Annotated in this window: 59 protein-coding genes (2 of these 59 only partly in view); 20 read left to right on the forward strand and 39 right to left on the reverse strand. The window is 62.2% G+C overall.

Annotation, left to right across the window (positions count from 1 at the left end; all coding sequences use genetic code 11):
• From AC07R1_RS19850 to AC07R1_RS19875, 6 genes are all read right to left on the reverse strand, one after another.
• Nucleotides 1–215, reverse strand: the start of a protein-coding gene (locus AC07R1_RS19850; protein WP_346624756.1) for a papain-like cysteine protease family protein. Its footprint begins 376 nt before the window's first position; only the first 215 of its 591 coding nucleotides appear in the window; the start codon lies at nt 213–215; its stop codon lies beyond the left edge, outside the window.
• Nucleotides 216–455: 240 nt separating this feature from the next.
• Nucleotides 456–1,298, reverse strand: a complete 843-nt coding sequence (locus AC07R1_RS19855; protein ID WP_015636843.1) for an alpha/beta fold hydrolase — start codon at nt 1,296–1,298, stop codon at nt 456–458.
• Between the two features lie 79 nt (nt 1,299–1,377).
• Complete coding sequence (locus tag AC07R1_RS19860; RefSeq protein ID WP_011063156.1) at nt 1,378–1,674, reverse strand: cupin domain-containing protein; 297 nt, start codon at nt 1,672–1,674, stop codon at nt 1,378–1,380.
• A gap of 76 nt (nt 1,675–1,750) precedes the next feature.
• On the reverse strand, nt 1,751–2,035 hold the full coding sequence (locus tag AC07R1_RS19865; RefSeq protein WP_019093120.1) for a putative quinol monooxygenase: 285 nt from the start codon (nt 2,033–2,035) through the stop codon (nt 1,751–1,753).
• Between the two features lie 63 nt (nt 2,036–2,098).
• Nucleotides 2,099–3,718, reverse strand: a complete 1,620-nt coding sequence (locus tag AC07R1_RS19870; RefSeq protein WP_011063154.1) for an FMN-binding glutamate synthase family protein — start codon at nt 3,716–3,718, stop codon at nt 2,099–2,101.
• A gap of 108 nt (nt 3,719–3,826) precedes the next feature.
• Nucleotides 3,827–4,627: a helix-turn-helix transcriptional regulator gene (locus tag AC07R1_RS19875; RefSeq protein ID WP_011063153.1), complete on the reverse strand. Its 801-nt coding sequence runs from the start codon at nt 4,625–4,627 to the stop codon at nt 3,827–3,829.
• 93 nt (nt 4,628–4,720) lie between these two features.
• Between AC07R1_RS19875 and AC07R1_RS19880 the strand changes: the two genes are divergently transcribed.
• From AC07R1_RS19880 to AC07R1_RS19915, 8 genes are all read left to right on the forward strand, one after another.
• Nucleotides 4,721–5,542 (forward strand): carbon-nitrogen hydrolase family protein, encoded by an 822-nt coding sequence (locus AC07R1_RS19880; RefSeq protein ID WP_015636841.1) that lies wholly within the window; start codon nt 4,721–4,723, stop codon nt 5,540–5,542.
• A 96-nt stretch (nt 5,543–5,638) separates the two neighbouring features.
• Nucleotides 5,639–6,964 (forward strand): APC family permease, encoded by a 1,326-nt coding sequence (locus tag AC07R1_RS19885; RefSeq protein WP_041119701.1) that lies wholly within the window; start codon nt 5,639–5,641, stop codon nt 6,962–6,964.
• A 100-nt stretch (nt 6,965–7,064) separates the two neighbouring features.
• The gene (locus AC07R1_RS19890; RefSeq protein ID WP_011063150.1) at nt 7,065–7,334 is read left to right on the forward strand and encodes a type B 50S ribosomal protein L31; all 270 of its coding nucleotides are present in this window, start codon (nt 7,065–7,067) and stop codon (nt 7,332–7,334) included.
• A 196-nt stretch (nt 7,335–7,530) separates the two neighbouring features.
• Nucleotides 7,531–8,877 carry a response regulator c-di-GMP phosphodiesterase, NosR family gene (gene nosR, locus AC07R1_RS19895; RefSeq protein WP_015636838.1) on the forward strand — a complete coding sequence of 449 codons (1,347 nt, stop codon included), beginning with the start codon at nt 7,531–7,533 and terminating at the stop codon, nt 8,875–8,877.
• Nucleotides 8,878–8,977: 100 nt separating this feature from the next.
• On the forward strand, nt 8,978–9,412 hold the full coding sequence (locus AC07R1_RS19900; RefSeq protein WP_015636837.1) for an NUDIX hydrolase: 435 nt from the start codon (nt 8,978–8,980) through the stop codon (nt 9,410–9,412).
• Between the two features lie 25 nt (nt 9,413–9,437).
• Nucleotides 9,438–10,076, forward strand: coding sequence for a LysE family translocator (locus AC07R1_RS19905; protein ID WP_011063147.1), 639 nt, complete (start codon nt 9,438–9,440; stop codon nt 10,074–10,076).
• 15 nt (nt 10,077–10,091) lie between these two features.
• Nucleotides 10,092–10,457, forward strand: coding sequence for a nuclear transport factor 2 family protein (locus tag AC07R1_RS19910; RefSeq protein WP_019093123.1), 366 nt, complete (start codon nt 10,092–10,094; stop codon nt 10,455–10,457).
• Between the two features lie 2 nt (nt 10,458–10,459).
• A complete protein-coding gene (locus tag AC07R1_RS19915) occupies nt 10,460–10,969 on the forward strand; it encodes a GNAT family N-acetyltransferase (RefSeq protein ID WP_053159936.1) in 510 nt (169 codons plus the stop codon).
• A 46-nt stretch (nt 10,970–11,015) separates the two neighbouring features.
• Here AC07R1_RS19915 and metR read toward each other — a convergent pair whose 3' ends face one another.
• Nucleotides 11,016–11,933 carry a transcriptional regulator MetR gene (gene metR / locus AC07R1_RS19920; protein WP_011063144.1) on the reverse strand — a complete coding sequence of 306 codons (918 nt, stop codon included), beginning with the start codon at nt 11,931–11,933 and terminating at the stop codon, nt 11,016–11,018.
• 289 nt (nt 11,934–12,222) lie between these two features.
• Between metR and AC07R1_RS19925 the strand changes: the two genes are divergently transcribed.
• Nucleotides 12,223–13,257 (forward strand): alpha/beta fold hydrolase, encoded by a 1,035-nt coding sequence (locus AC07R1_RS19925; protein ID WP_015636833.1) that lies wholly within the window; start codon nt 12,223–12,225, stop codon nt 13,255–13,257.
• 71 nt (nt 13,258–13,328) lie between these two features.
• Here the strand turns inward: AC07R1_RS19925 and AC07R1_RS19930 are convergent, their stop codons facing one another.
• Genes AC07R1_RS19930 through AC07R1_RS19955 form a run of 6 tightly spaced genes read right to left on the reverse strand, consistent with a single transcriptional unit; the run spans nt 13,329 to nt 20,572 of the window.
• Complete coding sequence (locus tag AC07R1_RS19930) at nt 13,329–14,726, reverse strand: sigma-54-dependent transcriptional regulator (protein WP_015636832.1); 1,398 nt, start codon at nt 14,724–14,726, stop codon at nt 13,329–13,331.
• Complete coding sequence (locus AC07R1_RS19935) at nt 14,716–16,488, reverse strand: sensor histidine kinase (RefSeq protein WP_065365272.1); 1,773 nt, start codon at nt 16,486–16,488, stop codon at nt 14,716–14,718. Before AC07R1_RS19935 ends, AC07R1_RS19930 begins: the two co-directional genes overlap by 11 nt.
• Nucleotides 16,485–17,612: a GNAT family N-acetyltransferase gene (locus AC07R1_RS19940; RefSeq protein ID WP_495110874.1), complete on the reverse strand. Its 1,128-nt coding sequence runs from the start codon at nt 17,610–17,612 to the stop codon at nt 16,485–16,487. The genes AC07R1_RS19935 and AC07R1_RS19940 overlap by 4 nt, the downstream gene beginning before the upstream one ends.
• Nucleotides 17,613–17,626: 14 nt before the next feature.
• Entirely contained in the window at nt 17,627–18,493 is an 867-nt protein-coding gene (locus tag AC07R1_RS19945; protein WP_041119697.1) for an alpha/beta hydrolase, read from the reverse strand.
• The gene (locus tag AC07R1_RS19950; RefSeq protein WP_011063138.1) at nt 18,490–19,884 is read right to left on the reverse strand and encodes an aspartate aminotransferase family protein; all 1,395 of its coding nucleotides are present in this window, start codon (nt 19,882–19,884) and stop codon (nt 18,490–18,492) included. The genes AC07R1_RS19945 and AC07R1_RS19950 overlap by 4 nt, the downstream gene beginning before the upstream one ends.
• Complete coding sequence (locus AC07R1_RS19955; protein WP_011063137.1) at nt 19,877–20,572, reverse strand: HAD-IB family phosphatase; 696 nt, start codon at nt 20,570–20,572, stop codon at nt 19,877–19,879. Before AC07R1_RS19955 ends, AC07R1_RS19950 begins: the two co-directional genes overlap by 8 nt.
• 229 nt (nt 20,573–20,801) lie before the next feature.
• Between AC07R1_RS19955 and AC07R1_RS19960 the strand changes: the two genes are divergently transcribed.
• Entirely contained in the window at nt 20,802–21,572 is a 771-nt protein-coding gene (locus AC07R1_RS19960; protein WP_065365273.1) for a MipA/OmpV family protein, read from the forward strand.
• A gap of 102 nt (nt 21,573–21,674) precedes the next feature.
• On the forward strand, nt 21,675–22,541 hold the full coding sequence (locus AC07R1_RS19965; RefSeq protein ID WP_368994527.1) for a fatty acid desaturase family protein: 867 nt from the start codon (nt 21,675–21,677) through the stop codon (nt 22,539–22,541).
• 106 nt (nt 22,542–22,647) lie between these two features.
• Here the strand turns inward: AC07R1_RS19965 and AC07R1_RS19970 are convergent, their stop codons facing one another.
• The 14 genes from AC07R1_RS19970 to AC07R1_RS20035 all read right to left on the reverse strand — a co-directional run bounded on the left by AC07R1_RS19970 (nt 22,648) and on the right by AC07R1_RS20035 (nt 36,978).
• Nucleotides 22,648–23,049 carry a DMT family transporter gene (locus tag AC07R1_RS19970; protein WP_011063134.1) on the reverse strand — a complete coding sequence of 134 codons (402 nt, stop codon included), beginning with the start codon at nt 23,047–23,049 and terminating at the stop codon, nt 22,648–22,650.
• A gap of 31 nt (nt 23,050–23,080) precedes the next feature.
• Nucleotides 23,081–23,455, reverse strand: a complete 375-nt coding sequence (locus tag AC07R1_RS19975; protein WP_011063133.1) for a DMT family transporter — start codon at nt 23,453–23,455, stop codon at nt 23,081–23,083.
• Complete coding sequence (locus AC07R1_RS19980) at nt 23,452–24,372, reverse strand: arginase family protein (RefSeq protein ID WP_342400755.1); 921 nt, start codon at nt 24,370–24,372, stop codon at nt 23,452–23,454. The genes AC07R1_RS19975 and AC07R1_RS19980 overlap by 4 nt, the downstream gene beginning before the upstream one ends.
• Before the next feature lie 177 nt (nt 24,373–24,549).
• The gene (locus AC07R1_RS19985) at nt 24,550–24,879 is read right to left on the reverse strand and encodes a GlpM family protein (protein ID WP_169892259.1); all 330 of its coding nucleotides are present in this window, start codon (nt 24,877–24,879) and stop codon (nt 24,550–24,552) included.
• A 27-nt stretch (nt 24,880–24,906) separates the two neighbouring features.
• Nucleotides 24,907–26,232 (reverse strand): two-component response regulator AauR, encoded by a 1,326-nt coding sequence (gene aauR, locus AC07R1_RS19990; RefSeq protein ID WP_011063130.1) that lies wholly within the window; start codon nt 26,230–26,232, stop codon nt 24,907–24,909.
• Nucleotides 26,229–28,130 (reverse strand): two-component sensor histidine kinase AauS, encoded by a 1,902-nt coding sequence (gene aauS / locus AC07R1_RS19995; protein WP_495110875.1) that lies wholly within the window; start codon nt 28,128–28,130, stop codon nt 26,229–26,231. Before aauS ends, aauR begins: the two co-directional genes overlap by 4 nt.
• 133 nt (nt 28,131–28,263) lie before the next feature.
• Nucleotides 28,264–28,998, reverse strand: a complete 735-nt coding sequence (locus tag AC07R1_RS20000; protein WP_011063128.1) for an amino acid ABC transporter ATP-binding protein — start codon at nt 28,996–28,998, stop codon at nt 28,264–28,266.
• Nucleotides 28,995–29,666 carry an amino acid ABC transporter permease gene (locus tag AC07R1_RS20005; protein ID WP_011063127.1) on the reverse strand — a complete coding sequence of 224 codons (672 nt, stop codon included), beginning with the start codon at nt 29,664–29,666 and terminating at the stop codon, nt 28,995–28,997. Before AC07R1_RS20005 ends, AC07R1_RS20000 begins: the two co-directional genes overlap by 4 nt.
• Nucleotides 29,666–30,412, reverse strand: a complete 747-nt coding sequence (locus AC07R1_RS20010) for an amino acid ABC transporter permease (protein WP_011063126.1) — start codon at nt 30,410–30,412, stop codon at nt 29,666–29,668. Before AC07R1_RS20010 ends, AC07R1_RS20005 begins: the two co-directional genes overlap by 1 nt.
• Before the next feature lie 191 nt (nt 30,413–30,603).
• Nucleotides 30,604–31,518, reverse strand: a complete 915-nt coding sequence (locus AC07R1_RS20015) for a glutamate/aspartate ABC transporter substrate-binding protein (RefSeq protein WP_011063125.1) — start codon at nt 31,516–31,518, stop codon at nt 30,604–30,606.
• A gap of 364 nt (nt 31,519–31,882) precedes the next feature.
• Nucleotides 31,883–33,421 carry a glycerol-3-phosphate dehydrogenase gene (gene glpD, locus AC07R1_RS20020; protein WP_015636824.1) on the reverse strand — a complete coding sequence of 513 codons (1,539 nt, stop codon included), beginning with the start codon at nt 33,419–33,421 and terminating at the stop codon, nt 31,883–31,885.
• 275 nt (nt 33,422–33,696) lie between these two features.
• Entirely contained in the window at nt 33,697–34,452 is a 756-nt protein-coding gene (locus AC07R1_RS20025) for a DeoR/GlpR family transcriptional regulator (RefSeq protein ID WP_011063123.1), read from the reverse strand.
• A gap of 95 nt (nt 34,453–34,547) precedes the next feature.
• On the reverse strand, nt 34,548–36,053 hold the full coding sequence (glpK, locus tag AC07R1_RS20030; protein WP_019093252.1) for a glycerol kinase GlpK: 1,506 nt from the start codon (nt 36,051–36,053) through the stop codon (nt 34,548–34,550).
• Nucleotides 36,054–36,129: 76 nt separating this feature from the next.
• The gene (locus tag AC07R1_RS20035) at nt 36,130–36,978 is read right to left on the reverse strand and encodes an MIP/aquaporin family protein (RefSeq protein WP_015636822.1); all 849 of its coding nucleotides are present in this window, start codon (nt 36,976–36,978) and stop codon (nt 36,130–36,132) included.
• Between the two features lie 371 nt (nt 36,979–37,349).
• Between AC07R1_RS20035 and ybaK the strand changes: the two genes are divergently transcribed.
• Both ybaK and AC07R1_RS20045 read left to right on the forward strand, forming a co-directional pair.
• Nucleotides 37,350–37,820, forward strand: a complete 471-nt coding sequence (gene ybaK, locus AC07R1_RS20040) for a Cys-tRNA(Pro) deacylase (RefSeq protein ID WP_011063120.1) — start codon at nt 37,350–37,352, stop codon at nt 37,818–37,820.
• Between the two features lie 117 nt (nt 37,821–37,937).
• On the forward strand, nt 37,938–38,720 hold the full coding sequence (locus AC07R1_RS20045; RefSeq protein ID WP_401334901.1) for a PhzF family phenazine biosynthesis protein: 783 nt from the start codon (nt 37,938–37,940) through the stop codon (nt 38,718–38,720).
• Nucleotides 38,721–38,796: 76 nt separating this feature from the next.
• Here the strand turns inward: AC07R1_RS20045 and AC07R1_RS20050 are convergent, their stop codons facing one another.
• Complete coding sequence (locus AC07R1_RS20050; RefSeq protein ID WP_053153523.1) at nt 38,797–39,906, reverse strand: ABC transporter ATP-binding protein; 1,110 nt, start codon at nt 39,904–39,906, stop codon at nt 38,797–38,799.
• Nucleotides 39,903–40,823 carry an ornithine carbamoyltransferase gene (gene argF / locus AC07R1_RS20055; RefSeq protein ID WP_019096003.1) on the reverse strand — a complete coding sequence of 307 codons (921 nt, stop codon included), beginning with the start codon at nt 40,821–40,823 and terminating at the stop codon, nt 39,903–39,905. Before argF ends, AC07R1_RS20050 begins: the two co-directional genes overlap by 4 nt.
• 415 nt (nt 40,824–41,238) lie before the next feature.
• On the opposite strand from argF, the gene plzR reads away from it, so the two are divergent.
• The 3 genes from plzR to grxD all read left to right on the forward strand — a co-directional run bounded on the left by plzR (nt 41,239) and on the right by grxD (nt 44,208).
• The gene (gene plzR / locus AC07R1_RS20060; protein ID WP_015636818.1) at nt 41,239–41,529 is read left to right on the forward strand and encodes a PlzR type 4 pili assembly inhibitor; all 291 of its coding nucleotides are present in this window, start codon (nt 41,239–41,241) and stop codon (nt 41,527–41,529) included.
• A 135-nt stretch (nt 41,530–41,664) separates the two neighbouring features.
• Nucleotides 41,665–43,773: a molybdopterin oxidoreductase family protein gene (locus AC07R1_RS20065; RefSeq protein ID WP_495110876.1), complete on the forward strand. Its 2,109-nt coding sequence runs from the start codon at nt 41,665–41,667 to the stop codon at nt 43,771–43,773.
• A 96-nt stretch (nt 43,774–43,869) separates the two neighbouring features.
• Nucleotides 43,870–44,208, forward strand: coding sequence for a Grx4 family monothiol glutaredoxin (grxD, locus tag AC07R1_RS20070; protein WP_011063114.1), 339 nt, complete (start codon nt 43,870–43,872; stop codon nt 44,206–44,208).
• A 176-nt stretch (nt 44,209–44,384) separates the two neighbouring features.
• Here the strand turns inward: grxD and bfr are convergent, their stop codons facing one another.
• Both bfr and AC07R1_RS20080 read right to left on the reverse strand, forming a co-directional pair.
• A complete protein-coding gene (bfr, locus tag AC07R1_RS20075) occupies nt 44,385–44,858 on the reverse strand; it encodes a bacterioferritin (RefSeq protein ID WP_011063113.1) in 474 nt (157 codons plus the stop codon).
• Between the two features lie 212 nt (nt 44,859–45,070).
• Nucleotides 45,071–45,289, reverse strand: coding sequence for a bacterioferritin-associated ferredoxin (locus AC07R1_RS20080; protein ID WP_011063112.1), 219 nt, complete (start codon nt 45,287–45,289; stop codon nt 45,071–45,073).
• Nucleotides 45,290–45,613: 324 nt separating this feature from the next.
• Here AC07R1_RS20080 and AC07R1_RS20085 point away from each other — a divergent pair, with 324 nt between their 5' ends.
• On the forward strand, nt 45,614–46,216 hold the full coding sequence (locus AC07R1_RS20085; protein WP_011063111.1) for a peroxiredoxin: 603 nt from the start codon (nt 45,614–45,616) through the stop codon (nt 46,214–46,216).
• Between the two features lie 70 nt (nt 46,217–46,286).
• Here AC07R1_RS20085 and rnt read toward each other — a convergent pair whose 3' ends face one another.
• Both rnt and pyrC read right to left on the reverse strand, forming a co-directional pair.
• Entirely contained in the window at nt 46,287–46,958 is a 672-nt protein-coding gene (gene rnt / locus AC07R1_RS20090; protein WP_011063110.1) for a ribonuclease T, read from the reverse strand.
• On the reverse strand, nt 46,955–48,001 hold the full coding sequence (gene pyrC, locus AC07R1_RS20095; RefSeq protein ID WP_011063109.1) for a dihydroorotase: 1,047 nt from the start codon (nt 47,999–48,001) through the stop codon (nt 46,955–46,957). The genes rnt and pyrC overlap by 4 nt, the downstream gene beginning before the upstream one ends.
• Nucleotides 48,002–48,157: 156 nt before the next feature.
• On the opposite strand from pyrC, the gene AC07R1_RS20100 reads away from it, so the two are divergent.
• From AC07R1_RS20100 to AC07R1_RS20110, 3 genes are all read left to right on the forward strand, one after another.
• On the forward strand, nt 48,158–49,072 hold the full coding sequence (locus tag AC07R1_RS20100) for a flagellar protein MotY (RefSeq protein ID WP_011063108.1): 915 nt from the start codon (nt 48,158–48,160) through the stop codon (nt 49,070–49,072).
• A 129-nt stretch (nt 49,073–49,201) separates the two neighbouring features.
• The gene (locus tag AC07R1_RS20105; RefSeq protein ID WP_011063107.1) at nt 49,202–50,419 is read left to right on the forward strand and encodes an argininosuccinate synthase; all 1,218 of its coding nucleotides are present in this window, start codon (nt 49,202–49,204) and stop codon (nt 50,417–50,419) included.
• Between the two features lie 386 nt (nt 50,420–50,805).
• Entirely contained in the window at nt 50,806–51,432 is a 627-nt protein-coding gene (locus AC07R1_RS20110) for a response regulator transcription factor (protein WP_011063106.1), read from the forward strand.
• 147 nt (nt 51,433–51,579) lie between these two features.
• Here the strand turns inward: AC07R1_RS20110 and AC07R1_RS20115 are convergent, their stop codons facing one another.
• The 6 genes from AC07R1_RS20115 to AC07R1_RS20140 form a co-directional block, all read right to left on the reverse strand.
• Nucleotides 51,580–51,759, reverse strand: a complete 180-nt coding sequence (locus AC07R1_RS20115; RefSeq protein WP_011063105.1) for a PA3496 family putative envelope integrity protein — start codon at nt 51,757–51,759, stop codon at nt 51,580–51,582.
• A 107-nt stretch (nt 51,760–51,866) separates the two neighbouring features.
• Complete coding sequence (nth, locus tag AC07R1_RS20120; RefSeq protein ID WP_015636814.1) at nt 51,867–52,505, reverse strand: endonuclease III; 639 nt, start codon at nt 52,503–52,505, stop codon at nt 51,867–51,869.
• Nucleotides 52,506–52,512: 7 nt separating this feature from the next.
• A complete protein-coding gene (locus AC07R1_RS20125; protein ID WP_495110877.1) occupies nt 52,513–53,109 on the reverse strand; it encodes an Rnf-Nqr domain containing protein in 597 nt (198 codons plus the stop codon).
• Nucleotides 53,102–53,713, reverse strand: a complete 612-nt coding sequence (locus AC07R1_RS20130; RefSeq protein ID WP_065365280.1) for an RnfABCDGE type electron transport complex subunit G — start codon at nt 53,711–53,713, stop codon at nt 53,102–53,104. The genes AC07R1_RS20125 and AC07R1_RS20130 overlap by 8 nt, the downstream gene beginning before the upstream one ends.
• Nucleotides 53,710–54,702: an RnfABCDGE type electron transport complex subunit D gene (locus tag AC07R1_RS20135; RefSeq protein ID WP_495110878.1), complete on the reverse strand. Its 993-nt coding sequence runs from the start codon at nt 54,700–54,702 to the stop codon at nt 53,710–53,712. Before AC07R1_RS20135 ends, AC07R1_RS20130 begins: the two co-directional genes overlap by 4 nt.
• Nucleotides 54,689–54,857, reverse strand: the end of a protein-coding gene (locus AC07R1_RS20140) for an RnfABCDGE type electron transport complex subunit B (RefSeq protein WP_495110879.1). The gene runs 1,037 nt beyond the window's last position; 169 of the gene's 1,206 nt are visible here — the last part of the coding sequence; the start codon falls outside the window, past its right edge — the gene reads right to left on this strand; its stop codon occupies nt 54,689–54,691. The genes AC07R1_RS20135 and AC07R1_RS20140 overlap by 14 nt, the downstream gene beginning before the upstream one ends.

A 54,857-nucleotide genomic window follows, 5' to 3' on the forward strand; every position in this document is an offset into this window, starting at 1 on the left:
GTGCCGTAGTAGTTGCCCACCGATGCGGACAATGCTGCCCAGCACCAGTTGCTCTGGGTTTGCTGCTGCACGCTGAAGTTGAGCCGGGCAGCGGCCTGGGGCGCAGCTTCGGTGTGTGGATCGACTTCGCTCAGTTGCGGGTCGAGCAGGCTGCCGGCCAGGCACTGGGGCAGGGCCTGGGGAGCGTGGCCTGGGGTCAGGTTGCTACTTAACATGTTCATCCTCCATGAATGAAATCCAGCCTCCGGCTGGTGTCGTCGTTGCGTGTCGGGCTACTGCGCGTAGCCGGACCCGGGACATGACGCTGCGCTGGGCCAGCCTCGATGGCCTGCGTTGACCGGGTCTGCAAACAACCTTAGAGGATTGATGCGTCAATGCAATTAAAATATGCGTTTATGCATATTGCCTGCCGTGGACGTCCCTGGAAAGAGGGGCATCCATGGCGATGGCCGGGGCTATTTTTCGTCGAGGAAATGTTCCAGGGCTGCATTGAACAGGCCCGGGTCCTGGAGGAAGGCGAAGTGGCTGACATTGGGCAGGATCAGCAGCCCGGCGCCGGGAATCGCCTGGGCCATGTATTCGGTGTGCTCGCGCTTGATGGCTTCATCGTGGTCGCCATCGACGATCAGTACCGGCGTCTTGATCTTCGCCAGGTCGGCGTCGCTCCAGTTCGGCTGGCTGGCCCACATGTGGCCGATCTGCTCGACAAAGGCCGGGTACTCCTTGGGCGTGGGTGACAGGCGGGTGTACTCCTGGCCGGCGCGCTCGATGTAGGCGGCGAAGGTCGGGTTGTTCTCCACGCCTTCCTTGACCCCTGAGGTCTGGGTGTTGGCGGCGTAGGCGAAGACCTTGCCGACCCGCTGCGGGTAACGCATGGCCAGGTCCAGGCCGAGGATCGCGCCGTCGCTCCAGCCGACGAAATCGGCGCGGGGGATCTTCAGCTGGTCCAGCAGGGCGATCACGTCGTCGGCCATCAGGTCGTAGCCGTAGGGCCGGGCGTCCCGGGTGCTGCGTCCGTGGCCGCGGCTGTCGACGCTGATCACCGTGTGCCGGGCGGCCAGGGCCTTGGCCTGGAGCCCCCAATAGTCGGCATTACCCAGGCCGCCATGCAGCAGCACCACCGGTGAGCCGTGGCCGAGCTTGCTGTAATACAGGCGGATGCCGTTGACTTCGGCATAACCGGCTTGCGCCCCGGCCACCGGGGCCGGTGTGGGCGGCAGGCTCTGCCAGCGTTCGCCGGCAAAGGCACTGTTGAAGGACATCAGTAAAGCGATCACTGCAAACAGACGACGAGGCATGGGCTTCTCCGTGCATGGGCCCTCTGGTCGGACCGACCTTGGGCAGGTGGTTACCGCGATTGAGTCGATGCGAGACAGGCTAGACGTCGATGATCACCAGGGTGCCGTGGCTGCCGGGCAGCACGCTATGGGCCTGGCCGGCCTCCACCAGGTACATCTGGCCCGTCGCCACTTCCACCACGGCCTGGCCAATGCCCAGGTGCAGGCAGCCCTGGGTCACCAGCAGGCCTTCGTTGAAGTCGTGGGTTTCTTCCGGGTAGGGCTGGCCGTCCATGCGCAGCACCTTGATGCGGGCCGGGCCGACCTGGCCCACCAGCGTGGATTGCCAGGGCGCTGGCAGTTGGCGGGACAGTTGTTCGAATGACAGCAAGGGCATGGCGGGTCTCCGAAAGGTCAGTGGGGTTGGGGTCTGCTTTCGGTGGTCCGGTCAAGCAAGGTCTGGGTCGGGTTTTCTAGAACTCGTTCATCAACAGCACACGGCATTCGCGGCGCTGAAAAGCATTGATCTGCGGCACCAGGCGGGTGAAGTGCTCGGTCTGGCAGTGGGTGTCGAGGGCCGCTTGGTCCGGCCATTGTTCGACGAAGATGAAGTGCCCGGGGTCTTTCTGATCGACGAACAGATCGTAGGCGATGCACAGCGGTTCCTGGCGGGTTTTTTCCACCAGTTCGGCGTACCACGGGCGCACGGTGTCCAGGTGTTCGGGCTGGATGAAATCTTCAGCGATGACCTTGAGCATTGCAATCTTCCTTGGGTGACGCCCCGCGCTCCCCGGCAACCGGGGAGCACTGGGCAGTGGGGCTTAAGCGGCGGCTTCGGTGTTGGGTTCGAAGCTGTCGGCCCGGGCCAGTTGCCACATGCGCGAGTAGAACTCGCCGTTGACCTCGCCGGTGAGCAGCTCGCCGGGCTTGAGGAACACGTGCAACTGGGAGAACAGCTTGATCTCGGTGGCCGACATGCGTCGCACCAGGTGCTTGGCTTCCAGTTGCGAAGGGTGTTGCAGGCCGGCGGCAGCGAGCATTTCCGCCAGTGCCTTGAGGGTGTTGCGGTGGAAGCTGAATACCCGCTGGGCCTTGTCCGGCACCACCAGGGCGCGCTGGCGCAGGTTGTCCTGGGTGGCGACGCCGGTGGGGCACTTGTTGGTATGGCAGCTCTGGGACTGGATGCAGCCGATGGCGAACATGAAGCCCCGGGCCGAGTTGGCCCAGTCGGCACCGATGGCCAGCACGCTGGCGATGTCGAAGGCGCTGACGATCTTGCCACTGGCGCCGAGCTTGATCTTGTCCCGCAGGTTCAGGCCCACCAGGGTGTTGTGGACGAACAGCAGGCCCTCGCGCATCGGTGCGCCGATGTGGTCGGTGAACTCCACGGGGGCCGCGCCGGTGCCGCCTTCCTTGCCGTCCACCACGATGAAGTCCGGCAGGATGCCGGTTTCCAGCATGGCCTTGGCGATGCCCATGAACTCCCAGGGGTGGCCCAGGCAGAACTTGAAGCCCACCGGCTTGCCGCCGGACAGCTCACGCAGTTGCTGGATGAAATGCATCATCTCGATCGGGGTGGAAAAGGCGCTGTGGCTCGACGGTGAAATGCAGTCCTCGCCCATGCGGATGCCCCGGGTGTCGGCGATTTCCTGGGTCACCTTGTGCTTGGGCAGGATGCCGCCGTGGCCAGGCTTGGCGCCCTGGCTCATCTTGATCTCGATCATCCGCACCTGGGGGTTCTGCGCCTGCACGGCGAAGCGCTCCGGGTCGAAACGGCCGTCGCTGGTGCGGCAGCCGAAGTAGCCGCTGCCCAGTTCCCAGGTCAGGTCGCCGCCGTGTTCGCGGTGGTAGGGGCTGATGCTGCCTTCACCGGTGTCGTGGGCGAAGTTGCCGAGCTTGGCACCCTGGTTCAGTGCGCGGATGGCGTTGGCGCTGAGGGAGCCGAAGCTCATGGCCGAGATGTTGAACACCGAGGCCGAGTAGGGCTGGGTGCATTGCGGGCCGCCGACGGTCACGCGAAAGCTGTTGGGATCACTCAGGGGCGCCGGGCGCATGGAGTGGCCGATGAATTCGAAGCCCGACTGGTAGACATCGATCAGGGTGCCGAAGGGTTTGTCGGCGCTTTCGTTCTTGGCCCGGGAGTACACCAGGGAGCGTTGGGCGCGGGAAAAGGGCAGGGCGTCGCTGTCGGATTCCAGCAGGTACTGGCGGATCTCCGGGCGGATGCCTTCCACCAGGTAGCGGATATTGCCCAGGATCGGGTAATTGCGCCGCACCGCGTGCGGGCTTTGCAGCAGGTCGAAGATCCCCAGCAGGCTCAGCAGGCCGGTGACCAGGGCGAATGGCCAGAGCCAGTCGTGTTCGAGAAAGGGCAGGCTGGCGAGGGTGAAAATCACACAGGCGGCAAAGAAGGCGTAGCGGCTCAGAAGGGACAGGCTCATACGGTTTCCTTGGTTCGGACTCATTAAGGTCGTTTATCAGTACTCATTCTTATGGGTGCACAAGATCTTATTGTTGTGTGGGGCTGCCGGGGCGGCCCTGAAGGGGTATCAGGCGCTTTGCGCCTGGAGAAAAATCGAAAACAGCTCGGACTGGGATTTGATGCCCAGCTTGCTGTAGATGTGCTTTTTATGAACTTTCACGGTTTCGGCGGAGATTTCCAGCTTACGAGCGATCTCCTTGTTGGAGCAACCGCTGAGCATCAGGCGCCCCACATCCAGCTCCCGGGCGGTGAGTTGTGCGCCCCGCAGTTGTTGCATGGAGTGGTCCAGCTGGCTGCGCCAATCGGGCATTGGATGCAATTGCGCTGGGTTGTCTTGCTCAATGCTTTCGTGGGGCAGGCGCTGGCGCAGCAAGGCCACCACCCAGGGCTCGATCAGTGACAGCAGGGCGATCTGGGGTGGGGCGAAGCGTTGTCGCGAACCCAGGGACAGGCACAGGGTGCGGCCGTCCGCCAGCTGGCAATTGAACTGGATCTCATCGGCCACCACATTCAGACGAAAGTAGCGTTGGTAGTACTCGGTCAGCTGGAAGTGTTCCGGGGCCACTTCCGCCAGGCGCAACAGGCCGCTGCGCGATTGTTCGCGGCTGGCAACGTAGAAGGGGTCGAGCAGGTACAGGCCGTTGAGGTAGTCCTGGAACAACTGGTCGGGGCTGCCGTCCTCCCCCGGGCATTCGGCGAACACCAGGGGTTTGCGCTCACTGCAAAACAGCAGCGCCACCCAGCTGTCGAAACTCACGTACTGCTCCAGCAGGCGCACCAGCTGGGGCCAGAAACTGGCCTGGTCCAGGGCTTCGATCATCTGCCCCACCGAGCGGTGCCAGGCGATGTCATCCAGCGACAATGTCATGCATCTACCCCTATCGGGTTACCCCGGCTGCGTGATTTGCGGGCCGGTTGCTGCTGCGCATACTGCGGCACAGCCAAAGAACAAGGAATACCCATGAAGGTTGAACTGGCCCAGTTGGCGGGCCGTGATAACGCCACAGCTTACAACCTGGAACGGGCCCTGGCGGCCATTGCCGCCTGCGCCGCCGATACCCGGTTGATCGTGTTTCCAGAAACCCATCTGATGGGTTTCCCCAGCGCCGAGACCGTGGCCGCCGTGGCCGAGCCGCTGGATGGCCCCACCGTGCAGGCCGTGATCCAGGCCGCCCGGGCGCGCAATATCGCGGTGGTGATCGGCATGGCCGAAAACGACGACGGCCGATTCTATAACACCACTTTGCTGATTACCCCCGAGGGCATCGCCCTGCGTTATCGCAAGACCCACCTGTGGGCGTCCGACCGCGGTGTGTTCACCCCCGGTGACCGCTACGCCACCTGCCTGTGGAACGGTGTGCGGGTCGGCCTGCTGATCTGCTACGACATCGAGTTCCCCGAAAGCGCCCGGGCCCTGGCGCAACTGGGCGCCGAACTGCTGATCGTGACCAATGGCAACATGGACCCCTACGGGCCCACCCACCGTACCGCGATCATGGCCCGGGCCCAGGAAAACCAGGCGTTCGCGCTAATGGTCAACCGAGTGGAAGAAGGCGATGGCGGCCTGCTGTTCGCCGGCGGCAGCGCCCTGGTGGACCCCCTGGGCAGCCTGCTGTTCGAAGCCGGGCGCGAGGAAGGTCAGTTCAAGGTCGAGCTGGATCTCAAGCAACTGCAGGTGGCGCGCCAGGACTACCGCTACCTCGAAGACCAGCGCCTGAAGCTTGCGGGCGAAGTGCTCGAACACGGCGATGGCGTGCGTGAACTGCTGATTCCGATCCGCTGAAAGGGCCGTCCGCGGACGGCCAATCCCATAAGAAAGACCCCCTGCTGCACTCTTTTCAGTCCTGCCATAAATCTAATAATTGCGGAGTACTCGCTCATGGCTCGCTTGCAACGCACCCTTTCATTGGGCGCGGTGGTGCTGTTCGGTATCGCTTACATGACGCCGATCATTGTCCTCGGTACCTTTGGCATCCTCGCCCAATCCACCGCTGGCATGGTGCCGGCAGCCTATCTGGCAGCGCTGGTGGCGATGTTCTTCACCGCCATGAGCTACGGGCGCATGGCCGCGGCGTTTCCCGTGGCCGGCTCGGCTTACAGCTATGTGCGCAAGGCCATCAGCCCCAAGCTGGGTTTCATCGCCGGCTGGGCGGTGCTGCTGGATTACCTGTTCCTGCCCATGGCCATCTGGCTGATCGGCGCCGCTTACCTGCATTCGGCGTTTCCCGGTGTACCGCAGTGGGTCTGGGTGCTGGCTTTCATCGGGGTGACCAGCGCGATCAATATCGTTGGCCTGAAACTGGCCAACGGCATCAACGGCCTGCTGATGCTGGTGCAGTTCCTGGTGCTGATCGCCTTTGTCGGCCTGTGCATCCACTACCTTGGTGGCGAGGCCGGGCGGCCGCTGTTCACCCTGGCACCGTTCTTCAACGGGCAGATGCACCTGCCGCTGATCATGAGCGGGGCGGCAATCGCCTGTTATTCGTTCCTGGGCTTTGACGCGGTCAGCACCCTGACCGAGGAAACCCGCGACCCACGGCGGACCATTCCCCGGGCGATCATGCTGATTACCCTGGTGGGCGGGCTGATCTTTGTCGCGGTGTCCTACTTCGTCCAGGTTGCCCATCCGTCCTTCGAGTTCGCCGATGTGGATTCGGCGGCCTACGAGATTGCGCGCAATATCGGCGGCGACCTGTTCGTCTCGATCTTCCTGATCGGGCTGATTGTCGGTCAGTTCGCCTCGGGGCTTTCGGCCCAGGCCAGCGGCTCGCGACTGCTGTTCGCCATGGGCCGCGACGGGGTCTTGCCCAAGCGCTTTTTCGGCAGCCTGCACGGGCGTTTCGGTACCCCGGTCAACAGCATCCTGCTGTGCGCCGTGGTGGCGTTGCTGGCATTGAAGCTGGATGTCACCACCTCGACATCCTTCATCAATTTCGGCGCCTTCCTGGCCTTCAGCCTGGTCAACCTGTCGGTGATCTTTCATTACTGGGTGGGGGCCCGGCAGCGTGGCCTGCGGGAGCTGATCCTGTTCCTGATCTTCCCCCTCATCGGTCTGGCGGCCGATCTGTGGCTGATGTCCAGCCTCGATCACCTGGCGATCTACCTGGGGGCGAGCTGGCTGGTTATTGGCCTGGTGTACCTGGGTTTCCTCACTCGCGGTTTCTCCCGCCAGCCTCCGGAAATGGATTTTCAGGAAGCGGCATAGAACTGTCGGCAGTTTCCTTATTGCAATCGGTTCTCGTTTGGGTGATTTGGATATGTTATTGTATAACGCATCCAGCTCACCCAGATGCCCAGGAGGCCTCATGAAACCCGGTATCCATCCTGACTACCGCACCGTGCTTTTCCACGATACCGCTGCCGACGTGTACTTCCTCATCGGCTCCACCGTCGATACCGATCGCAGCCACACCTACAGCGACGGCAAGACTTACCCCTATGTGGCGCTGGACGTTTCCAGCGCCTCGCACCCGGTGTACACCGGCCAGCAGCGCAAGACCCAGTCCGAAGGCCGCATCGCCGGCTTCAACAAGCGTTTCGCTTCCTTCGGTTCCGGCGCCAAAGCCGCCCAGTGACGGCGTGCACGGCGAGTGTTGCGACTGCGCAACACTCGCTGAAGGTGGTTGGCGGCCCAGCCGCAGCGGACCGATGGTATTAAAAAGCCACTATCTCGATTGGAAATTCTTCTAGTCTTCAATCAGGCAACAGGGATTACCGTTGCCAGCTCTAACAATGAAGGACACGTGCATCGACGTTGACCCGAGGTGTCTCATGGGTGAGCTAAACGTTGCCACTGTCACACGCCGACCCGAGATTCTGCTGGTCGATAGCCAGGAAGTGATCCTGCAACGCCTGCAGCAGTTGCTCAGCCCGCTTCCCTACACGCTGCATTTCGCCCGCGATGCCACCCAGGCCCTGCAGCTCCTGGCCAGCCGGGAGGTGGACCTGGTGATCAGCGCCGCCCATCTGCCGCAGATGGATGGCCCGACCCTGCTGGCGCGTATCCATCAGCAGTACCCGAGCACCACCCGCATCCTGCTGACCGGCGACCCGGACCTCAAATTGATTGCCAAGGCCATCAACGAAGGGGAGATCTACCGTTACCTGAGCAAGCCCTGGGATGACCAGGAATTGCTGCTGGCCCTGCGCCAGGCCCTTGAGCATCAGCACTCCGAGCGCGAGCGCCTGCGCCTGCAGGATCTGGCCCAGCAGCAGAATGCCGAGCTCAAGGCGCTCAACACGCTGCTGGAAAAACGCGTGGCGGCACGCACCTCGGAGCTGCAGCAGACCGCCGACATGCTCGACCTGGCCTATGAGGAGCTCAAGCACAGCTACGCCACTGGCGCCGAGCTGTTTTCCCTGCTGGTCAACCAGCGCCTGCCCGCGGACAAGCAGACCAACCGGCGGATCATCGAGCTGGTGCGGGCCTACTGCAAAGTCCAGGGCATCGACCCTGGCGCCCAGCGTGACCTGGCCATGGCCGCGGCGTTGCACAACATCGGCAAGCTGAGCTGGAGCGACAGCATGATGACCAGCCCGGCGGATTTGCTGCATCACCATCAGCGCGAGCGTTATCGGGCCTATCCGGCGCAGAGCGAATCGTTGCTGATGACCCTGGAACCGGTGCAGGACGCCGCGCGGCTGATCCGCCATCATCAGGAACACTGGGACGGCAGCGGTTTTCCCGACCACCTCAAGGGCGACGCGATTCCCCTGGGCTCGCGGCTGCTCAAGCTGGCGGTGGACTTCATCGAGTTGCAGTGCGGGCTGATCCTGGAACGGCACATGAACAGCGACGAGGCCCTGGTGTTCATCCGCAAGTACGCCGGCCGCTTGTACGACCCGGACCTGGTGGAAGGTTTCATCCAGGTGTGTGCGGTCTACCTCAGCGACGTGACCCTGGGCGACCCTTCGGTGAAGGTTCTGAGTACCCGGGAGCTGGCGGCGGGGATGATCCTGGCGCGCAACCTGAATGCCGATAACGGCATGCTGCTGCTCAACGCCGGCAAGGTGCTCAACCTGCCGCTGGTGGACAAGCTGATCGCTTTTGAAACCATGGAGGGCGCCCGCTACAGCGTGTTCGTCAAGTTGCCCCAGGAACAGCAGGCAAGGGCCTGAAGCCGGGTGGCGGTCACATCGAAAAATGCCGGCGGCGGATGACGAGCCGCCGCCGCGCATGTGATCCTTGCGCCCTCATTCTCAAGGCTCCCGGATTCCCATGTCGCTGTCGTCCGTTGCTGCACCCTCCATCATTCGTATCGCCGCTGCCCTGCTGATCGGTGCCGACGGCCAGACCCTCCTGGTGCGCAAGCGCGGCACCCAGGCCTTCATGCAGCCCGGTGGCAAGATCGAAGCCGGTGAACAACCGGTGCACGCCCTGGCCCGTGAGCTGGAAGAAGAACTGGGATTGCGCATCGACCCGGCCCAGGCCCGTTACCTGCAACAGTTCTCGGCACCGGCGGCCAACGAGCCGGGGCATGTGGTGGAAGCCGAGGTGTTCCTGGTCCATATCCATGGCCCGGTGACCCCGGCGGCAGAGATCGAGGAAGTACGCTGGATCGACCCGGCCGGCGATGGAGATTTGTTCCTTGCGCCGTTGACACGCGATCTGATCTTGCCGTTTTATCGCAAGGCCCGAGCGGGCCACGCCTGACCCCCTCCCATTGCCAAGGATTGCCATGATTCCACTCCACGACTACCTGATCTTCGCCGCTGCTTCCCTGCTGATGGTGCTGACCCCGGGGCCGAACATGATCTACCTGATTTCCCGTTCGATCTGCCAGGGGCGCAAGGCTGGGGTGACGTCGTTATTGGGGGTGGTGGCGGGGTTCTTTGTCCACCTGTTCGCCGCCGCGCTGGGCCTGACCGCTGTGTTCATGGCGGTGCCCATGGCCTATGAGGTGCTCAAGTGGGCCGGCGCCCTGTACCTGCTGTGGCTGGCCTGGCAGGCGCTCAAGCCTGGCGCGCGCTCGCCCTTCGAAGCCCAGCAGCTGCCGGCGGATTCGCCGCGCAAGCTGGTGACCATGGGCTTTCTGACCAGCGCCCTGAACCCCAAGATCGCGGTGTTCTACCTGTCGATCTTTCCGCAGTTCATCCACCCCGAGCACGGTTCGGTGTTCTCCCAGAGCATCATCCTGGGCCTGACCCAGATCAGCGTGAGTTTCTCGGTGAACCTGCTGATCGCCCTGTTTGCCGCCGGTATCGCCTCCTGGTTTGCCAGCAACCCCACCTGGCTCTCGGTGCAGCGTTATTTCATGGGCTTTGTGCTGGCGGGGCTGGCCGTGCGCCTGATGTTCGAACAGCGTCGCGTCAACTGATCGAGGAGCGCCAGCATGAGTGATTTTCCAAGCCCGCAAGCGGTGGTCGAAGCACAACTGCAGGCCTACAACCGCAAGGATCTGGAGGCCTGGCTGGCGACTTATGCCGTAGATGCCCGGCAATACGAACATCCGGCCACCTTGCTGGCCAGGGGGCACGAGGAAATACGAGCTCGGGCCGTGGTGCGTTTCCAGGAACCCAACCTGCATGCCCGGCTGATCCAGCGTACGGTCATGGGCAACGTGGTGGTCGATCACGAACTGATCAGCCGCACCTTCGCCGACGGCAGCGGCACCCTGGAAACCGTGGCCATTTATGAAGTGCAGGGCGGCAAGATAAAATGCGCTTCATTCATTACCGGACACAAGACCCTCGACTGAGCATGCAGATCCAGCGCCTGACCCCTGACGATGTGGAGCAATACCGGGCCTTGATGCTCGAGGCCTATGAGCGCCATCCCCAGGCGTTCACCTCCAGCGTCAAAGAGCGGGAAAAACTGCCTCTGGCCTGGTGGGCCGCACGCCTGGACGGCGAGCTCGACCTGTTGCTGGGGGCGTTTTCCGAAGGGCGGTTGCTGGGGATCGTCGGCCTGGCCTTCGAGCTGCGGGAGAAGGCCCGGCACAAGGCGACCCTGTTCGGCCTCTATGTCACCGGCACGCAGCGCAACAGCGGGCTGGGCTACCGCCTGGTCCAGGGGCTGCTGGCCGAAGCGGCTGAATACGAAGGGCTGCGCCTGATCCAGTTGACCGTGACGGCCGGCAATGAAGCGGCGCTGGCCCTGTACCAGCGCTGCGGCTTCGTCCAGTTCGGCCTGGAACCCCAGGCAGTGCGGGTGGGCGAGGACTATTTCGACAAGATCCACATGTGGCGCCAATTGCCGGTCGAAGGCTGACCCCCGGTTCGCCGGCAAGCCGGCTCCTGGGCAAGCCTGCTTGGGGTCAGCGTACGGCGCTGACCCCGTCCAGGGTCGAGAACGAGGTGTCCTTGGCCGTGAGCAAAAAGTCGCGCATGTAGGGCGCATCCAGCATGTCGGCGCGAATCGCCGCGTACAGGGTGGCGAACAGGCCCTTTTCCCCGAGCCGCTTGGCCTTCACATAACCCCGTGAGCTGTACTCGTGCAGGGCCCAGTGAGGCATCCCGCACACGCCCCGGCCGCTGGCCACCAGTTGCATCATCATCACCGTCAGCTCCGAAGTCCGTACCTGGGCCGGTTCGATGTCCGCCGGTTCCAGGAAGCGGGTGAAGATGTCCAGGCGGTCGCGTTCCACCGGGTAGGTGATCAGGGTTTCGCTCAGCAGGTCTTCCGGGACTACGTATGGCTTGCTTGCCAGCGGGTGCTGGTTGGCGACCGCGAGCATGGCTTCGTAGGTGAACAGCGGCACGTAGGTGATACCCGCCAGCTCCAGCGGGTCGGAGGTCACCACCAGGTCCAGGTCGCCCCGGGCCAGGGCTGGCAACGGAGCGAACGAGAAGCCGGAGGCCAGGTCCAGCTCCACTTCCGGCCAGGCGTCGCGGAACTGATCGATGGTCGGCATCAGCCACTGGAAGCAGCTGTGGCATTCGATGGCCATGTGCAGGCGCCCGGCAGTGCCGCCGGCCAGCCGCGAAATGTCGCGTTCGGCGCCGCGCAGCAGGGGCAGGGTCGCATCCGCCAGTTGCAGCAGGCGCAGACCGGCGCTGGTGAAACGCACCGGCTTGGTCTTGCGCACGAACAGCGGCATGCCCAGGCGCTCTTCCAGCTCCTTGAACTGATGGGACAAGGCGGACTGGGTCAGGTGCAGGCGTTCAGCGGCTTCCACCAGGCTGTCGGCTTCGCGCAAGGCGTGCAGGGTCTTCAGGTGACGGATTTCGAGCACCAGGATCTCCATGAGTAAATTTTGTGGTTAAATCGAAAAGGTTGAGTTTGTCTCATGTTGACGGGCCTGTCGACCATCCCGCGTTCATCGATTCGCGGGCATCTTTGCCGATACGGGCGACAGCGCCTGTGTGTTGTGCACCGGGTGCCGGGGGCAAGCGCCGACCCTTGCCGCGGAAAAAGTACCGCTGGGGCAATCTTCATCAAATTGTCACGCAACTGTGGCAGCGCGAATCATCCAGGTTCATCAGACTCGCGCTCCACTGGGGTTCTGCGTTTCGGTGTTTTTCATGCGGGTACGATTTCTTTCAACTGTTCTACTCTTGGCCGGGCTGCTGCTCGGCCCGCTGTGTTTTGCGGCCGCGCGCTGCGATGTCAATGTCCCGACCCAACGGGTCGACCTGCCGCAGGTGAGCCTGGCCTACCAGAGCATTGGGCGCACCTCCGACCCGGCGTTGCTACTGGTCATGGGCCTGGGCGGGCAACTGATCCACTGGCCGGATGAGGTGGTGGTGGCCCTGTGTCAGCAAGGGTTTCGGGTGATCCGCTACGACAATCGCGATGTCGGCCTGTCCACTTGGCGCCAGGCCCCGGCCAGCGCCAACCTGACCTTCGAAGTGCTGCGCTACAAGCTGGGCCTGCCGGTGGCGGCGCCTTACACCCTGACCGACATGGCCGATGACGCCCTGGGCCTGATGGACGCCCTGCATATCGAGCAATTCCACGTGCTGGGGGCGAGCATGGGCGGGATGATCGCCCAGCACCTGGCAGCCATGGAGCCGCGGCGGGTCGAGAGCCTGACGCTGATCATGACCAGTTCCGGGGCCGAAGGTTTGCCGGCGCCGAACGCGGCGCTGGTGCAACTGCTTTCGCGGCGCAACGCACCGAGCCGGGAAGCGGCGCTGGAGCAGCAGGCCGACCTGCTGGCGGCCCTGGGCAGCCCGAAGGTCAGCGATGACCGCCAGGTCCTGTTGCAACAGGCGGCGGTGGCCTATGACCGGGCGTTCAACCCGGAAGGGGTCAAGCGCCAGATCATGGCGATTCTTGCCGAGCCGAGCCGGGTGGCATTGCTCAAGCAACTGCGGGTGCCGACCCTGGTGGTGCATGGCACCGCCGACCCGTTGCTGCCGGTGATGCACGGCGTGCACCTGGCGGCGCAGATCCAGGGCAGCCAGTTGAAGTTGATTCCGGGGCTGGCCCACCGGTTCCAGGAAGCCTTCAAGGCGCCGCTGCTGGCGGCGGTGCTGCCATACCTGCAAACCCACCGGGAAGACACTTCCCACTGGGCGCAGATCGAGCCGCTCGATAGCAGCAACATCCTCTAGGGCAGCGCGGCAAGCCGGCTCTTGCGGTTGGGTGCAGGAGCCGGCTTGCCGGCGAATGAAGCGCTGCGGTTTCAGCGAACGATCTTGTCCACCTGGATGCCGAGTTTCTTCAGCCGGTACCAGAAGCTGCGCTCGGAAATGCCGATCAACTGCGCCGCTGCCGCCTGGACACCGTTGCTCTGCTGCAGGGCGGCGAGAATGTAGGCTTTTTCCACTTCCGCCAGGGCCGCTTCCAGGTCGCTGGGCACTTGCGGGCCGACACTGATGGCTGCGCTGCTCTCTGTGCCCTGCGCCTGGGGACCGAACAGATACCCTGGCAGGTCCTTTTCTTCGATGACCTGGCCGCTGGCGACGATGGTGGCCCGCTCCACGCAGTTCTGCAGTTCGCGGATATTCCCCGGCCAGGCGTAGCTGGCCATGGCCTGCAGGGCTTCGGGGCTGAAGCCGCTGATGCGCTTGCCGGCGGTGGCACCCAGGCTGTGGGCAAAGTGCCGGGCCAGCAGGGCGATGTCCTCGACCCGTTCGCGCAGTGCCGGCAAGGGGATCGGGAATACATTCAGGCGGTAGTACAGGTCTTCGCGAAATTCCTTGTTGGCCACCGCTTCCAGCAGGTTCTTGTTGGTGGCGGCGATCACCCGCACATCCACCTTGCGCTCCCGTGGATCGCCCACCGGCTCGATCACCCGCTCCTGCAGGGCACGCAGGATCTTGGCCTGCAGGGCCAGGGGCATGTCGCCGACTTCGTCGAGGAACAGGGTGCCCTTGTCGGCTTGCTGGAAACGCCCGACCCGGTCCGCCACGGCGCCGGTGAAGGCGCCCTTGCGGTGGCCGAACATCTCGCTTTCCAGCAGGCCCTCGGGAATGGCCGCGCAATTGACCGCGACAAAGGGCTTGTCGGCCCGGTTGCCGTGCTTGTGGATGGCCCGGGCGACCATTTCCTTGCCGGTGCCGCTTTCCCCGGTCAGGAGGATGGTGGCGTTGCTTTCGCGCACCGAATCCACGGCTTGCAGCACCCGACGGAAGGCCGGGCTGTCGCCCACCAGGCTGTCGATCTGCTGATGCTCTGCGAGCTCGGCGCGCATGCGCTGGTTGTCTTTGAGGATGTCGCGAAACTGCAGGGCCTTGCTGACGGTGATGTCCAGTTCGTCGATGTCGAAGGGTTTGGCGATGTAGTCGTAGGCGCCGTTGCGCATGGACTGCACGGCATTCTTCACCGTGCTGTAGGCGGTCATCACGATCACCGGCAACTGCGGGTAGCGCTGCTTGATTTCCCCCAGCAACTGCGGCCCGTCCATGCCGGGCATGCGCCAGTCGCTGATCACCAGGTCGATGTCTTCCTGCTCCAGCACCTTGAGCGCGTGCAGGCCGTTGCCTGCGGTGAATACCTGGATGCCGTTCTGGCTCAGGGCCGAGGACAGCAGGTCGCAGAGTTTCGGCTCGTCATCGACCACCAGCAGGTTATGCGTCATCACTGTCCTCGTCGTCTTCTTCACCGTTGGCCGGAATGTACAGGCTGAAGGTGGCGCCAGCATCTTTTTCGCTGGTGCACTCGATATGGCCGTCATGGCTTTCCATGATCGAGAAGACTTTAGCCAAACCCAGGCCGGTGCCCGAGGCCTTGGTGGTGACGAATGGGGTGAAGATGCGTTCCAGCATGTCCGGCTCGATGCCCTGGCCGGTGTCGCTGACGCTGATGATGGTTTCGTCGTCGCGCTGGGAAATGCCCAGGGTCAGGCGGCCGCCGTCGGGCATGGCGTCGATGGCGTTGAGAATCAGGTTGAGGCAGGCCTGCTTGAGTTGCCGGGCATCGGCGTGGATGGTCGCGCCGGGGGCCTGGTCGTCGATCCGCGCGTCGATGTTGTGGGTGGCCAGTTCCGGGGTGCAGAAGCCCAGCAGTTCCTCCACCAGCGGGCGGGCCAGCTGGGTGGCGCGTATCGGCGCGCTGGGCTTGGCGAAATCGAGGAATTCGGTGATCAGGTCGTTGATCCGGCTGACCTCGCTGATCACGTATTCCAGGTGGCGCTTGTCGTTTTCCGGCAGGTTGGCCCGGCGGTGCAGCAACTGCGTGGCGGTCTTGATGATGCCCAGCGGGTTGCGGATCTCGTGGGCCAGGCCCATGGCCACTTCGCCCAGGGCATGCAGGCGGTCGCGGCGGCGCAACTGGGCTTCCAGATGCTGCAGTTCCCCCAGGCGCTCGGTCATGTGGTTGAAGGTGCTGCTCAGCTCCGCCAGTTCGTCGCCGCCGATCACCGGCACCCGTTGGCGGTAGTCGCCGGCGATCACCGCCTGCACGCCCTTGGACAGGCCCCGCAGCGGTCGGGTCAGGCGCTGGGAAACCAGCCAGCCGACGCACAGCGAGGCTGCCGAGCTGAGCAGGAAGATCAGGATGAACAGGTTGCTCTGGTTGACCAGGCCCACCAGGCTGCTATGGCGCAGCAGGCCGCTGAAGATCACCCCCACCAGGTCGCCGCTGTCGTTGAAGATCGGCCGGTACAGGCCGCTGTAGCGGCTGGTGAACTGCTCGGTGGGCTGGCGGGTGGCGCGCAGGATGTCTTCGATCTTGTGCGGTACCTGGGGCGGGTGGTCCTCGAAGCGCTGGGTGGCGAAGATTTCCGAGAAGTCATCGGCCTTGGCCAGGTACAGGCGCAGGTCCAGGGAATGCACGTCGGCCACGCTGGTGAGGAAGCTGGCGTCCAGGTAGGTGGCGATCAGCAACTGGTAGTCGACCCCGTCGAGCTGGGTCTGGAACGTCGAGACCACCGCCCCGGTGGCCACGCCGCCGACCTGGATGGTCTGCAGCACGGCATTGGAGGCGGTACTGATCTGCCCCACCACGTCATCGGCGGCAGTGGTGAACACCACCTTGTGATCGTTCTTGCGGATCAGCGCCACCACGTCGATGCCCATGGAATCGGCGATGTCGGCGGTGAGCTTGTCATGCTTGGCCGCATTGCGGTCCGTGGGCGGGCGCGTATAGCGCAGGAACAGCTGGGCGATCCGCGCGTTGTCATGGAGGATTTCGGTGATCTCGTCCTCGACGATCTTGGTGGACTCCTGCAGCCAGATCCGCACGTTGCTGTCGAAGATTTCCGACAGGGTAGTGGCCGCCAGTTCCGCGGCGATCATGGTGGGAATCACACTGACCAGCCAGAACGCCAGCACCAGCTTGCGTTGCAGGCTCCAGCGGGAAATGGCGAAGGGGCGAGGAGGGCGACGATCTTTTCTGGTCATGTACTTTCGCTTATTGCAGCAGCCATGGCGGGGTCGGAGCGATCCGGGCGGACAAAGCGTTTTATCAGTTTGAGCAGGGCATTGAGCAAGGGATTGCGATGCCGGAAAAACAACATGTTACCGGTGAACTGGCAACCCAGGCGCAACTTGCTGGCATAACCGGCCTGGCCGCACTCGTACAGGGGAATGCGTTGCTGAATACAGTAGTCGACGTTGGCCAGCCAACTGCGGAAATACAGATTGTGCTCACGGGTGATACTGAGGTCGTGGGCAAAGAACTTGTCGATCAGCCGATGCTGGTCGATGAGCACCAGGTTGAAGGCCACCAGTTGCTCGTCGACCCAGTACAGGACACAGGCCGCGCGTTCCCCCAACTGCTCGAGGATGCCGGTGAAGTAGCCTGCCGGCAGGCGTTCGAACTGCAGGTCGCTACGATTCAGGGTGGCCTCGTAGAGGCGCATGATGTCCGGCAGCACGTCGTCGATCTGGCGTCGCCATTCTATGCGTGGCGCCGGTGTCCGGAGTTTGCGGCGCAGGTCCTTGCGGGTGGATTTGCCCAGGGTGCCCAGGTAGGCGTCGATCGAGGCAAAGGGCACCGGCAGCAGCGCCGTGGGCAGGCTCGGCATGGCTTGCAGCCCCGCGGCCAGGCAACTGGCAGCCCATTGCCGGTCGTTGCTCGGCGCATCCTTGACCGCCATCAGGCCGATGCCGAAGCTGTCGGCATCGCGTCGCGCCAGTTGCAGCAACTGCTCCAGCAGCTCCTGGCGGCGTTGCGCAGGCACATGGCTGGCGGTGCCGGCATTGCACTGTTCGGCCACAGGCGAGCCTATGGCGTACAGGCGCAGCTCCAGGGCCCCGGGCCACTGGCGTGCCAGGCGTTCGGTGAAGCGCTTGGCCAGCCCGGAGACCGTGGTATCAAGCCGGTACTGGGTGGTGAAGGCCGGCGCCACTGCCACCAGGGTCGAACCCTCGTAGAGCGCCAGGTAGCGCCAGCGAAAATCGGCGATCGCGGCTTTTTCCACGGCCAGGTAATAGTCCCAATCCTCCAGGGCCCCTGGGAAACAGTCATTCCAGGCGCTGCGATCGATGGCCTGGATGGTTGAAAAGGCTTGGGCGGTTATCACGTCTCTTCCTTAAGTCACGCCAGCTGTCGGTAGTCTTCGCGCACCGCAGGTGCCACCACTCGCTGCTGGATGAAATCTGCGCTCAGCTCGATCACCCGCTGGTACTGCAGGTCCACGGTGATCATGTGATAGCAGTTGTCGAGGAGGATCTTGGTCACCGGGCCGCCGAGCTTGCGCTCCACGTAGTCGGCGTTCCAGGTACTGGTGATGTCGTCTTCACTGGAGTGCAGCACCAGGGCCGGGGTCAGGATCGACGGCATGCGTTTCTTGACCACGGCGTTCATCCGGTGCAATTCGCGCACCGTCACGCCCTCCATGGTCAGGAGCCCGGCATTGCTGCTTTCACCGGCTTTCATCTGCTTCTCGACGATGGCCCGCAGGCGTTCGTTCTTGATGCCGTAGGGTGGCTTTTCCTCGAAGCGGCAGATGTGCACGCCAAAGGGGATCTTCATCAGCAACGGGGTGAGGAAGGCCAGCTTGTTGATGCTCCAGCCGTCGTACTTCAGGGTGGTGGAGTACATCAGCAGGCCGCTGATCCGTCCCGGATGCTCGGAGGCCAGGTACATGGACATTACCGCACCCATGGACAGGCCACCCACGAACACCTGCTCGTGGCGCTGCTGTACATCGGCGAAGGTCTTGCGCACGCCCTCGTACCAGTCCTGCCAGCCGGTGGCCTGCAGGTCGCTGTTGTCCCCGCAGTGCCCGGGCAGGGTCGGTACGTACACCGTGCACGTACCGTCCTTGGCCAGGCCCTGGGCCACCCGACGGAGTTCCGTCGGGGTGCCGGTCAGGCCGTGGATCAACAAGACCCCGACCGGACCCGTGCCGAGAACGAAGCCGGCGCTGCCTTCGCCCAGATCGATCTCAGCCTTGCTCATCGCTTCATGGCCCGATCCAGCAGGCGATCCAGCAGTGCGATGCCCAGGTCGATTTCCGCGTAGCTGATTTCCAGCGACGGGGCCAGGGTGATGACGTTCTTGTAGTAGCCGCCCACATCGAGGATCAGGCCCAGGCGCTGGCCGTTGATTTCGATGTCGCCTTTCATGCCTTCCTCGACCATGTAGTCCAGGGTCGCCTTGTCCGGGGTGAAGCCGTCGGTGGTGCAGATCTCGCAGCGCAGGGCCAGGCCCAGGCCGTCGACGTCGCCGATGATCGGGTAGCGCTTCTGCAGGTCCTGCAGGCCGGCCAGGAAGTACTTGCCCTTCTCCATGACCATCGCGCCGTAGTCGATCTCGCTGGTCATCTTGAACATTTCCAGGCCCACGGCGGTGCCCAGCGGGTTGGAGGCGAAGGTGGAGTGGGTCGAACCTGGCGGGAACACGCCCGGGTTGATCAGCTCTTCACGGGCCCAGATGCCGCCCAGCGGGTTGAGGCCGTTGGTCAGAGCCTTGCCGAACACGATCACGTCCGGCTTGACGTCGAAGTGCTCGATCGACCACAGCTTGCCGGTGCGGTAGAAGCCCATCTGGATCTCGTCGACCACCATCAGGATGCCGTGCTGGTCGAGCACGTGCTTGAGCTCGCTGTAGAAGTTCATCGGCGGGATCACGTAGCCGCCGGTGCCCTGGATCGGCTCGACATAGAAGGCGGCATATTCGCTCTGGCCGACCTTCGGGTCCCAGACGCCGTTGTATTCGGTTTCGAACAGGCGGGCGAACTGCTGCACGCAGTGGCTGCCGTACTCTTCCTTGGTCATGCCTTTGGGGCCGCGGAAGTGGTACGGGAATGGAATGAACTGCGCACGCTCGCCGAAGTGGCCGTAGCGGCGGCGGTAGCGGTAGCTGGAGGTGATCGACGAAGCGCCCAGGGTACGGCCGTGGTAGCCGCCTTCGAAGGCGAACATCAGGCTCTTGCCGTTGGTGGCGTTACGCACCACTTTCAGCGAGTCCTCCACCGACTGCGAACCGCCGACGTTGAAGTGCACGCGGCCGTCGAGGCCGAACTTCTTCTTGGCGTCGACCGCGATCATTTCCGACAGCTCGATCTTGCCTTTGTGCAGGTATTGGCTGGCGATCTGCGGCAGGGTGTCGATCTGTTGCTTGAGGGCGTTGTTCAGGCGTGGGTTGGCGTAGCCGAAGTTCACCGCCGAGTACCACATCTGCAGGTCGAGGTAGGCCTGGTCGCTGGTGTCCCAGACGTAGGAGCCTTCGCAGCGGCTGAAGATGCGCGGTGGTTCGATGTAGTGAACGGTATCGCCGTAGGAGCAGTACTTGGCTTCTTTTTCCAGAAGGATCTGGTCTTCTGCGGTAGCGATGCGGATATCAGACATGGTGGAAGAGTTCCTGGGTTTCAAGAGAGAAGTTGGTCGCGTTGGCGGCGTTGTTCGGCAGCTTGGCCAGCAGCGCTGGCAGTTCGGCGAAGGAGTCGAACCGCGCATGGGGAATCTTGTTGCGTTCGCAGTAGTCGGCCAGGCGATCCTTGGCGAACACGAAGTCGGCGGTGGAAGCCACGCACATGTCCGACTGGCCGTCGCCGATCACCAGCACGCGCTTGCCTCGCGGGGTGGATTTGCACTTGCAGTTGCCGGAAGCGGCGCGGCAGGCGTCGCTGGCGTAGGGGAAGTCGATGCGCCAGCTGTTGTGGTCGACCTGGCGCAGGCGGTTGGCGAGGATCGGCAGCAGGGTCACGTAGTTGCGTGCCAGGATGCGGGCGATGCCCTGCTCGATGCCGTCGCTGACCACTTCGATGGAAGCGCCCAGGCCGATCACGTGATCGACGAAGTCGGGGAAGTCGGGGTCGATTTCGACACTGTCGAAGTAGCCCAGCAGTTCGGCGGGCGAAGCCTTGACCAGGGCCAGTTGGCGGCTGAGGCATTCTCGGGAGCCGATGTGACCGTCCAGCCATTCCTGCTCTATGCCTTCCCAGCTGGGGTCGGCGAAGCGTTGGAGAACGTTATCGATCACGTCGGCGCGGGAGATGGTCCCGTCGAAGTCACATACGATATGCCAGTGCATCATCTGCTGTTACCTGTTGAATAAGAGCGCTCTTTGCGCTTGTGGCAGGGGTAGAGCAGGGACTGTGCCAAGTGGCGAAAACCCAGCGGGGCTGGGGTCTTGGCGAGGAAAGAGGGTGATTTGTAGAGTTCTGGCTACAATTTTTGTAGGTCCCTACAAAGAACATCAGTGCTTGCGCCCAAGGGCCGCTCTGATGATTGATGCGCGCATGTTCAGACAAGGAAACTCATTCATGCCCAGGCTTTCTTCCCCCGCCTTACTGGCCGGCCTGCTCTCCCTGACCCTCGCCAGTGGCGCCATGGCCGACTCCGGCATCACCGGTGAACTGGGCCTGGGCCTGGGCTATCAACCCCATGACCCCACAGGCAGCAGCTACGACACCGTGCCGCTGCCGTACATGGACCTGGATTGGGGAGATGTCAGCCTGAGCGGTGACGATGGTCTGACCTGGGATGCCTTCAAGAGCAATGGCTTGAGCATCGGCCCCTACATCAACTACCTGCAGGGGCGTAATTCCGACGGTGCGCTGCGCGGCCTGCGGGATGTTCGCGACATGGCCGATATCGGCGCCTTCATCGAGTACGCTCCCGAGGACTTCTGGCGGCTGTTCGCCGCCGTGGGCCAGGCGGTGGGCGGGGCCGGGGGCCAGGGCGGGGTGCTGGGCAAGGTCGGGGGTGAAATCGGCTACCCGCTGGGCCTGGGCATCATTGGCAGCAACAACCTGACCCTGCACTTCGCCGATGGCCGCCAGAGCCAGACCTTCTTCGGCGTCGACGCCAAGGAGTCCCTCGCTTCCGGCATTGGCCAGTACAACGCCAGCGGTGGCATGCAGAACTTCACCCTGAGCCAGAATTTCCACTTCCCCCTGGGGGACAACTGGGCGCTGGTGGCCAGTGCCAGCTGGACGCGCCTGGTCAATTCCGCCGCGGACAGCACCATCGTCCGCGACAAGGGCGAGGTCAACCAGGGGCAGGTGCAGACCGCCATCAGCTACAAGTTCTGAGGGGCGCCTCCCTGGCCTGAGCACGGCCTGGGGCGGCTACAGCAAAAACTGGTCTGGCCTTTGCAATGGTCGCCATGAATTCAATTTCTCAGGAAGTTCTTCATGGCTCGACCTGCCTATCGTCTACTCGCCTATTCCCTCTGGGACCTGATCCCGATTGCCATGGCCCTGGCGCATTTCGCCTTTGTGCTGTGGTTGGTGCTGGATTTCCACGCCCTGTCCTGGTGGGTCATCCTGCCGGCGGCGCTGCTCTACGCGGTCAGCCTGTCGTGGAGCATCAACAGCATTTCCCATAACCAGATCCACAACGCCTATTTCACCCCCGGGTGGATGAACCGCGGCTTCGACCTGCTGCTGTCGGTGACCATAGGTTTTTCCCAGACCCTGTACCGCGACATCCACAACCGTCATCACCGGGGCAACTCCGACCTGCCGGACGCCAATGGCAAGACCGTCGACCCGCTCTCCATCTACCTGCATGGCAAGGATGGCCAGCCGGACAACCCCTGGGCCTACACCTTCCTGAGCTTTTTCCGCGACGACCCCAAGGAGATCTATCAGGAAATGCAGCGCAAACGGCCTGACGATGCACGTTGGGTAAAAGTGGAGATCGGCGTCACAGTGGCGTTCTATCTGGCCCTGGCGCTGTATGACTGGCATGCGGTGCTGGTGCTGCTGCCGTTCTGGTACCTGGGGCAGTCGCTGTCGTCGCTCAATGGCTACTACGAGCATCTGGGGGGCAATCCGGACCTGCCGATTGCCTGGGGCGTGAGTTCCTATAGCCCGCTGTACAACCTGATCTGGATGAACAACGGCTACCACGCCGAGCATCACTACCGGCCGAAGATGCACTGGACCAAGGTCAAGGCTTTCCACCGCGAGATCCGCGAGCAGCAACGGGCTGCCGGGGTGAAAGTGATTCCGGTGTCCCACGGCCTGGGTTTCCTGGTGGCCCACCGCAAGGCCTAAACCCCGTGGCTGTAGGAGCTGGCTTGCCAGCGAAGGGGCCGGCAAGATCGCCTTCGCCAGCAAGCCGGCTCCTGCACAACATCCCTTCGCTGTAGCAAAGAGGCCCTCAGGCCTCTTCACCCTCCGCCAAGAGGGCAATCCCGCCGATGATCACAAAGACGCCGACCCAGTGCAGCAGGCTGATCTGCTCGCCCAGGCCCAGCCACGAGCCCAGCAGCACCACCACGAATACCAGGGAGCTCAAGGGGAAGGCCAGGGACAGGCTGCTGCGCCGCAGGATCAGCATCCACACGAAAAACGCGCCGATATAGCAGGCAATCGCCATCAGCACCCCGGGGTTGACCGCGACCGCCGCCAGCCATTGCAGGTTGAAATCCATCTGGCCCAGCTGGTCGCCGCCAACCTTGGTGGCGATCTGCCCGGCGCTTTCGAAACCGATCAGCAGGGCCCAGAGCACGATGGTGCCCAGGCGCTCGTGCAGCCAGCCGTGGGAGGTATTGGAACTCATCAAACGCTTCCTTCTATTCGTTGAACAAGGCTCAGGTACTGGCCACGCACACCAGCATCACCCCGGCGGTGATCACCAGGGTGCCGAGCCAGCGACGGCGGCTGACGGTCTCGCCCAGCACCACCTTGCCCGCCAGTACCACGCCGCAATAGGCCAGGGCCGCCGCGGGGAACAGCAGGCTCAGGGGCGCCCGGGACAGGGCTTCGAGCCAGACGAAGAACTCGATGGCGTAGGCGCCGATGCCGCACCACAGCAAGGGCGCGTTGAACACCTGGCCCCAGAAAGCGTTCAGGCGAAAACCGCCTTCCAGCTCTGGCAGGCGGTCCAGGCCGAGCTTGAAACAGAGTTGGCCGACCACGTCCAGGACAATGGAAAAGGCCACCAGCAGAACAACGGTCAGGGTCACGGGAACAGCTCCTCGAACAGCGAGATCAGGGCTTCATTGGTCACCGAGTTGCGCAGCAGGTCGTCCTGGCTCCAGCGCTCGGCCGGAGGCTGGTCGGACTTGGCTTCCCAGCGTTTGAAGGCGTTGCTGAAGGCCGGCTGGGCGAACTCGCCGCAGACGTCGATGCCCAGGATCCGCTTGCGCGCGGACAGGGTGCGCAGGGCCTGCAGCAGGTGGGTCAGGCGCATGCCGCCCTGGTCCCAGTTGGTGGCGGCGTCTTCGCTGGCCAGCACATCCTTGTCGATGGTGATCCAGATCGCCTCGGTGGGCAGGCTGTCGATCATCTGTTCGAGAAAGGCCTGCCAGTCCAGTTCCGCCAGGTTGCGCCAATGCAGGTGGTTTTCCTGCTGCTGGTGCCCGGCGCCGTCGCCGACCCGCCCCCAGACCTTGGACGGCGCGTGCTGCCAGGGGAACAGCTGCAGCTTGCCGTGCTTGAGGGCGGCGACGTTGCCGCCGCGCAGTTGTGGGTTGTGCAGGTCTTCGCTGCAGGGGCCGAGGGTGACGATGCGCTGGATGTGCGGCAGTTTCAGCGCCCGGTTGACCCAGGAGCCGCAATGCCGGCGCGGAGCCAGGCGCACCCAGTCCGGGTGGTTGTCGAAGTGGATCAGGCTCACCGGCTCTTGCAGGTCGCCGAGAAAGGCCGGGGTCAGGTGGTGATAGTCACCGGAGCCGACAAAGAAGATTTCCGGCTGCGGGCCGCTGTGGCGAGGCCGCTGGCGCAGGCGTTCGGTGAAGTGACGGTAGGTGCGCTCGGTGGACCACAGGCGCAGCTTGGGGCCCAGGTCCAGCAGGTCGAGACGCCGAGCCTGGCCGCTGTTCAGGCGTCGGATGATCGGCTCCTGGGCGGTCAGGCTGTGGTCGAGATCTAAGATATTCAAGGTGTTCTTTACCCATGGCAGCGCCCTCCAGAAAACTGCGTGATCAGGCTGAAACGCAGGCTGGGCGGGCTTTGCCGGGTAAATGCAAGGGTCGGGCCAGGGTCGTTGCCGGGTTGCCGGCGAAAGACCGCGGCGCAGGCTTGGCGAGCAAGCTCGCTCCTACGGGAATGGCAGGGCTCAGGCGTGCAGGCGCACCCAGACGCTGACCAGGATCGTCGCGGCGATCAGCCAGGCCACGGCGGCTACCGCCAGGGAAGCTTCCAGGCGCAGGCGGTCGACCATCACATACAGGGTCGCCAGGTAGACGAAGTAGGGAATGATCGACCACATGCCGAACAGGATGGTGGTCTTCAGGTCATCGAGGGAGCGGCCCTTGCCGACGATGTAGTGGGCGATCAGGGCAAAGGTCGGGAACAGCGGCACCAGGCCGGCGATGTAGTAGTTCCGGGTCTTGGCCAGGGCCGCCAGAATCACCACCACCGCCGCGCCCAGGGCGGCCTTCAACAATAGATCCATGGTTACTCGCGCCTTGGGTTAGTGGCTCAGGCCGTACTTCTTGACCTTGTCGAACAGGGTGGTCTTGGCCATGCCCAGCTCCTGGCTGGCCTGGGTCAGGTTGCCGCCGCTGCGCTGCAAGGCATCGTTGAGCAGGTTGCGCTCGAAGGCTTCCACCGCCTCGGCAAAGCCCAGCCCCTGGGCGACACTGCTGCCGGGCTTCTTGAAGGCCGGCAGGCCGAGGGCAAAGCGTTCGGCGACGTTGCGCAACTCGCGCACGTTGCCCGGCCAGTCGTGGCTCATGAGGGTCGACAGGGTCTGGTTGTCCAGCTCCGGCACCGCGCGGTCAAAGCGCAGGGACGACTGCTGCAGGAAATGCTCGAACAACTGCAGGATGTCTTCGCGGCGTTCGCGCAGGGGCGGCAGTTCCAGGGTCACCACGTTGAGGCGGTAGTACAGGTCGCTGCGAAACTCCTTGGCCCGGCTCATTTCGTCCAGGTCCGACTTGGTGGCGGCGATCACCCGGCAATCCACGGCCACGCTCTGGTTGGAACCGAGGCGCTCCAGGGTACGCTCCTGCAACACGCGCAAGAGCTTGATCTGCAGGTTGATCGGCATGCTTTCCACTTCGTCGAGGAATAGCGTGCCCTGGTGGGCGTGCTCGATCTTGCCGATGCGCCGTTTGCCGGCGCCGGTGAAGGCGTTGGCCTCGTGGCCGAAGATCTCGCTTTCGAAGAGGTTCTCGGGCAGGCCGCCGCAGTTCAGGGCGACGAACTGCTGCTGGTGGCGCCGGCTGAAGTCGTGCAGGCAACGGGCAACCAGTTCCTTGCCGGTACCGGTTTCGCCCTCGATCAGCACGTTGGCCGAGGTATCGGCAACGTTGGCGATCAGCTCCCGCAGGTTCTGCATGGCCGGCGAGCGGCCGATGATCCGCCCTTCCAGGGAACTGCGTTCGGCCAGCTGGCGGCGCAGGGAGGTCACTTCCCGGGCCAGGCCCCGTTGCTCCAGGGCGCGGCGGGCCACATCCACCAGGCGCTCGGGGGAGAAGGGTTTTTCCATGAAGTCGTAGGCGCCTTTCTGCATGGCGCCCACGGCCATGGAAATATCGCCGTGGCCAGTGATCAGCACCACCGGCAGGCTGCGGTCCCGGGCCTTGAGGCGGTTCAGCAGTTCCAGGCCATCGATGCCCGGCAGGCGAATATCGCTGACCACGATGCCGGGAAAGTTTTCACCGACCTGGGCCAGGGCTTCTTCGGCGCTGCCCACACCGATGCAGGGAATGTCTTCCAGGGCCAGGGCCTGTTGGCAACCCAGCAGGACATGGGGGTCGTCTTCGACGATCAGCACGGTCAGCTCGTTGTTCATATCGGCTCGGCTTGAGTGGGGCTTGCCAGGGGCAAGCTGAGGACAAAGGCGGTGCCGCCGCTTGCCGGGTGTTCCACCCCCAGGCTGCCGCCGGTGGCGGCGGCGAGGCTGGCGGACAGGGTCAGGCCGAGGCCCAGGCCCTGCTCGCCGGGTTTGGTGGTGAAGAAGGGTTCGAACAGGTGCTTGCGCGCTTCAAGATCGATGCCGTGGCCGTTGTCGCGCACCCGCAGGCGGTACTTGCCCTCGCTGAATTCGCCCTCCAGCCACAGTTGCGGCTCCGGTTGGGCCTGCATGGCATCCAGGGCATTGCCGATCAGGTTGACCAGGATCTGCTCCAGGCGGGTCTGGTCGATCTGCAGGGTCTGCTCGGTGAAGTCGCGGTGCAGTTGCAGGGGCAGGGGTTCGAGGCGCGCATTGAGCACTTGCAGGGCTGCGTCAACGGCCTTGTCCAGGCTGGCCTGGCCCTGGTCGTCGCCACGGCGGGCGAAGGAGCGCAGGCTGGCGGTGATGCGGCCCATGCGGTCGATCAGTTCATTGATGGTCTTGAGGTTGGCGCTGGCGGTGTCCAGGGCGCCGCGTTCGAGGAAGCGCACGGTGTTGCCGGACAAGGTACGCAAGGCCGCCAGGGGCTGGTTCAGCTCGTGGGCGATGCTGGTGGACATCTGGCCGATGGCCGCCAGCTTGCCGGCCTGGACCAGTTCGTCCTGGGCGCGGCGCAGGGTTTCCTCGGCCTGGCGGCGTTCGCGGATCTGGCCCTTGAGCCGTTCGTTGCTGGCCCGCAGGTCGGCGGTGCGTTCGGTGATCCGCCGTTCCAGCTGGCTGTTGGCTTCCTGCAGGGCTTCACGGGCGGCCAGGCGAGTGGCGATGACCTTGCGCCGTTCGTTCCAGGCGATCAGCAGAAAGGCCACCAGGGCAAAGGCCACCGCCACCAGGATGCCCTGGTTGATGGCTTCGCGGCGCAGGTCCTGCAACGGGGTGAGCAGGGTGAAGTTCCAGGGGGTATCGCTCAGGGGCCGGGTCTGGGACAGGTAGCTGATGGCTTTCTCGTCGGACACCAGCTCGGTGTTGGCCGGAAAGGTCAGCTTTTCCACGCCTTCGGCCAGGCGTTCCCGGGCCAGGGGTTCCAGTTCGTTGAGGGGGAACCAGTAATATTGCAGGCTGCGGGCCAGGCGTTCCTTGGTGTCGTCGCTGAGCGGGCGGACCGACTTGAGGCGGCGCGCCGGGTCGCTGGACAGGATGATGATGCCGTTCTCGTCGCTGACGAAGGCTTCCAGGCGGGCACGCTGCCAGCGTTCCTCCAGGGCCTCCAGGCGTACCTTGACCACCGCCACGCCGATGATCTTGCCTTGTTCCTCCAGGCCATGGGCCAGGTAGTAGCCAGGTTCGCCGTTGGTGCTGCCGATGCCGTAGAAGCGCCCGGGCTGGCCGCGCACGGCGTTCTGGTAATAGGCCCGGAACGACAGGTCTTCGCCCAGGTAGCTGTCGACGTCACGCCAGTTGCTGGTGGCCACCACCCGGCCCGTGGTGTCCATGACATAGATGGCCCGGCTGCGGCTGCGGCGGTTCAGGCCTTCGAGGTATTGATTGACGGTTTGCCGGTGTTCCGGCGAAGGATCGCCCAGCAGCTGGGAAACACTGGATTCCAGTTCCAGCAGGCTCGGCAGATAGGTGTACTTGCTGATCTCACTTTCTACGGCGCGGGCATGCAGCTCCAGCTGGCGCTGGCCATTTTCGCCGAGGGTGCGGATGCCGTTGTGCTCGTTGATCCAGAACCCGACGTAGCCCAGGCCGATCATCAGCAGGATGACCAGGGGCGGCAGGAACAGATGTCGGATCAGGCGGGGTTTCACGGCGAGTGATGGCGGCGCGGCGCGATAGAGAGTGGGGTCGCATTTCATCACAGATGCCTTGGGTCAACCACTGCGCAGTGTCTGTAGGAGCCGGCTTGCCGGCGACCAGGGCGGCACTGACGATAGGGGAGTCAGATACCGTCCCGTCGCAGGCAAGCCGGCGCCTACAGGAACGCGGGTTTTAGTGCTGCAGGATCTTCTCGAGGAAGTGCTGCGCACGTTCGGAGCGGGCGCTGATATCGCCGAAGAACTCTTCTTTCTGGCAGTCCTCGATGATCTGGCCCTTGTCCATGAAGATCACCCGGTTCGCCACTTTGCGGGCAAAGCCCATTTCGTGGGTCACGCACATCATGGTCATGCCTTCATGGGCCAGTTGCACCATGACGTCCAGCACTTCGTTGACCATTTCCGGGTCCAGGGCCGAGGTTGGTTCGTCGAACAGCATGACGATCGGGTCCATGGCCAGGGCGCGGGCGATGGCCACACGTTGTTGCTGGCCACCGGAGAGTTGCCCCGGGTGCTTGTGGGCGTGGGCGGCGAGGCCGACGCGGTCCAGCAGTTGCAGGCCTTTCTTGGTGGCCTCTTCCTTGCTGCGGCCCAGCACCTTGATCTGCGCGATGGTCAGGTTCTCGGTGATGGTCAGGTGCGGGAACAGCTCGAAATGCTGGAACACCATGCCCACGCGGGAACGCAGTTTCGGCAGGTTGGTCTTGGGGTCGGCGATGGAAGTGCCGTCCACCACGATGTCGCCTTTCTGGAAGGGTTCCAGGGCGTTGACGCACTTGATCAGGGTCGACTTGCCGGAGCCGGACGGCCCGCAGACCACCACCACTTCACCTTTCTTGACCTCGGTGCTGCAATCGGTCAGCACCTGGAAGTCCCCATACCACTTGTTGATGTTCTTGATAGAGATCATACGGCGAACCTTTTTTGCAGACGCTTGACCAGCAGCGAGGCGGCAAAGCTGATTGTGAAATAGACCAGACCAGCGATGATCAGGAATTCATTGGAGCGGCCGATGATGTCGCCGCTGGACCGCGAGGCGTTGAGGAAATCCACCAGGCCCACGGTGTACACCAGGGAGGTGTCCTGGAACAGGATGATGCTCTGCTGCAGCAGCAGCGGGGTCATCTTGCGAAACGCCTGGGGCAGGATGATCAGGCGCATGGTCTGGCCATAGCTCATGCCCAGTGCCTGGGCTGCGCCCATCTGGCCCTTGGGGATCGACTGCACGCCGGCACGGACGATTTCGCAGAAGTACGCCGCTTCGAACATCATGAAGGCCACGATGCACGAGGTGAATGCGCCGATCGGGGTGTCTTCGCCGGTGATCCAGCGCAGCACGAAAGGCACCGCCAGGTAGAACCAGGTGATCACCAGCAGCAGCGGGATCGAGCGGAAGTAGTTGACGTAGGCGCCCGCCAGGTTCGACAGCAGCTTGTTGTGAGACAAGCGCATCAAGGCCAGCAAGGTACCGAGGATGATCCCGCCGACCACACCCATGACCATCAGCTTGAGGGTCATCAGCATGCCGTTCCACAGGCCGGGAATGGCCGGGATGATGCCCGAGAAGTCGAATTCCATTATTTACCTCCCACGGAGATCAGGCCGGGGACCGAAACTTTCTTCTCCACCAGGCGCATCAGCAGCATCAGGCTCATGTTCAGGGTGAAGTAGATCAGGGTAGCCAGGGTGAAGGCTTCGAACAGGTTGGCCGAGAACTCGGCGGTCTGCTTGGTCTGGGCCAGCAATTCCATCAAGCCGATCAGCGACGCCACGGAGGAGTTCTTGAATACGTTGAGGAATTCCGAGGTGAGCGGCGGAATGATGATCCGGTAGGCCTGGGGCAGCAGCACGTTCCAGTAGATCTGCGGCAGCGAGAAGCCCATGGCGCGTGCGGCGGATTCCTGGCCACGGGGCAGGGCCTGGATACCGGTACGCACCTGTTCGCAAACCCGTGCGGCGGTGAACAGGCCCAGGCACACGACAACGCTCAGGTAGGCCGAGGTGGTCGGGTTGAGGTCCTGCTTGTACCACTCCTGGAGGTTCTCCGGCAGCAGGTCCGGCACCAGGAAGTACCAGATGAACAGCTGTACCAGCAGCGGCACGTTGCGGAAGATCTCCACGTACACGGTGGCGATGCCCGACACCAGGCGGTTCGGCACGGTGCGCATGACGCCCAGGATCGAGCCCAGCAGCAGCGCGATGATCCAGGCCACCACGGCGATGGCGATGGTCCAGCCCAGGCCGGAGATGAACCAGTCGAGATAGGTCTCGCTGCCCACGCCGGTGGACTTGAAGAACACGCCCCAGTCCCAGTTGTAATTCATTAGGGTTACCCCTCAGATCGTTCGATGTACAAGCACCCGCCTGGGGACGTCCGTTCCCGCCTGATCATGACGATCAGGCACACACGATCGGCTCGACAACCACCGGTTCGAGTGTTTCCAAAAAATGCCAGCAGGTAGTGACAGACTCCTGAAAGGGCAGGGCCCCTTCAGGAGATAAGGTTAGTCAGGAATCAGGACTTTTTGTCGTCAGCCGCTTTGTCGGTCGGGTTGGCGATCAGGGCCTTGAGCTCGTCGCTCATCGGGAACATCAGGTTCAGGCCTTTTGGCGGGATCGGCGACTGGAACCACTTGTCGTAGATCTTGTTGATTTCGCCCGATTTGTAGGTGGCGACGATGGCGTCATCCACGGCTTTCTTGAACGGGGCATCGCCCTTGCGCACCATGCAGCCGTAGATTTCGTAGGACTGAGGGGTACCGGTCACGGCCCAGTCGGTCGGTTTCTTGGCCTTGGCCATTTCACCGGCCAGCAGTGCGTCGTCCATCATGAAGGCTACGGCGCGGCCCGATTCCAGCATCTGGAACGACTCACCGTGGTCCTTGGCGGAGATCACGTTCATGCCCATCTGCTTGTCGGCGTTCATGGCCTTGAGGATGCGCTCGGAAGTGGTACCGGCTGTGGTTACCACGTTCTTGCCTTTCAGGTCCGCGAAGTCCTTGTAGGAAGAGTCCTTCTTGGACAGCAGACGGGTGCCGATCTCGAAGATGCCAACGGAGAAGTCGACTTGTTGCTGACGCTCGACGTTGTTGGTGGTGGAGCCGCACTCGACGTCCACGGTGCCGTTCTGCACCAGCGGGATACGGGTCTGGGAGGTGACTAGGTTGTACTTGACCTTCAGGTCAGGCATGTCGAGGTCTTTCTTGATCGCTTCGACGATTTTCAGCTGGATGTCGTGGGAGTAACCCACTGGCACGCCGGAAGCGTCAGCGATGTAGGAAAACGGAATGGAAGCGTCGCGATGTCCGAGGGTGATGGTGCCGGACTCTTTGATTTTCTTCAGTGTGCCGGTGAGCTCGGCAGCGAAAACTGGAGTGCTAATCAGAGCGGCAGCGATAGCTGCGCCCAACAGATGGGGAACGATGCGCATCAATATTTCCTCGACATTTGTTTTTTTTATGAAGCCAGTTCGACGGCTCTTTTATACAGCGAATGCCTTGACGGCTCCTGTTGTGTTGGCACGACAGGCATTCGTCGCACAGTGTAGAGCATGAGTCGTGCCAGACCCATTGATCATCGTCAAACCCTTGATTTTCAAGCCTATAGAATATTTATGACCTGGGGATTTCAGCGGCTGTATCCGGTTATCCGAACCCCTGTGGCTTCGCCATTCGGAAAACCGAACGTGCCCCTGCCATTGTAGGAGCCGGCTTGCCGGCGAAACGTTCAATCCTGCTGGCCCACAAAAAAGCCCCTGGACCTTCCGGTGCAGGGGCTTTGCTTGCCTATGTGGCTCAGGCAGCCTTGATCTTGCCGCGATTGTGCTCGACTTTTTGCAGATAATCCTGCAGTTGCTGCTGCTGCGCCTCGGTGGTGAACAGCCCGAGCTTGCTCCGGCGCCAGAGAATGTCCTGGGCTTTCACTGCCCATTCCTCGCTGCACAGATAATCCACTTCGCGGGTATAGAGGCCGCCGCCCAGGTGTTCGCCCAGGTCGCTGAGGCTGTGCACGCCTTCCAGCAGGCGCCAGGTACGGCTGCCGTAGCTGGTGGCCCAGCGCTGGGCGATCTGGCTGGGTACCCAGTCGAACTTCTTGCGGATGGCTTCTGCCAGTGCCTGTGGCGTGCTCATGTTCTCGCCACCGGGCAGGGTGGCCTGGGCTGTCCAGCTCGGCTTGGCCTGCTTGAAGTACGGCGCCAGCTGCGCCATCGCCGATTCCGCCAGTTTGCGGTAGGTGGTCAGCTTGCCGCCGAACACCGACAGCAGGGGGGCCTCCTCGCCATGGCCGGAAAGGGCCAGGGTGTAGTCGCGGGTGACGGCCGAAGGGTTGTCGGATTCGTCATTGCACAGCGGGCGAACGCCGGAATAGCTGTGCAGGATATCGCTGCGGCTCAGCTGTTTCTTGAAGTGCGCATTGACCACTTGCAGCAGGTAATCGGTTTCACCTTCAGTGATCGCCACCTTGGCCGGGTCACCGGTGTATTCGCGGTCGGTGGTACCGATCAGGGTGAACTGGTTGAGGTAGGGAATGGTGAAGACGATGCGCTGGTCCTCGTTCTGCAGGATGTGCGCGTGCTCGCCCTCGTACAGCTTGGGCACGATCAGGTGGCTGCCCTGGATCAGGCGGATACCGTACGGCGACTCCAGCTTGAGGTCGTCCTTGATGAACTTGGCGACCCAGGGGCCCGCGGCGTTCACCAGGGCCTTGGCGCTGATGGAGAACAGGCTGCCATCGGCGCGCTCCAGCTCCAGTTGCCACAGGCCCTTGCTGCGGCGGGCGCTGATGCAGCGGGTCTGGGTATGAACGTGGGCGCCGTGTTCGCGGGCGGCCATGGCATTGAGCACCACCAGGCGCGCATCGTCGACCCAGCAATCGGAGTATTCGAAGCCCTTGGTGATTTCGGCTTTCAGGGCGCTGTCGGCACCGAACTTCAGGCTGCGCGAGCCGGCGAGTTTTTCCCGCTTGCCCAGGTGGTCATACAGGAACAGGCCGGCGCGAATCATCCAGGCCGGGCGCAGGTGTGGCCGGTGCGGCAGGACGAAACGCATGGGCTTGACGATATGCGGGGCCTTGGCCAGCAGCACTTCGCGTTCGGCCAGGGCTTCGCGCACCAGGCGGAACTCGTAATGTTCGAGGTAGCGCAGGCCGCCGTGGATCAGCTTGCTGCTGGCCGAGGAGGTATGGCTGGCCAGGTCGTCCTTTTCGCAAAGGAACACGGACAGGCCGCGACCTGCCGCATCGGCGGCAATTCCAACACCATTGATCCCACCGCCAATGACGGCGATATCGTAAACCTCGGAAAGAGGGCGCGCGGGCAAGGTAGAAGTGGGCATCGACAGGCCTCGTGTTACTTTGATATTTGAATTCGAACATTAATGTTCATTTTCGAAAATACTAGCGCATAAAGATGCACGCATCCAGCGTGCTTCGATTGAAAAAACTGATCGAAGCAGCGCTAAAGGAAAGTTTTCGAACATTGTTGACGGGTAACTGTAGCCGCTGCTGTTGCCTTGGGCTGGATGGCGGGATCGGCCGCGGCGATTTCGAAAGCGATGAAGCGTCGAGGCTCGTCGTTCGAGCGCGGCCGGATCCGCAGAGGGGAGAGCAGTCAGACCACTTCGAGACGGATCTTGTGCTGGTTGAGCAGTTGGGTCAGGGCCGGTACCGGTTGCTGGTCGGTGACCAGGCAATCGATCAGGCTGATGGGCCCCAGGCGGATCATGGCGTTGCGCCCGAACTTGCTGGAGTCGGCAGCCAGGATCACCTGCCGGGCATTGGCGATGATCGCCTGGGATACCCGCACTTCCTGGTAGTCGAAGTCCAGCAGGCTGCCGTCCTCGTCGATGCCACTGATGCCCACCAGGGCGAAGTCGACCTTGAACTGGTTGATGAAGTCGACACTGGCCTGGCCCACCACGCCGCCGTCACGGCGCACATTGCCGCCGGTGAGCAGCACGTCGAAATCATCCTTGGCACTGAGCATCGAGGCCACGTGCAGGTTGTTGGTGATGATCTTCAGGTGGCTGTGATTGAGCAGGGCCCGGGCGATGGATTCGGTGGTGGTGCCGATATTGATGAACAGCGAGGCGTGATCGGGGATCTGCGCGGCAACGGCTTCGCCGATACGCTGCTTTTCGTCGCGCATCTGGTCGGCGCGCATGGCGTAGGCGGTGTTTTCTACGCTGGAGTCATAGGCTGCGCCACCGTGGTAGCGGCGCAGCAGATTGGCTTCCGCCAGCTGGTTGATATCGCGGCGGATGGTTTGCGGGGTTACGACGAACAGCTGGGCCAATTCCTCGATGCTGACGTAGCCGCGTTCGCGAACCAGATCGAGGATTTGCTGCTGACGGGGAGGCAGATTCATGGGGCTTCCTTTGGGCTGCCGTGCAAAATTTGCCCATGATGCCGCAGGAATCCCCTCCCTACCAGTTACAAGCGGTTACCAATCCACGGCTTGGCTTATTTGGCCTCGTCGTGGGGTTCCCAGTCGCGGGTGCGGCTGACGGCCTTCTTCCAGCCTGCGTACAGGCCTTCTTTTTCCGCTTCCGCCAGTTGTGGTTCGAACTCGCGCTCGATCACCGCCTTGCCCCGCAGTTCTTCCAGGCTGCCCCAGAAACCGCAGGCCAGGCCCGCCAGGTAGGCAGCGCCCAGGGCGGTGGTTTCACGCATTTGCGGGCGTTCCACCTGGGTGCCGAGGATGTCGGCCTGGAACTGCATGAGGAAGTTGTTGGCCACGGCGCCGCCGTCCACCCGCAGGGCTTTGAGGCGTTCGCCGGAGTCCTGCTGCATGGCGTCGAGCACGTCGCGGGTCTGGTAGGCGATGGACTCCAGGGCGGCACGGATGATGTGGTCCACGCGCACGCCGCGGGTCAGGCCGAACAGCGCGCCACGGGCATAGGGGTCCCAGTAGGGAGCACCCAGGCCGGTGAAGGCCGGCACCAGATACACGCCGTTGCTGTCCTTGACCTTGCCGGCGAAGTATTCGGTGTCGTGGGCGTCGTTGATGATCTTCAGTTCATCACGCAGCCACTGCACGGTGGAACCACCGTTGAATACTGCACCTTCCAGGGCGTAGGCCACTTCGCCACGGGGGCCGCAGGCGATAGTGGTGAGCATGCCGTGCTGGGATTTAACCGCCTTGTCGCCGGTGTTCATCAGCAGGAAGCAGCCGGTGCCATAGGTGTTCTTGGCCTGGCCCGGCTCGACGCACATCTGGCCGAACAGCGCGGCCTGCTGGTCGCCGGCGATACCGCCGATGGCGATGCCGCTCTTGGTGCGGCCATATATTTCCGACGAGGACTTCACTTCCGGGAGCATTTCCCGCGGGATGTCCAGCACCTCCAGCATCTTCGCGTCCCACTCCAGGGTGTGGATGTTGAAGAGCATGGTGCGCGAGGCGTTGGTGTAGTCGGTGACGTGGGTCTTGCCGCCGGTGAATTTCCAGATCAGCCAGCTGTCGATGGTGCCGAACAGCAGCTCGCCGTTGCGCGCACGCTCGCGGCTGCCTTCGACGTTGTCGAGGATCCACTTGAGCTTGGTGCCGGAGAAGTAGGGGTCGGTCACCAGGCCGGTGGTTTCGCGGATGTAGTCTTCCAGGCCGTCGCGCTTGAGCTGCTGGCAGATCTCGGTGCTGCGGCGGCACTGCCAGACGATGGCGTTGTAGATCGGCCGGCCGGTGTTCTTGTCCCAGACCACAGTGGTTTCACGCTGGTTGGTGATACCGATGGCGGCCACCTGGTCGTGATGCAGGCCGGCTTGTGCCAGGGCCTCGACCATCACCGCGCTCTGGGTGGCGAAGATTTCCATCGGGTCATGTTCGACCCAGCCGGCCTGAGGGTAATGCTGGGCGAATTCGCGCTGGGCGGTGCAGACCACGTTGGCGTCGCGATCGAAAATGATCGCCCGGGAACTGGTCGTACCCTGATCGAGGGCAATGATGTAGTTCTTATTCTGAATGTCGGTCATGTCGATTGCCTTGGACGAAATAAGGGAGTGAGAACAGGCGCGCGATCGATTTGGGCAGGATCACGCGCCACTGGATTCAGGAAGCTTTGACTTTGCCTTCGGTGACCTGTTCGGCCTCCGGGGCGACAGCAGCGCTGGGCAAATGGCGGGCAATCAAGCCGCGATAGGCCGCAGCACCCAGGCAGGCGCCGAGGATCGGAGCGAAGATTGGCACCAGGAAATACGGAATATCACGGCCGCCGGTGAAGGAAATTTCACCCCAGCCGGTCACGAACGTCATCAGTTTAGGCCCGAAGTCCCGCGCCGGGTTCATCGCAAACCCGGTCAGCGGGCCCATGGCACTGCCGATCACGGCAATCAGCAGGCCGATCAGCAGCGGAGCCATCGGGCCGCGCGGCAGGCCATTGTTGTCATCGGTCAGGGACATGATCACTCCCATCAGGATGGCGGTGATCACCAGCTCCACTAGGAACGCCTGGGCAGTGGACAGCGCCGGGTTGGGGAAGGTGGAGAACACCGAGGCCAGTTCCAGGCTGGCCTGGGAGCCACGGACCATCTGGTGGGTTTGTTCGAAATCGAAGAACAGGTTGCTGTACAGCGTGTAAACCAACAGCGCCGCGCAGAAGGCGCCAGCGATCTGGGCGAGGATGTAGAACGGCAGTTTGCGCTTTTCAAAATCGGCGAACAGGCACAGGGCGATGCTCACGGCAGGGTTCAGGTGCGCGCCGGAAACTCCGGCGGTCAGGTAGATCGCCATGCTCACGCCGATCCCCCAGATGATGCTGATTTCCCATAGGCCGAAGCTGGCCCCCGCGACCTTGAGCGCGGCGACACAACCGGTGCCGAAGAAGATCAACAGCGCAGTACCCAGAAACTCGGCGATGCATTGGCCCGATAGCGACGGTTGTTGCAGAGCAGTTGTCATGTGAACCTCGATTTTTGTTGTTGTCTGGCGCTGCTGCAAAAGGCATGGAGCGCGACTTCAAACGAAGGCGGAATCCCCATTCCGACCTCGCCTTGCTACTGGGTACAACCTTGGATCTACCGCATGATATTCAGAAACGAAAAAATATAGACAAGAAACACCGCTGTCAAAGGTCGAAAGTGAACGGATGGTCATTTTATAGATATCAATCAAATGAATGATTCCGGGGCATAGTCGCGGGAACGACAGGCATGGTTGCTTTCGTAGGCACACGGGCCGGTTATCAAGGCTTGGAATAGAGCCTTTTGCTGGTGAATGACCTAAAATTCGCGCGCTTGGTTTTGCCTTTTCATTCCTCGCCTGGAGCTGCCATGACCCCTGCACTGGACCTGCTGAAAAAAGTTCGCGCCGAACATCGCATCCACAGTTACGAACATGACCCCAAGGCCGCCTCCTATGGCCTGGAGGCCGCGGAGAAGCTTGATCTTGATCCAGCGCAGGTGTTCAAGACCTTGCTTGCCAGCAGTGAAAAGGGTGAGCTGCTGGTGGCGGTGGTGCCGGTCGTCGGAAGTCTTGACCTGAAGGCCCTGGCCCACGCAGCGGGCGTGAAGAAGGCTGAAATGGCCGACCCGGCTGCCGCCCAGCGCGCCACGGGGTACCTGCTGGGAGGCATCAGCCCGCTGGGGCAGAAGAAGCGCCTGCGGACCTTTATCGATAACAGTGCGCAGCCGTTCGCCAGCATTTTTGTCAGTGCCGGGCGCCGTGGCCTGGAAGTCGAGCTGGCGCCGGCGGTACTGGCCGAGCATACCCAGGCCAGGTTCGCCGATATCGGTCGTCCTTGAGTCGCAGCGGCTGCGGCCAGGGCCGCTGCTGTATGCAGGAAAATCCCGACTTCTGTGTCTGTCGCCCGTCGGGGGCCAGGGCCCATGCTGGGGGCCAGTTATTCACGGAGAAGGGATATGCAGCTTGAGTTTCATCAGGTCGATGCGTTCAGCGAGCGCCCGTTCGCGGGTAATCCGGCCATGGTTTACCGGCTTGAGTCCTGGCTCGATGACAGGCTGATGCAGCAGATTGCTGCCGAGCACAATCTGGCAGAAACCGCTTTTGTCGTGCGTGAGGCCCAGGGCTGGCGGATTCGCTGGTTCACCCCGGTGACGGAAGTGCCGTTGTGCGGGCATGCAACCCTGGCCACTGCCTATGTGTTGTTCGAGGTTTATGGCCAGACCGCGCAGCGTATCGACTTTCTCAGCCAGTCCGGGCCCCTGAGTGTCACCCGTGAAGAGGGCCTGTTGTGGCTGGATTTCCCGCTGCGCAGCCCGAGCAGCCAGGCAGGGCGGGAGGCGGTGGCGCAAGCGCTGGGGGTTGAGGTCGTCGAATTGCTGGGGGCCAACGAGCTATTGGCCGTGCTGGAGTCGGAGCAGGCGGTGCGTGAGTGCCGGCCGGATATGACGGCGCTGGCGAAACTGCCCTGGCCCGGGGTGATCGTGACTGCGCGCGGGGAGCAGCACGACTTTGTCTCGCGCTATTTTGCCCCCGCCATCGGTATCGATGAGGACCCGGTGACCGGATCCACCCATTGCTGCCTGGCGCCTTACTGGGCGCAGCGGTTGGATAAGCCGCAGTTGAGCGCCTACCAGTGCTCTGCCCGAGGTGGCGCATTGTTTTGTCGTCTGGAAGGTGAGCGGGTGAAGATCGGTGGGCATGCCCGGCTGATTGCCAGTGGGCAGTTGCATCTGCAATGACTGTGCTGGGTGTTTCGCCGGCAAGCCGGCTCCTACAGTGCGCTGTCGTAGGAGCTGGCTTGCCAGCGAAGACGGCTCAATGCGCGCTGCTGTAGCGGCGCACCCCTGAGTCGCTTTGCGGGATCTGCGCTGCGGTACTGCCCGAGGCCTGGAACAGCACCAGGTGTTCCGCCGCGACCCGGATACCCACATCGGCGCCGACCTGATGATCGGCGTGGCTCGGAAAGATCGATTCCAGCTGGCTGCCGGTGGGCAGCTGCAGGCGATACAGGGTCGAGGCGCCGAGGAACGTCTTGCCCACGACGCGGGCTTTCAAGGCGCTGTCGGGGGCGTGGACGATGTCGTCCGGACGCAACAGCACATCCACCGCACCGCCGGTTGGCCAGGTGTAGGCGCGGTTGCCCTGCAGCAAGCCGAGTTCGGTCTGTACCGATTCCGGGCTGCTCAACTGGCCGCGAATGAAGTAGCCCTGACCGATGAAGCTGGCGACGAAGGGCGTCTGGGGTTCGTGGTAGAGGTTGTACGGTGTGTCCCACTGTTCCAGGCGGCCTTCCTTGAACACCCCTACCTGATCGCTCACGGCGAAGGCTTCCTCCTGGTCGTGAGTGACCAGGATCGCACTGGTGCCACGGGCCTTGAGGATGTCACGCACCTCGTGGCTGAGCTTGCGTCGCAGTTCGCCGTCGAGGTTGGAGAAGGGCTCGTCGAGCAGCAGCAGTTGTGGTTCGGGAGCCAGGGCACGAGCCAGGGCCACCCGTTGTTGCTGGCCACCGGACAGTTCGTGGGGGAAGCGCTGGCCGAGGTTCTTCAGGTTCACCAGCTCCAGCAGTTCGGCCACCACCCGCTCTTTCTGCGGGTGTTTGCGAATGCCGAAGGCAATGTTGTCGGCCACGCTCAGGTGCGGGAAAAGGGCGTAGTCCTGGAACACCATGCCGATCCGGCGTTTCTCCGGCGCCAGGGTGAAACCGGCGCTGGAGATGGTCTCGCCCGCCAGCTGGATTTCCCCCTCATGCACCGGCTCGAACCCGGCGATGGCGCGCAGGGTGGTGGTCTTGCCGCAGCCGGATGAGCCCAGCAGGCAGCCGATATCCCCGGCATTGAGGTGCAGGTTGAGGTTCTGCACCACGCGTTGGTCCTGGTAGCCGCAAGCGAGGTTGCGCAGGTTCAGTAGCAATGGCTGGCTCATGCGTGGTGGTACGCCGGCTCGACGAGGAATTCGAGCAGGGCCTTTTGTGCGTGGAGGCGGTTTTCCGCCTGGTCCCAGGCCACCGAACGCGGGTCGTCCAGCAGGTCGAGGCTGATTTCTTCACCGCGGTGGGCGGGCAGGCAATGCATGAACAGAACGTCCTCGGCGGCCAGGTCCAGCAGTGCACGGTTGACCTGGAAGGGAGCGAACAGTTGCAGGCGCTTGGCGGTCTCCTCTTCCTGGCCCATGGAGGTCCAGACATCGGTGCTCACCAGGTGGGCACCACGCACGGCTTCGCGAGGATCACGGACGATGGTCACGCGGTCGCCGGCCTGGGCTACGAAATCCGCGTTGGGCTCGTACCCTTCGGGGCAGGCGATGCGCAGTTGGAAGTCGAACTGGATGGCCGCTTCTATATAGCTATTGCACATGTTGTTGCCGTCGCCGATCCAGGCCACGGTCTTGCCCTGGATCGAGCCGCGATGCTCGAGGAACGTCTGCATGTCAGCCAGCAGTTGGCAGGGGTGCAGGTCATCGGACAGGCCGTTGATCACCGGTACGCGGGAGTTGGCCGCAAACTCGGTCAGGGTGCTGTGGGCAAAGGTGCGGATCATCACCGCATCGAGCATGCGCGACATGACGATGGCGCAGTCGCCGATGGGCTCGCCGCGCCCCAGTTGAGTGTCCCGTGGCGAAAGGAAGATGGCCTGGCCGCCCAGCTGGATCATGCCGGCTTCGAAGGACAGTCGGGTTCGGGTCGACGACTTCTCGAAAATCATGCCAAGCACACGATTTTTCAAGGGCTCGAAGAGTACGCCGCGGTTACGCAGGTCCTTCAGCTCGATGCCTCGACGAATCACACTGACCAGCTCTTCGGGCGTGCAATCCATCAGGGAGAGAAAGTGCCTTGCGCTCATCATTAACTACCTTTTTGCAACGGACCGCAGATTCTCAAAGCCTTGTTTAGTCGAACAACGGGCTGGACCTGCGGCGAAAGCCGCACGGGGCGACGAAATAGGGGAAGGCGCGATCTTATAATTAAATGTCGCGTCTTACCAATAGTAGTGCTACGGCGATTATGGGCATGAGAGGCCAGGACGCGAATGCGCTGGCACTTTTGAGACCAGTTTCCAGACAGCAGCCGGGCATTTGTACACTGCCCCGGCGCGCCTTGGCAATCGAGCGCGGCGCAGGTGATGCCCATGCAGTCGTTTTCTGACCTGGAGGGCGGGGGCTGCGTCCCGGATAATCCGCGGGCTGGCAGCCTGAAACATTTCCTAATGCAAAGTGCTGAGGTTATAAAGGCGAATCAGTGGCAGGGACGGGTGAACGATGGAATCCAGGGAGCAACAACTGATGACGCTCTTGGGGCTCACGGCCCGGGCACTCACCGACATGACAGCTTCGGTGACGGCGTTTTCCTTCGAGCTGCTGCGCAGTGAAGATCCGGTGACCCGAGCGGCCGCGCGCAAGATGATCGACCGGATGATGAGCCTCAGTGCAGGCCTGGACGAGCATTGGCGATTGCTCGCACAACTCTCGGGTGGCTATGGAGAGCGGGAGGCCGTGGATGCAACCACCCACGTCTCAGCGGATGGGCCGCCACGGTTGCCCTCCAACTGAAGGCGCCGATCATGGCCGGGGCTGATGGCCGTGAATTCATGGGACGAACGTCACTGGTGTCCTGTCAGGGGAGCGCCCATAGTTTTTGCTTCCGGCAAGCGAATACGCTGCGCTCTCAGACAATAGAAACTGGCCATGACCAAGACTCTCCATCACCGTGCCTGCCACCTGTGTGAGGCCATCTGTGGCCTGACACTGGAAATCACCGAAGAAGACGGCAGTGCTCCGCGCATCAGCTCGATCAAGGGCGATCCTCAGGACAGTTTCAGCCGCGGTCATATCTGCCCCAAGGCCGTAGCCTTGCAGGATATCCAGAATGACCCGGACCGCCTGCGCCAGCCGGTGCGCCGGGTTGGCAATGAGTGGCAACCGATCGAATGGGACGAGGCCTTTGCCCTGGTGGCCGAGCGGCTGGCGAGCATTCAGCAGCGTCATGGCAACAACGCGGTGGCGACCTACCAGGGCAATCCCAGCGTGCACAACTATGGGCTGATGACCCACAGCAACTACTTTCTCGGCCAGCTCAAGACGCGCAATCGCTTCTCGGCCACCTCGGTCGACCAATTGCCTCAGCACCTGACCAGCTACCTGATGTATGGCCACGGCTTGCTGTTGCCGATTCCGGATATCGATCACACCGATTTCATGTTGATTCTTGGTGGCAATCCCCTGGCGTCCAACGGCAGCATCATGACCGTTCCGGATGTGGAAAAGCGCCTGAAAGCGATCCAGGCCCGTGGCGGCAAGGTAGTGGTGGTCGATCCGCGGCGCAGCGAAACCGCGGCCATGGCCGACCAGCATCTGTTTGTCCGCCCGGGGGGCGATGTCGCGCTGCTGTTTGGCCTGCTCAACAGCATCTTCGAAGAGGGGCCGACCCGCGACAGTCACTTGCAGGTGGATGGGCTGGCCGAGGTGCGCCAGGCCATATCCCGGTTCACGGCGGAGGCCATGAGCCCCCTGTGCGCCATTGCGGCGCCACAGATCCGCCAACTGGCCAGGGATTTCGCCTCGGCCGACAGAGCGGTCTGCTACGGGCGCATGGGCGTCTCGACCCAGGCCTTCGGCACGCTGTGCCATTGGTTGCTGCAATTGCTCAACCTGGTCACCGGTAACCTCGACCGCGTGGGTGGCGCCTTGTGTACCAGCCCCGCGGTGGATCTGGTAGCGGCGACTTCGGGCGGCCACTTCAATGCCTGGCAGAGCCGGGTTTCCGGGCTTCCGGAATACGGCGGCGAGTTGCCGGTGTCGGCCCTGGCAGAAGAGATGCTCACCGAAGGGGAGGGGCAGGTACGGGCGCTGATCACGGTGGCGGGCAACCCGGTGCTGTCCACGCCCAATGGCCGGCAGCTGGAGCAGGCGCTGGATGGCTTGGAGTTCATGCTCAGCATCGACCTGTACATCAACGAAACCACCCGCTATGCCGACTTGATCCTGCCGTCCACCTCAGCCCTGGAAAATGATCACTACGACACCACGTTCAATCTGTTCGCGGTGCGCAACGTCAGCCGTTTCAACCGAGCGATCCTGCCCAAGCCCGAAGGTGCACTGCACGACTGGGAGATCTTCGTCGGCCTGGCCAAGGCCTTTGCCGAGCGCACCGAAAGCTCGCTCAAGCCGACCATCGCGCCGGCGCAAATGATTGATATGGGGCTGCGTGCCGGGCCTTATGGCGACGCCTCGCCGTTCAAGCTGTCATTGGCGACGCTGGCCGAGCATCCCCATGGCATCGATCTGGGGCCGCTGCAGCCGAATCTGGCCGGGCGCCTGAAAACCGAAAACCGGCGGGTCCAGGCTGCGCCGCCGGCGATCATGGCCGACCTGGAGCGCTTTGCTGCCCTGAAGGCGCCGCAGGAGGGGGAACTGTTGTTGATCGGCCGCAGGCATGTGCGCAGTAACAACTCCTGGATGCACAACTATCACCGCCTGGTGAAGGGCAAGCCTCGTCACCAACTGCTGATGCATCCGCAGGATCTGGCTCTCCGGGGTTTGCAGGACGGTCAACGGGTACGCATCAGTTCACGGGTCGGCGCGGTGGAAGTCGAAGTGCTGGCCAGCGCCGAGATGATGCCGGGGGTGGTGAGCCTGCCCCATGGCTGGGGGCATGGGCGTCCGGGCGTGCAGATGAACATAGCCACGGAGCAGCCGGGTTGCAGCGCCAATGACCTGACCGACGAGCGCCAGCTCGATGTGCTGTCGGGAAATGCGGCGTTGAACGGGGTGCCGGTCAGGGTGCAGGCGGCCTGAGATGTCTGTCGGAGAGGCCGAGCAGGGTGCTCAGGATTCCGTTACAATGCGCCACCGTGCCGACAACAGAGTCGGAAAGTTCAGCCGAGGTGTTCCATGGATATCATCGAAACTATTAAAGAGCAGATTGCCAACAACACCATTCTGCTTTATATGAAAGGCTCGCCGAATGCCCCGCAGTGCGGCTTCTCTGCCAAAGCCGCTCAGGCCGTAATGGGCTGTGGTGAGAAGTTCGCTTACGTGGACATCCTGCAGAACCCGGAAATTCGCGCCAACCTGCCCAAGTACGCCAATTGGCCAACCTTCCCACAACTGTGGGTGGCCGGTGAGCTGGTCGGCGGCAGCGACATCATGGCTGAAATGTTCGCCAACGGTGAATTGCAGAGCCTGATCAAGGCCGCTGCCGAAAAAGCCGCTGCCAAGACCGAAGCGTAAAAGCGCGCCTGCTCGCGAGGGTTTCCGGGAATCGACATGCTACTCGTGTGATTCTCGGAAACTTGCGGCAAGCACTCTGCTTCGGTTTGTTACGCGAACATATCCGCGTAATAAAAAAAGCCCCGCTCTCATAAGAGAAGCGGGGCTTTTTTATTCTTCGGGTATTACGAGTTGAGTTACTCGTCACCCATTTGCGATTGCAGATAGTTCTCGATACCCACTTTATCGATCAGGCCCAATTGGGTTTCCAGCCAGTCGATATGCTCTTCTTCGGATTCCAGAATATCTTCCAGCAGTTCACGGCTGCCGAAGTCACCAACCGATTCGCAATGGGCGATCGCGGCCTTGAGGTCGGCATGGCCGGTGCGCTCGATACGCAGGTCGCATTCGAGCATTTCCTTGGTGTGCTCACCGATATGCAACTTGCCCAGGTCCTGGACGTTGGGCAGGCCTTCGAGGAAGAGGATGCGCTTGATCAGCTTGTCCGCATGCTTCATCTCGTCGATGGACTCGTGGTACTCGTGCTTGCCCAGCTTGTTCAGGCCCCAATCTTCATACATGCGCGCATGCAGGAAGTACTGATTGATCGCGACCAGTTCATTGGCAAGGATTTTATTGAGATGCTGGATGACTGTAATGTCGCCTTTCATGATGGGGTCCTGCCCTGTATTTAGTGGAACATGGGCAGAGTCTGAGCTGCATGAACATTACTGTCAAACCTAAGTTATTGAATAATATATGAAAATTAATCGGAATAAGAATGTTTGTGTTCCGCGTTTTGTCTCTAAGCGATTGAATTACAGGCATAAAAAAACCGGACGCCAGGTCCGGTTGTTTGTAACGCCGCTAATTATTGATTAAATCAGGCGACATTAAATTCCACAGGGTAGGGGATTGCCGCTTGGCTGCTCTGCAATTCGGTCAGGGTTTCGCGAACCACTTGCTTGGCCAGGCAGGCACATTTGCCGCACTGGCTGGCAACGCCGGTGGCCTGGCGTACTTCGCGGTAGCTGCAGCAACCTTCGTAGATCGCTTCGCGAATTTGTCCGTCGGTGACACCGGTGCAGAGGCAGACATACATAAGATGAGAACCGTCGCTGGTTAGGGCTCAATTGCGATGGATCTTAATGTTAACGAGAATGATTGTCAAAGTGGTTTCGACGCCCTTTGTTGCTGATTCTTGCTTGAGTGACGAACGGCTTTTCTTGGCATTAATGACAGATCATTCGCATTTTTCGCGTTGGAGGCCGGCCAGAGGAAAAACCACTAAGGACAGCTTAAAAACGCCGTGTATGATGGTCGGTCCTTGCGAAGAGGGCGCACGTCACGGGGCTGTCGCATCAGCATGGCAGGCTCGGGGCCAACCCTTCTTCTTCATTACTACGTCCACACCAGGAGATATCCAATGAGCGTACTCGTAGGCAAACAAGCCCCTGACTTCACCGTTCCGGCCGTTCTCGGCAATGGCGAAATCGTCGACAGCTTCACCCTGTCCTCGGCCATCAAAGGCAAATACGGCCTGGTGTTCTTCTACCCGCTGGACTTCACCTTCGTGTGCCCGTCCGAGCTGATCGCTCTGGACCACCGCATGGCTGATTTCAAGGCACGCAACGTTGAAGTGATCGCTGTGTCCATCGACTCGCACTTCACTCACAACGCCTGGCGTAACACCCCGATCAATGCCGGCGGCATCGGTCAGGTTCAATACATCATGGCTGCTGACATGAAGCACGAAATCGCCAAGGCCTACGACGTTGAGTCCGAAGGCGGCGTGGCTTTCCGTGGCGCGTTCCTGATCGACGACAAAGGCGTTGTCCGCTCGCAGATCGTCAACGACCTGCCACTGGGCCGCAACATGGAAGAGCTGATCCGTCTGGTCGACGCTCTGCAGTTCCACGAAGAGCACGGCGAAGTCTGCCCTGCCAACTGGAAGAAAGGCGACAAGGGCATGACCGCTTCGCCAGAAGGCGTTGCTGCTTACCTGAGCGAGAACGCCGGCAAGCTGTAAGGCTTGGCGTCACGCATAAAAAAACCGGCCTTAGGGCCGGTTTTTTTATGGGGCAAAGGAAAGCGACTATTCAGTCGTCGAAATCCTGCCAGCCGCCCATCTGTTTCCAGCGGTTGACGATGCCGCAGAACAGCTCGGCGGTCTTCTCGGTGTCGTAGCGAGCCGAGTGGGCCTCGCGACCGTCGAAGTCGATGTCTGCGCTCTGACAGGCCTTGGCCAGCACGGTCTGGCCGTATGCCAGGCCAGCCAGCGTGGCGGTATCGAAGCTGGAGAACGGGTGGAACGGATTGCGCTTCATGTCCAGGCGCGCCACGGCGGCATTCAGGAAGCCCAGGTCGAAGCTGCTGTTGTGGCCTACCAGGATGGCGCGCTTGCAGCCATTGGCCTTCAGCGCCTTGCGCACCCCGCGGAAAATATCGGTGAGGGCGGTTTCTTCGCTCACAGCCATGCGCAGGGGATGGTCAAGCTTGATCCCGGTGAATTCCAGGGCTGCAGCTTCGATGTTCGCGCCTTCGAAAGGCTCGACCCGGAAGAAGTAGGTGTGTTCGGGGAACACGAAGCCTTTTTCGTCCATGCCGATGGTGGTTGCGGCAATTTCCAGCAGGGCGTCGGTGGCCGAGTTGAAGCCACCGGTTTCAACATCGACGACTACCGGCAGGTAACCGCGAAAGCGTGCCGCCATCGGATGGCGAGGACCGCCGCTGCTACCTTCTTGTTCGTCGTCGAAATGGTCGTCACTCACGAGTGATCCTCCAGCAGGCGCCAGCGCAGTTTTTCACCGGCGCGCAGCGGAATGACAGTCAGCTCGCCAAACGGCAGGCTGGCAGGAGCGGTCCATTCTTCACGGACCAGGGTGATGCTGTCGGTGTTGGCCGGCAAGCCGTAGAAGCGCGGGCCGTTGAGGCTGGCGAAAGCTTCCAGCTGATCCAGGGCGTTGCGTTGTTCGAACGCTTCGGCGTACAGCTCGATGGCGGCGTAGGCGCTGTAGCAGCCGGCGCAACCGCAAGCGGCTTCCTTGGCGTGCTGGGCGTGAGGTGCCGAGTCGGTGCCGAGGAAGAACTTCGCGTTGCCGCTGGTGGCCGCATCCAGCAGGGCTTCCTGGTGGGTGTTGCGCTTGAGGATCGGCAGGCAATAGAAGTGCGGACGAATACCGCCCACCAGCATGTGGTTGCGGTTGTACAGCAGGTGATGCGCAGTGATGGTGGCGCCGACGTTAGCCGAAGCCTCCTTGACGAACTGCACGGCTTCAGCGGTGGTGATGTGTTCGAACACCACTTTCAGGCTGGGGAAGCGTTCAACCACACGCCGCATGTGCTCGTCGATGAAGATTTTCTCGCGGTCGAAGACGTCGACGTCGCCGCGGGTTACCTCGCCGTGGATCAACAGCGGCAGGCCGACTTCGGCCATGGCTTCAAGCACCGGGAAAATCTTGTCGATGCTGGTCACGCCCGAATCCGAGTTGGTGGTCGCGCCGGCCGGGTACAGCTTGGCGGCGTGGACGAAACCGCAGGCCTTGGCCGCGCGGATTTCCTCCGGCTGGGTACGGTCGGTCAGGTAGAGCACCATCAGTGGCTCGAAGCGGCTGCCGGCCGGGCGCGCAGCTAGAATGCGCTGGCGATAGGCGTCGGCTTCCGCGGCGTTGCGCACCGGAGGTACCAGGTTGGGCATGATGATGGCGCGGCCAAAGGTGCGCGCGACATCTGCGACTGTATTGGGCAACACGGCCCCATCGCGAAGATGAATATGCCAGTCGTCGGGACGCAGCAGGGTCAGGCGGTCGGACATTGGAGGTTCCAGGCGGGTAAAACTCGGGGGAATGCTACCGGAAAAGACTCTTCCAGGCACTCGCTATCAAGTTTTGCGACGAGCAACCGATATCCCGAAGGTATGGCGTATTAACGCCTGTCGATTTTTCTGTTGTACACGTCAGTGGAGCCTCCCGTGCGCCAGCGTTATCTAGCCTTGCTCAGTGTGTTTGCCAGCCTGCCTGCGATGGCTCTCACTTTCCAGACTCGCCTGGAGAGCATTGAGTGGACGGTCGAAGGTGACAAGTTCGAGTGCCGCCTGATCCAACCGGTTACCGATTTCGGTTCCGGCGAATTCGTTCGTCGCGCCGGCGAGCAGGCGATTTTCCGCCTCAAGAGTTTCAACCCCATGCAGGCCGGTGGTTCCGCGACCCTGCTTGCGGCCGCCGCCCCCTGGCAGCCGGGGCGTGGCGACATCAACCTTGGGGCGGTCAAGGCCGGTACCGATGGGGTGCTGTTCAACAGCAACCAGATGCAGGCCGGACGTCTGATCGTCGGTTTGCTGGAGGGGCGCAGCCCGGTGGTCCGGCACTTCTCCCGCGAAGGCGGAGTGTCCGAGGTACGCCTGTTGCCGGTGAAGTTCAGCAAGGCCTACGGCGACTATCAAAGCTGCATGGCCAAGCTGTTGCCGATGAACTATGAACAGGTCAAGCAGGCCGAGATCGGTTTCCCCGGGGGGGGCATCGACCTGGACGCCCGGGCCAAGGCCAAGCTGCAAGTGATGGTGGACTTCATCAAGGCCGACCCCACGGTCAATCATGTCGAATTGGACGGGCACTCTGATAACAGTGGCAACCGCCTGACCAACCGTGACCTGTCGCGCCGTCGTGCGCTGGCGGTCATGGAGTTCTTCAAGGCCAATGGCCTGGCGGAAAACCAGATCGTGGTGCGCTTCCATGGCGAGCGCTATCCCCTGGCCCCCAACACCAATGCGGCCAATCGGGCGAAGAACCGGCGGGTCAATGTGCATCTGGAGCGGGTCGCTCCTGCCGAAAAGCCGGCCCCAGCGCCTCAGGCGGCTTCCGGGTCCAGCGCAGCGGCGACTTCCTGATACGGCTGTCGTCGTCGCTCGCTCGACATAATCTGTCGCTTGGTCGTCATAAGCTGTCGCGCCTCTGTAAATTATCCGCGTGGATCGGTAGACTTGGCGGCTTTCCGTACAACCCCGTGGAGTGATGGCATGGCGGACGTTAACAAGGTCGTTCTGGCGTATTCGGGCGGCCTGGACACTTCGGTGATCCTCAAGTGGCTGCAGGATACTTACAACTGTGAAGTAGTGACTTTCACTGCTGACCTGGGCCAAGGCGAAGAGGTCGAGCCGGCCCGCGCCAAGGCGCAAGCCATGGGCGTCAAAGAGATCTACATCGACGATCTGCGCGAAGAGTTCGTGCGTGATTTCGTCTTCCCGATGTTCCGCGCCAACACCGTCTACGAAGGCGAGTACCTGCTGGGTACTTCCATCGCTCGTCCGTTGATCGCCAAGCGCCTGATCGAAATCGCCAACGAAACCGGCGCCGACGCCATTTCCCATGGCGCCACCGGCAAGGGCAACGATCAGGTGCGTTTCGAACTGGGCGCCTACGCCCTCAAGCCGGGTGTGAAGGTGATTGCCCCTTGGCGCGAGTGGGACCTGCTGTCCCGCGAGAAGCTGATGGACTACGCCGAGAAGCACGGGATCCCGATCGAGCGTCACGGCAAGAAGAAATCCCCGTACTCGATGGATGCCAACCTGCTGCACATCTCCTATGAAGGTGGCGTGCTGGAAGACACCTGGACCGAGCACGAAGAAGACATGTGGCGCTGGACTGTCTCCCCGGAGAAGGCCCCAGATACCCCGCAATACCTGGAACTGACCTACCGCAACGGCGATATCGTGGCACTGGACGGCGTCGAGATGACCCCGGCCACCGTGCTGGCGACCCTGAACCGCATTGGTGGCGAACACGGTATCGGTCGTCTGGACATCGTCGAGAACCGTTACGTGGGCATGAAGTCCCGCGGCTGCTACGAGACACCTGGCGGCACCATCATGCTGCGTGCTCACCGCGCCATCGAGTCCATCACCCTGGACCGCGAAGTGGCTCACCTCAAAGACGAGCTGATGCCCAAGTACGCCAGCCTGATCTACACCGGCTACTGGTGGAGCCCTGAGCGTCTGATGCTGCAACAGATGATCGACGCCTCCCAGGCCCACGTGAATGGCGTGGTACGCCTGAAGCTGTACAAGGGCAACGTGATCGTGACCGGTCGCAAGTCTGACGAGTCGCTGTTCGACGCCAACATCGCTACCTTCGAAGAGGACGGCGGTGCCTACAACCAGGCGGACGCAGCTGGCTTCATCAAGCTCAACGCCCTGCGCATGCGCATTGCCGCGAACAAGGGTCGGACCCTGGTCTGATGCTTTGAGTGGTTGAAGAAAGCCCCGCGATAAGCGGGGCTTTTTTTTGCCCTGGATAATTGCAGTGAGCGTCGGGGCCTAATTCAGATCAGCAAATGTCTGTTGGGCAAGGTGAGCCACTTCTTGATGGGCGAAGTACCAAGTACCGCTACTGAGAGTGCTTGTAGGTTGGAGTTTTATTAGTACGAAAAGTAGCTGATTTGACGATTGATCCTAGGCGGTTTGGATATTGAACCACTTTTATCTAGGTCGTTTTGTAAGGCAATTCGGTATTGTTTGTAAGGATCGTCCTCGTAAGGTCGTAGCCCTCTGTAGCACGGTGTCAGAGTCAATTCTCTGGGGTATTGTGCGGGCTCTAAAAAAACTCTCAGGACTGAGATGGACCTATGAAAAGAGTATTGATCGTGGATGATCACCCTGTTGTCCGTTTGGCTGTGCGCATGTTGATGGAGCGCCATGGCCTTGAAGTAGTAGCGGAAGCAGATAACGGCACGGATGCATTGAAGTTGGCTCTTGAATATGTTCCAGACATCTTGATTCTGGATATTGGAATTCCGCAACTTGATGGGCTCGAAGTTATAAACCGGCTGATGTCCAGAGGTATGTCGATCAAGATTCTGGTATTGACCCTGCAAGTTCCTGGGCCTTTCTCCATGCGCTGCATGCAGGCCGGTGCTGCCGGTTATGTGTGCAAGCAGCAGGACATCACCGAGCTGTTGAGTGCCGTGCGTGCGGTGCTTGCGGGATACAGCTACTTCCCCAACGAGGCCTTGCATACTTTTCGCTCAAGCCAGGGCATCAGCAGTGAGCAGCAGATGATCGAGCTGCTTTCAGGGCGCGAATTGATCGTATTGAAACAACTCACCAACGGCATGAGTAACAAGGAAATTGCCGAGGGGTTGTGCTTGAGCAACAAGACCATCAGTACCTACAAGCGCCGGTTGCTGGCCAAGCTCAATGCTCGTTCATTGGTTGATCTGATCGAGTTCGCTCAACGGCATCGGTTGATATGAGCCTTTAGAGCACGTGCGCATTGAGACGGTGTTGCTGGATGGGCTCGCTTGAGTGCCGACGCAGCCGGTCAGTCGGGGAGGCTGACCGGCCAGATTTGCGGCTGGGCACAGGTACAAAAAAACCTCCATGGGGAGGTTCTTTTGTGACTAGAGGTCAAAGTCGTAATCGGCCAACTGTTTTTGCAGGCGCCGTTCCTCGAGGAGATTGTCGATGGTCCGGCGCTTGCTCAGATTGGTTTTCGCCACTTCGACCACCGGTTCTGCATCATCTGTTTCAGCTGCGACGAAATCGTCTTCTACGTCCAGTTGTTCTTTGCCAGTACTCATAAGGTCGACTCCAGGCTAGGACTGCCATTGGCGCTCCTTATATCGATATTCTCCTGGCGGGTAAAAAAGATTTTTTCAATCGATCTATCGGCAAAATCAATGCTTGCTCAATCGTCGGAAGTCTTTTGCTTGTATTCGCACAGGTCTTCGATTCGACAGCTGCCACAGCGTGGCTTGCGTGCCAGGCAAACGTAGCGGCCGTGGAGGATCAGCCAGTGATGGGAGTCCAGCAGAAACTCCTTGGGCACGAACTTCATGAGTTTCTTTTCGACCTCGACCACGTTCTTTCCCGGGGCCAGCCCGGTTCGGTTGCTGACCCGGAAGATATGGGTGTCCACCGCCATGGTCAGTTGTCGGAAAGCGGTGTTGAGGACCACGTTGGCGGTCTTGCGGCCCACTCCGGGCAGAGCCTCCAGCTCTTCCCGGGTCTGTGGCACTTCGCTGTTATGGCGTTCCACCAGCAGGCGGCAGGTCTCGATGACGTTCTTGGCCTTGCTGTTGTACAGGCCGATGGTCTTGATGTATTCGGACAGGCCTTCGACGCCCAGGGCGTAGATTGCCGCTGGGGTGTTGGCTACGGGGAAGAGCCTGGCAGTCGCCTTGTTGACTCCGACGTCGGTCGATTGCGCCGAGAGAATCACCGCGATCAGCAGCTCGAACGGCGAGGAATAGGCCAGCTCGGTTTTCGGCTCGGGGTTGTCTTCGTGTAGCCGGCGAAAGATTTCCAGGCGTTTGGCGGCATTCATGGGTGATTCATTTCCTCGAAGGCGGTCGGTTTAAGGTCCAGGGGCCGGCCCAGGCCCGTTTTGCGGCCAGCAGCGCACCCAGCAGGATAAAACCGCCGGGGGCGAGGGTCAGCAGGCGTAGCCCCCCATGTGGCAGCACGACCCAGCCGCTGCCTGCATCCGGCTGGCCGACAAGCCAGCCCAGATGGCTGCCCAGCGTACCAGCGCCCAGCAGCTCGCGCAGGGCACCCAGGCCGATCAGGGCCACACAGAAAGCGCCGGCCAGGCGCAGTCGGTTGCGGTGCTGGAAGAACCCCGCCTGTTCCAGTACCACGCATTGCAGGGGCAGCAGGCCCAGGTACAGGCTCAATTGCTGGTGCAGCTCATAACTCCAGGCCTGCAGCGCCAGCCACAGGCAACTGCCGAGGCTGGCGCTGAGCAGCAGGCTGGCCAGCCAGTGGTGGCGGGCCTCGATGGGCGGACGCAGCAAGCGCATGCCGGTGCCGTAGAGGCCGATCAGCAATACCCAGGCCAGGGCCAGGCCGATTGCCTTGACCCAGGAGTCCGTAGCCCCGATCAGGGGTGGCAGCATCAGCAGCCCCGGCAATGACAGCGGCTTATTCATGAGGCGTTCCAGGGAGCAGTTGTCCGCGGTGTTCGTCGAAGTAGCGCAAGGCATCATGCAAGGCACTGATCACCGCACGGGAAGTGATGGTGGCGCCGGCAATCTGATCGAACTGCCCGTTGTCCTTTTTCAAGGCCCAGGCGCTGTCGCCCGGATCATTGCGGGATTTTCCTGAAAACCCCTGGAGCCAGGCATTGGGCCAGCTGGCGATACGTGCTCCCAGCCCCGGAGTCTCATCCTGCCGGAGGGTCTTGCTGCCCAGCAGGCGCCCCTGGCTGTCGATAGCGATCAGCAACTCGATGGGGCCGGCGTAGCCTGTGACCTGGCTGCGCAGCAGCACGGCGCTGGGCCGGCCATTGCGGGTGGCCAGGTAGCCATCGAGCAGGCGACTGTTGCTCAGTTGCCCATCGGCCAAGGGCAATGGCTGGTCCAGGGGCTGGTTGTCATAGCTGCCGGCGGGCAGCACATCCAACAGCTTGCGTGCCTGCAAGGCCCGTTGTTCGGCTTCTATGCGTGGAGTGGCGGCATATTGCAGCCACAGGGTGGCACCGATGCCCAGGGAGCCGAGCAGCATCAGCAGCAACAGGCTGCGAGCCCCTTTCATGATGGGCGCTCCAGCGGTTTTTCGGAGCTCAGGCGCTCCAGGGCCGGTACCGCCAGGTTCATCAGCAGCACGGCGAATGCGAGCCCGTCGGGGTAGCCACCCCAGGTGCGGATCAGGTAGGTGAGCAGGCCAACGCCAACGCCAAACAGCAGGCGGGCCTTGGCGGCCTTGGGGCCGGACACCGGCTCGGTGACGATAAAGAACGCACCGAGCATGCTGGCGCCGCTGAGCAGGTGGAACAGCGGCGAACCGTGGGAGTCGGAGCCGCTGCCGTTCCAGCACAGCAGGCTGATCAGCAGCAGGCTGCCAAGCATGCCCACGGGCGCCTGCCAGCCGATGACCCGCTGTTGCAGCAGAAACAGGCCGCCAGCCAGAAATCCAAGGTTGACCCATTCGGTACCACTGCCGCCGAAGTGACCGAAGGCGGGGTTGCCGGCAAAGAGTTCATCGACGGTCAGGCTCTTGTTGATCCGCAGGCTGTCCAGCGCCGTGGCCTGGGCCCAGGCGTCCGGGGGCGGGTTGCCTCCCAGGCCGAATACCTGTTGCAGCCCGCCGAGCAGGTCCAGGGCATGGGGTGCGGGCCAGTGAGTCATGGCTTGCGGGAAGCACAGCAGGGCCAGTGCATAACCCAACATCGCCGGGTTGAAGGGGTTCTGGCCGACACCGCCGTACACCTGCTTGCCCAAGAGCACGGCGCTGGCGGCAGCGCTCAGCGGCAGCCACCAGGGGCAATAGGGTGGCAGGGCCAGGGCCAGCAAGGTGGCACTGACCAGCGCACTGCCATCGCCGAGGGCAGGTTGCAGCGGACGCCGCCGCAGGAACAGCACCAAGGCTTCCATGGCCAGGGCCCCACTGGCTGCCAGCAGTAGATTCAGCAGCGGCCCCCAGGCATACAACCACAGCAGTACCAGCAGCCCCGGCAGCGTGGCCAGCAGCACGCGCTGCATGGCCTGGCGCAGGCGCGGGTCGACTGTTTCAGGGCACGTCATGGGCGTTTACCTGGCGCTCGGCTTCGCTCAGGCGGGCTTGGGCCTGGGCCAGTTGTTCGCTGCTGGTATCGGTCTGGCGTTGCAGTTTGCTCAGCTCGGCTCGGGCGTAGGCCAGTTCGGTCTTCAGTTGTCGCAGTTGTGGGGCGATCGGGCGT

This window comes from Pseudomonas sp. GW821-FHT07F01 (assembly GCF_059418825.1).

Coding starts and splice junctions, on each gene's coding strand:
- AC07R1_RS19855 (WP_015636843.1), bottom strand. CDS start 1,298: ATGCCTCGTCGTCTGTTTGCAGTGATCGCTTTACTGATGTCCTTCAAC.
- AC07R1_RS19860 (WP_011063156.1), bottom strand. CDS start 1,674: ATGCCCTTGCTGTCATTCGAACAACTGTCCCGCCAACTGCCAGCGCCC.
- AC07R1_RS19865 (WP_019093120.1), bottom strand. CDS start 2,035: ATGCTCAAGGTCATCGCTGAAGATTTCATCCAGCCCGAACACCTGGAC.
- AC07R1_RS19870 (WP_011063154.1), bottom strand. CDS start 3,718: ATGAGCCTGTCCCTTCTGAGCCGCTACGCCTTCTTTGCCGCCTGTGTG.
- AC07R1_RS19875 (WP_011063153.1), bottom strand. CDS start 4,627: ATGACATTGTCGCTGGATGACATCGCCTGGCACCGCTCGGTGGGGCAG.
- AC07R1_RS19880 (WP_015636841.1), top strand. CDS start 4,721: ATGAAGGTTGAACTGGCCCAGTTGGCGGGCCGTGATAACGCCACAGCT.
- AC07R1_RS19885 (WP_041119701.1), top strand. CDS start 5,639: ATGGCTCGCTTGCAACGCACCCTTTCATTGGGCGCGGTGGTGCTGTTC.
- AC07R1_RS19890 (WP_011063150.1), top strand. CDS start 7,065: ATGAAACCCGGTATCCATCCTGACTACCGCACCGTGCTTTTCCACGAT.
- nosR (WP_015636838.1), top strand. CDS start 7,531: ATGGGTGAGCTAAACGTTGCCACTGTCACACGCCGACCCGAGATTCTG.
- AC07R1_RS19900 (WP_015636837.1), top strand. CDS start 8,978: ATGTCGCTGTCGTCCGTTGCTGCACCCTCCATCATTCGTATCGCCGCT.
- AC07R1_RS19905 (WP_011063147.1), top strand. CDS start 9,438: ATGATTCCACTCCACGACTACCTGATCTTCGCCGCTGCTTCCCTGCTG.
- AC07R1_RS19910 (WP_019093123.1), top strand. CDS start 10,092: ATGAGTGATTTTCCAAGCCCGCAAGCGGTGGTCGAAGCACAACTGCAG.
- AC07R1_RS19915 (WP_053159936.1), top strand. CDS start 10,460: ATGCAGATCCAGCGCCTGACCCCTGACGATGTGGAGCAATACCGGGCC.
- AC07R1_RS19925 (WP_015636833.1), top strand. CDS start 12,223: ATGCGGGTACGATTTCTTTCAACTGTTCTACTCTTGGCCGGGCTGCTG.
- AC07R1_RS19930 (WP_015636832.1), bottom strand. CDS start 14,726: ATGACGCATAACCTGCTGGTGGTCGATGACGAGCCGAAACTCTGCGAC.
- AC07R1_RS19935 (WP_065365272.1), bottom strand. CDS start 16,488: ATGACCAGAAAAGATCGTCGCCCTCCTCGCCCCTTCGCCATTTCCCGC.
- AC07R1_RS19945 (WP_041119697.1), bottom strand. CDS start 18,493: ATGAGCAAGGCTGAGATCGATCTGGGCGAAGGCAGCGCCGGCTTCGTT.
- AC07R1_RS19950 (WP_011063138.1), bottom strand. CDS start 19,884: ATGTCTGATATCCGCATCGCTACCGCAGAAGACCAGATCCTTCTGGAA.
- AC07R1_RS19955 (WP_011063137.1), bottom strand. CDS start 20,572: ATGATGCACTGGCATATCGTATGTGACTTCGACGGGACCATCTCCCGC.
- AC07R1_RS19960 (WP_065365273.1), top strand. CDS start 20,802: ATGCCCAGGCTTTCTTCCCCCGCCTTACTGGCCGGCCTGCTCTCCCTG.
- AC07R1_RS19965 (WP_368994527.1), top strand. CDS start 21,675: ATGGCTCGACCTGCCTATCGTCTACTCGCCTATTCCCTCTGGGACCTG.
- AC07R1_RS19970 (WP_011063134.1), bottom strand. CDS start 23,049: ATGAGTTCCAATACCTCCCACGGCTGGCTGCACGAGCGCCTGGGCACC.
- aauR (WP_011063130.1), bottom strand. CDS start 26,232: ATGAACAACGAGCTGACCGTGCTGATCGTCGAAGACGACCCCCATGTC.
- aauS (WP_495110875.1), bottom strand. CDS start 28,130: ATGAAATGCGACCCCACTCTCTATCGCGCCGCGCCGCCATCACTCGCC.
- AC07R1_RS20000 (WP_011063128.1), bottom strand. CDS start 28,998: ATGATCTCTATCAAGAACATCAACAAGTGGTATGGGGACTTCCAGGTG.
- AC07R1_RS20005 (WP_011063127.1), bottom strand. CDS start 29,666: ATGGAATTCGACTTCTCGGGCATCATCCCGGCCATTCCCGGCCTGTGG.
- AC07R1_RS20010 (WP_011063126.1), bottom strand. CDS start 30,412: ATGAATTACAACTGGGACTGGGGCGTGTTCTTCAAGTCCACCGGCGTG.
- AC07R1_RS20015 (WP_011063125.1), bottom strand. CDS start 31,518: ATGCGCATCGTTCCCCATCTGTTGGGCGCAGCTATCGCTGCCGCTCTG.
- glpD (WP_015636824.1), bottom strand. CDS start 33,421: ATGCCCACTTCTACCTTGCCCGCGCGCCCTCTTTCCGAGGTTTACGAT.
- AC07R1_RS20025 (WP_011063123.1), bottom strand. CDS start 34,452: ATGAATCTGCCTCCCCGTCAGCAGCAAATCCTCGATCTGGTTCGCGAA.
- glpK (WP_019093252.1), bottom strand. CDS start 36,053: ATGACCGACATTCAGAATAAGAACTACATCATTGCCCTCGATCAGGGT.
- AC07R1_RS20035 (WP_015636822.1), bottom strand. CDS start 36,978: ATGACAACTGCTCTGCAACAACCGTCGCTATCGGGCCAATGCATCGCC.
- ybaK (WP_011063120.1), top strand. CDS start 37,350: ATGACCCCTGCACTGGACCTGCTGAAAAAAGTTCGCGCCGAACATCGC.
- AC07R1_RS20045 (WP_401334901.1), top strand. CDS start 37,938: ATGCAGCTTGAGTTTCATCAGGTCGATGCGTTCAGCGAGCGCCCGTTC.
- AC07R1_RS20050 (WP_053153523.1), bottom strand. CDS start 39,906: ATGAGCCAGCCATTGCTACTGAACCTGCGCAACCTCGCTTGCGGCTAC.
- argF (WP_019096003.1), bottom strand. CDS start 40,823: ATGAGCGCAAGGCACTTTCTCTCCCTGATGGATTGCACGCCCGAAGAG.
- plzR (WP_015636818.1), top strand. CDS start 41,239: ATGGAATCCAGGGAGCAACAACTGATGACGCTCTTGGGGCTCACGGCC.
- AC07R1_RS20065 (WP_495110876.1), top strand. CDS start 41,665: ATGACCAAGACTCTCCATCACCGTGCCTGCCACCTGTGTGAGGCCATC.
- grxD (WP_011063114.1), top strand. CDS start 43,870: ATGGATATCATCGAAACTATTAAAGAGCAGATTGCCAACAACACCATT.
- bfr (WP_011063113.1), bottom strand. CDS start 44,858: ATGAAAGGCGACATTACAGTCATCCAGCATCTCAATAAAATCCTTGCC.
- AC07R1_RS20080 (WP_011063112.1), bottom strand. CDS start 45,289: ATGTATGTCTGCCTCTGCACCGGTGTCACCGACGGACAAATTCGCGAA.
- AC07R1_RS20085 (WP_011063111.1), top strand. CDS start 45,614: ATGAGCGTACTCGTAGGCAAACAAGCCCCTGACTTCACCGTTCCGGCC.
- pyrC (WP_011063109.1), bottom strand. CDS start 48,001: ATGTCCGACCGCCTGACCCTGCTGCGTCCCGACGACTGGCATATTCAT.
- AC07R1_RS20105 (WP_011063107.1), top strand. CDS start 49,202: ATGGCGGACGTTAACAAGGTCGTTCTGGCGTATTCGGGCGGCCTGGAC.
- AC07R1_RS20110 (WP_011063106.1), top strand. CDS start 50,806: ATGAAAAGAGTATTGATCGTGGATGATCACCCTGTTGTCCGTTTGGCT.
- AC07R1_RS20115 (WP_011063105.1), bottom strand. CDS start 51,759: ATGAGTACTGGCAAAGAACAACTGGACGTAGAAGACGATTTCGTCGCA.
- nth (WP_015636814.1), bottom strand. CDS start 52,505: ATGAATGCCGCCAAACGCCTGGAAATCTTTCGCCGGCTACACGAAGAC.
- AC07R1_RS20125 (WP_495110877.1), bottom strand. CDS start 53,109: ATGAATAAGCCGCTGTCATTGCCGGGGCTGCTGATGCTGCCACCCCTG.
- AC07R1_RS20130 (WP_065365280.1), bottom strand. CDS start 53,713: ATGAAAGGGGCTCGCAGCCTGTTGCTGCTGATGCTGCTCGGCTCCCTG.
- AC07R1_RS20135 (WP_495110878.1), bottom strand. CDS start 54,702: ATGACGTGCCCTGAAACAGTCGACCCGCGCCTGCGCCAGGCCATGCAG.